Annotated in this window: 46 protein-coding genes and 7 pseudogenes; 25 read left to right on the forward strand and 28 right to left on the reverse strand. The window is 68.9% G+C overall.

Translation table 11 applies throughout. The features are described 5' to 3' along the window. The coding region (locus DN069_RS19025) for an N-6 DNA methylase (protein ID WP_165845544.1) at window positions 1–1,496 on the reverse strand (1,496 nt) is incomplete at its 3' end. 207 nt (window positions 1,497–1,703) lie between these two features. On the opposite strand from DN069_RS19025, the gene DN069_RS19030 reads away from it, so the two are divergent. After that, complete coding sequence (locus DN069_RS19030; RefSeq protein WP_133259965.1) at window positions 1,704–2,441, forward strand: hypothetical protein; 738 nt, start codon at window positions 1,704–1,706, stop codon at window positions 2,439–2,441. Window positions 2,442–2,744: 303 nt separating this feature from the next. Beyond that, window positions 2,745–3,143, forward strand: coding sequence for a VOC family protein (locus tag DN069_RS19040; protein WP_111502347.1), 399 nt, complete (start codon window positions 2,745–2,747; stop codon window positions 3,141–3,143). Between the two features lie 266 nt (window positions 3,144–3,409). Here DN069_RS19040 and DN069_RS19045 read toward each other — a convergent pair whose 3' ends face one another. Then, the gene (locus tag DN069_RS19045; protein WP_111502349.1) at window positions 3,410–4,483 is read right to left on the reverse strand and encodes a LuxR C-terminal-related transcriptional regulator; all 1,074 of its coding nucleotides are present in this window, start codon (window positions 4,481–4,483) and stop codon (window positions 3,410–3,412) included. Between the two features lie 10 nt (window positions 4,484–4,493). Further along, complete coding sequence (locus DN069_RS19050) at window positions 4,494–4,925, reverse strand: ester cyclase (RefSeq protein WP_165845545.1); 432 nt, start codon at window positions 4,923–4,925, stop codon at window positions 4,494–4,496. Window positions 4,926–5,732: 807 nt separating this feature from the next. Here DN069_RS19050 and DN069_RS19060 point away from each other — a divergent pair. Further along, on the forward strand, window positions 5,733–6,038 hold the full coding sequence (locus DN069_RS19060; RefSeq protein ID WP_111502353.1) for a hypothetical protein: 306 nt from the start codon (window positions 5,733–5,735) through the stop codon (window positions 6,036–6,038). A gap of 328 nt (window positions 6,039–6,366) precedes the next feature. Here DN069_RS19060 and DN069_RS19065 read toward each other — a convergent pair whose 3' ends face one another. The 5 genes and pseudogenes from DN069_RS19065 to DN069_RS39430 all read right to left on the reverse strand — a co-directional run bounded on the left by DN069_RS19065 (window position 6,367) and on the right by DN069_RS39430 (window position 10,047). Continuing rightward, the gene (locus tag DN069_RS19065; RefSeq protein WP_111502355.1) at window positions 6,367–7,221 is read right to left on the reverse strand and encodes a DUF427 domain-containing protein; all 855 of its coding nucleotides are present in this window, start codon (window positions 7,219–7,221) and stop codon (window positions 6,367–6,369) included. A gap of 242 nt (window positions 7,222–7,463) precedes the next feature. Further along, window positions 7,464–7,889: pseudogene (locus tag DN069_RS19070) on the reverse strand (amino acid permease); the annotation flags it as partial. Between the two features lie 339 nt (window positions 7,890–8,228). After that, a complete protein-coding gene (locus DN069_RS19075; protein WP_111502359.1) occupies window positions 8,229–8,525 on the reverse strand; it encodes an antibiotic biosynthesis monooxygenase family protein in 297 nt (98 codons plus the stop codon). Window positions 8,526–8,842: 317 nt separating this feature from the next. After that, window positions 8,843–9,436 carry a dihydrofolate reductase family protein gene (locus tag DN069_RS19080; RefSeq protein WP_111502431.1) on the reverse strand — a complete coding sequence of 198 codons (594 nt, stop codon included), beginning with the start codon at window positions 9,434–9,436 and terminating at the stop codon, window positions 8,843–8,845. A 362-nt stretch (window positions 9,437–9,798) separates the two neighbouring features. After that, window positions 9,799–10,047 carry a hypothetical protein gene (locus DN069_RS39430; RefSeq protein ID WP_133259967.1) on the reverse strand — a complete coding sequence of 83 codons (249 nt, stop codon included), beginning with the start codon at window positions 10,045–10,047 and terminating at the stop codon, window positions 9,799–9,801. Window positions 10,048–10,446: 399 nt separating this feature from the next. Here DN069_RS39430 and DN069_RS19085 point away from each other — a divergent pair, with 399 nt between their 5' ends. After that, complete coding sequence (locus DN069_RS19085) at window positions 10,447–11,211, forward strand: glycoside hydrolase family 12 protein (RefSeq protein WP_133259968.1); 765 nt, start codon at window positions 10,447–10,449, stop codon at window positions 11,209–11,211. Between the two features lie 652 nt (window positions 11,212–11,863). On the opposite strand, the gene DN069_RS19095 is transcribed toward DN069_RS19085, so the two are convergent. The 5 genes from DN069_RS19095 to DN069_RS19115 form a co-directional block, all read right to left on the reverse strand. Next, a complete protein-coding gene (locus tag DN069_RS19095) occupies window positions 11,864–13,369 on the reverse strand; it encodes a long-chain-fatty-acid--CoA ligase (RefSeq protein WP_111502363.1) in 1,506 nt (501 codons plus the stop codon). Between the two features lie 230 nt (window positions 13,370–13,599). Further along, on the reverse strand, window positions 13,600–14,289 hold the full coding sequence (locus tag DN069_RS19100; RefSeq protein ID WP_243639429.1) for a type 1 glutamine amidotransferase domain-containing protein: 690 nt from the start codon (window positions 14,287–14,289) through the stop codon (window positions 13,600–13,602). Window positions 14,290–14,354: 65 nt separating this feature from the next. Next, a complete protein-coding gene (locus DN069_RS19105; protein WP_111502367.1) occupies window positions 14,355–15,116 on the reverse strand; it encodes an SDR family NAD(P)-dependent oxidoreductase in 762 nt (253 codons plus the stop codon). Window positions 15,117–15,364: 248 nt separating this feature from the next. Then, window positions 15,365–15,955 (reverse strand): TetR/AcrR family transcriptional regulator, encoded by a 591-nt coding sequence (locus DN069_RS19110; RefSeq protein WP_111502369.1) that lies wholly within the window; start codon window positions 15,953–15,955, stop codon window positions 15,365–15,367. Window positions 15,956–15,957: 2 nt separating this feature from the next. Continuing rightward, window positions 15,958–16,641: a type 1 glutamine amidotransferase domain-containing protein gene (locus tag DN069_RS19115; RefSeq protein ID WP_111502371.1), complete on the reverse strand. Its 684-nt coding sequence runs from the start codon at window positions 16,639–16,641 to the stop codon at window positions 15,958–15,960. A gap of 95 nt (window positions 16,642–16,736) precedes the next feature. On the opposite strand from DN069_RS19115, the gene DN069_RS19120 reads away from it, so the two are divergent. Further along, window positions 16,737–17,687, forward strand: a complete 951-nt coding sequence (locus tag DN069_RS19120; protein WP_207892197.1) for a LysR family transcriptional regulator — start codon at window positions 16,737–16,739, stop codon at window positions 17,685–17,687. 374 nt (window positions 17,688–18,061) lie between these two features. On the opposite strand, the pseudogene DN069_RS19125 reads toward DN069_RS19120, so the two are convergent. Next, a pseudogene (locus DN069_RS19125) lies at window positions 18,062–18,199 on the reverse strand (TetR/AcrR family transcriptional regulator); the annotation flags it as partial. Between the two features lie 415 nt (window positions 18,200–18,614). Between DN069_RS19125 and DN069_RS42865 the strand changes: the two are divergent. After that, the gene (locus DN069_RS42865) at window positions 18,615–19,013 is read left to right on the forward strand and encodes an SDR family NAD(P)-dependent oxidoreductase (protein WP_424556303.1); all 399 of its coding nucleotides are present in this window, start codon (window positions 18,615–18,617) and stop codon (window positions 19,011–19,013) included. On the opposite strand, the gene DN069_RS19140 is transcribed toward DN069_RS42865, so the two are convergent. Next, a complete protein-coding gene (locus DN069_RS19140; RefSeq protein ID WP_133259969.1) occupies window positions 18,916–19,428 on the reverse strand; it encodes a hypothetical protein in 513 nt (170 codons plus the stop codon). The genes DN069_RS42865 and DN069_RS19140 overlap by 98 nt on opposite strands. Before the next feature lie 519 nt (window positions 19,429–19,947). Here DN069_RS19140 and DN069_RS19145 point away from each other — a divergent pair. From DN069_RS19145 to DN069_RS19150, 4 genes and pseudogenes are all read left to right on the forward strand, one after another. Further along, complete coding sequence (locus DN069_RS19145; protein WP_111502381.1) at window positions 19,948–20,394, forward strand: hypothetical protein; 447 nt, start codon at window positions 19,948–19,950, stop codon at window positions 20,392–20,394. Between the two features lie 44 nt (window positions 20,395–20,438). Then, window positions 20,439–20,624, forward strand: coding sequence for a hypothetical protein (locus DN069_RS39435; protein ID WP_133259970.1), 186 nt, complete (start codon window positions 20,439–20,441; stop codon window positions 20,622–20,624). Window positions 20,625–20,659: 35 nt separating this feature from the next. Further along, complete coding sequence (locus DN069_RS39440) at window positions 20,660–21,019, forward strand: hypothetical protein (RefSeq protein ID WP_133259971.1); 360 nt, start codon at window positions 20,660–20,662, stop codon at window positions 21,017–21,019. Window positions 21,020–21,148: 129 nt separating this feature from the next. Beyond that, window positions 21,149–21,241: pseudogene (locus tag DN069_RS19150) on the forward strand (helix-turn-helix domain-containing protein); the annotation flags it as partial. 42 nt (window positions 21,242–21,283) lie between these two features. Here the strand turns inward: DN069_RS19150 and DN069_RS19155 are convergent. The 4 genes and pseudogenes from DN069_RS19155 to DN069_RS19175 all read right to left on the reverse strand — a co-directional run. Next, window positions 21,284–22,771, reverse strand: a pseudogene (locus DN069_RS19155) (ISKra4 family transposase); the annotation flags it as partial. 286 nt (window positions 22,772–23,057) lie between these two features. After that, window positions 23,058–25,322 (reverse strand): protein kinase domain-containing protein, encoded by a 2,265-nt coding sequence (locus DN069_RS19165; RefSeq protein ID WP_111502385.1) that lies wholly within the window; start codon window positions 25,320–25,322, stop codon window positions 23,058–23,060. A 233-nt stretch (window positions 25,323–25,555) separates the two neighbouring features. After that, window positions 25,556–25,957: pseudogene (locus DN069_RS19170) on the reverse strand (transposase); the annotation flags it as partial. 24 nt (window positions 25,958–25,981) lie between these two features. Beyond that, a pseudogene (locus tag DN069_RS19175) lies at window positions 25,982–26,798 on the reverse strand (IS5 family transposase). Window positions 26,799–27,402: 604 nt separating this feature from the next. On the opposite strand from DN069_RS19175, the gene DN069_RS19180 reads away from it, so the two are divergent. Next, window positions 27,403–28,893: an RICIN domain-containing protein gene (locus tag DN069_RS19180; RefSeq protein WP_111502387.1), complete on the forward strand. Its 1,491-nt coding sequence runs from the start codon at window positions 27,403–27,405 to the stop codon at window positions 28,891–28,893. A gap of 66 nt (window positions 28,894–28,959) precedes the next feature. Continuing rightward, window positions 28,960–30,819 carry an autotransporter gene (locus tag DN069_RS19185; protein WP_111502389.1) on the forward strand — a complete coding sequence of 620 codons (1,860 nt, stop codon included), beginning with the start codon at window positions 28,960–28,962 and terminating at the stop codon, window positions 30,817–30,819. A 198-nt stretch (window positions 30,820–31,017) separates the two neighbouring features. On the opposite strand, the gene DN069_RS19190 is transcribed toward DN069_RS19185, so the two are convergent. Continuing rightward, window positions 31,018–32,034 carry a carbohydrate kinase family protein gene (locus DN069_RS19190; protein WP_243639436.1) on the reverse strand — a complete coding sequence of 339 codons (1,017 nt, stop codon included), beginning with the start codon at window positions 32,032–32,034 and terminating at the stop codon, window positions 31,018–31,020. Beyond that, entirely contained in the window at window positions 32,031–33,086 is a 1,056-nt protein-coding gene (locus DN069_RS19195; protein ID WP_111502391.1) for a LacI family DNA-binding transcriptional regulator, read from the reverse strand. The genes DN069_RS19190 and DN069_RS19195 overlap by 4 nt, the downstream gene beginning before the upstream one ends. Before the next feature lie 148 nt (window positions 33,087–33,234). Between DN069_RS19195 and DN069_RS19200 the strand changes: the two genes are divergently transcribed. The 6 genes from DN069_RS19200 to DN069_RS19225 all read left to right on the forward strand — a co-directional run bounded on the left by DN069_RS19200 (window position 33,235) and on the right by DN069_RS19225 (window position 40,571). Then, window positions 33,235–34,362 carry a substrate-binding domain-containing protein gene (locus DN069_RS19200; protein WP_111502393.1) on the forward strand — a complete coding sequence of 376 codons (1,128 nt, stop codon included), beginning with the start codon at window positions 33,235–33,237 and terminating at the stop codon, window positions 34,360–34,362. 154 nt (window positions 34,363–34,516) lie between these two features. Continuing rightward, the gene (locus DN069_RS19205; RefSeq protein ID WP_111502395.1) at window positions 34,517–35,551 is read left to right on the forward strand and encodes an ABC transporter permease; all 1,035 of its coding nucleotides are present in this window, start codon (window positions 34,517–34,519) and stop codon (window positions 35,549–35,551) included. Then, a complete protein-coding gene (locus tag DN069_RS19210) occupies window positions 35,548–36,333 on the forward strand; it encodes an ATP-binding cassette domain-containing protein (RefSeq protein WP_111502397.1) in 786 nt (261 codons plus the stop codon). Before DN069_RS19205 ends, DN069_RS19210 begins: the two co-directional genes overlap by 4 nt. After that, window positions 36,330–37,331, forward strand: coding sequence for an aldose 1-epimerase (locus tag DN069_RS19215; RefSeq protein WP_111502399.1), 1,002 nt, complete (start codon window positions 36,330–36,332; stop codon window positions 37,329–37,331). Before DN069_RS19210 ends, DN069_RS19215 begins: the two co-directional genes overlap by 4 nt. 227 nt (window positions 37,332–37,558) lie before the next feature. Beyond that, window positions 37,559–40,072: a glycoside hydrolase family 32 protein gene (locus DN069_RS19220; RefSeq protein WP_111502401.1), complete on the forward strand. Its 2,514-nt coding sequence runs from the start codon at window positions 37,559–37,561 to the stop codon at window positions 40,070–40,072. A gap of 280 nt (window positions 40,073–40,352) precedes the next feature. Further along, complete coding sequence (locus tag DN069_RS19225) at window positions 40,353–40,571, forward strand: HAD-IA family hydrolase (protein ID WP_111502403.1); 219 nt, start codon at window positions 40,353–40,355, stop codon at window positions 40,569–40,571. Between the two features lie 338 nt (window positions 40,572–40,909). Here the strand turns inward: DN069_RS19225 and DN069_RS19230 are convergent, their stop codons facing one another. Then, complete coding sequence (locus DN069_RS19230; protein ID WP_111502405.1) at window positions 40,910–41,524, reverse strand: TetR/AcrR family transcriptional regulator; 615 nt, start codon at window positions 41,522–41,524, stop codon at window positions 40,910–40,912. A 146-nt stretch (window positions 41,525–41,670) separates the two neighbouring features. Here DN069_RS19230 and DN069_RS19235 point away from each other — a divergent pair, with 146 nt between their 5' ends. The 4 genes and pseudogenes from DN069_RS19235 to DN069_RS19250 all read left to right on the forward strand — a co-directional run. Then, complete coding sequence (locus DN069_RS19235) at window positions 41,671–42,819, forward strand: FAD-dependent oxidoreductase (RefSeq protein ID WP_111502407.1); 1,149 nt, start codon at window positions 41,671–41,673, stop codon at window positions 42,817–42,819. A gap of 106 nt (window positions 42,820–42,925) precedes the next feature. Beyond that, a complete protein-coding gene (locus DN069_RS19240; protein ID WP_111502435.1) occupies window positions 42,926–43,843 on the forward strand; it encodes a helix-turn-helix transcriptional regulator in 918 nt (305 codons plus the stop codon). Between the two features lie 11 nt (window positions 43,844–43,854). Further along, window positions 43,855–44,277: an organic hydroperoxide resistance protein gene (locus tag DN069_RS19245; RefSeq protein ID WP_111502409.1), complete on the forward strand. Its 423-nt coding sequence runs from the start codon at window positions 43,855–43,857 to the stop codon at window positions 44,275–44,277. A 205-nt stretch (window positions 44,278–44,482) separates the two neighbouring features. Beyond that, window positions 44,483–44,619, forward strand: a pseudogene (locus tag DN069_RS19250) (gamma-glutamylcyclotransferase family protein); the annotation flags it as partial. Window positions 44,620–44,653: 34 nt separating this feature from the next. Here DN069_RS19250 and DN069_RS19255 read toward each other — a convergent pair. Together DN069_RS19255 and DN069_RS19260 are read right to left on the reverse strand one after the other, a co-directional pair. Beyond that, entirely contained in the window at window positions 44,654–45,115 is a 462-nt protein-coding gene (locus DN069_RS19255; RefSeq protein ID WP_133259972.1) for an MTB12 C-terminal domain-containing protein, read from the reverse strand. Window positions 45,116–45,600: 485 nt separating this feature from the next. Then, window positions 45,601–45,972 carry a hypothetical protein gene (locus tag DN069_RS19260; RefSeq protein WP_111502413.1) on the reverse strand — a complete coding sequence of 124 codons (372 nt, stop codon included), beginning with the start codon at window positions 45,970–45,972 and terminating at the stop codon, window positions 45,601–45,603. Between the two features lie 29 nt (window positions 45,973–46,001). Between DN069_RS19260 and DN069_RS19265 the strand changes: the two genes are divergently transcribed. Continuing rightward, on the forward strand, window positions 46,002–46,280 hold the full coding sequence (locus tag DN069_RS19265) for a Ku family protein (protein WP_111502415.1): 279 nt from the start codon (window positions 46,002–46,004) through the stop codon (window positions 46,278–46,280). Window positions 46,281–46,390: 110 nt separating this feature from the next. Here DN069_RS19265 and DN069_RS19270 read toward each other — a convergent pair whose 3' ends face one another. Both DN069_RS19270 and DN069_RS19275 read right to left on the reverse strand, forming a co-directional pair. Next, window positions 46,391–46,774, reverse strand: a complete 384-nt coding sequence (locus DN069_RS19270) for a hypothetical protein (protein ID WP_133259973.1) — start codon at window positions 46,772–46,774, stop codon at window positions 46,391–46,393. 209 nt (window positions 46,775–46,983) lie between these two features. Then, the gene (locus tag DN069_RS19275; protein WP_133259974.1) at window positions 46,984–48,033 is read right to left on the reverse strand and encodes a hypothetical protein; all 1,050 of its coding nucleotides are present in this window, start codon (window positions 48,031–48,033) and stop codon (window positions 46,984–46,986) included. Between the two features lie 440 nt (window positions 48,034–48,473). Here DN069_RS19275 and DN069_RS19280 point away from each other — a divergent pair, with 440 nt between their 5' ends. Together DN069_RS19280 and DN069_RS19285 are read left to right on the forward strand one after the other, a co-directional pair. Further along, window positions 48,474–49,001 carry a GNAT family N-acetyltransferase gene (locus tag DN069_RS19280; RefSeq protein ID WP_111502421.1) on the forward strand — a complete coding sequence of 176 codons (528 nt, stop codon included), beginning with the start codon at window positions 48,474–48,476 and terminating at the stop codon, window positions 48,999–49,001. Window positions 49,002–49,246: 245 nt separating this feature from the next. Continuing rightward, on the forward strand, window positions 49,247–49,528 hold the full coding sequence (locus DN069_RS19285) for a hypothetical protein (RefSeq protein ID WP_111502423.1): 282 nt from the start codon (window positions 49,247–49,249) through the stop codon (window positions 49,526–49,528). Window positions 49,529–49,582: 54 nt separating this feature from the next. Here DN069_RS19285 and DN069_RS19290 read toward each other — a convergent pair whose 3' ends face one another. Together DN069_RS19290 and DN069_RS19295 are read right to left on the reverse strand one after the other, a co-directional pair. Further along, on the reverse strand, window positions 49,583–49,987 hold the full coding sequence (locus tag DN069_RS19290) for a hypothetical protein (RefSeq protein WP_133259975.1): 405 nt from the start codon (window positions 49,985–49,987) through the stop codon (window positions 49,583–49,585). Next, the gene (locus tag DN069_RS19295) at window positions 49,984–50,481 is read right to left on the reverse strand and encodes a hypothetical protein (protein WP_111502427.1); all 498 of its coding nucleotides are present in this window, start codon (window positions 50,479–50,481) and stop codon (window positions 49,984–49,986) included. The genes DN069_RS19290 and DN069_RS19295 overlap by 4 nt, the downstream gene beginning before the upstream one ends. Window positions 50,482–50,721: the final 240 nt, after the last annotated feature.

A 50,721-nucleotide genomic window follows, 5' to 3' on the forward strand; every position in this document is an offset into this window, starting at 1 on the left:
ACGGTGGTGGAGGGCCAGCCGCTCGCGCGCCCGCCGCCGGTCGCCGCCTCGACAGCCGCACCCGTCGCGGGCAGTTGTGAGGCGTGCCGCAGCGCGGTGGCGAGTTGCTCGCGCAGCTCGTCCAGGCCGAGCGCCCCGCCGCTGACGGCGGTTGGCGGCAGGTGGCGGGCGGGTGTGAGGTCGACTTCCTCGTCCAGCAGGTCCACCACCGGTACGACGTGGCTCACACCTGGACGGTCGGCGCCGGTGCGGGTCTTTGCGGTGGCGTCGGCGCGTCCGGTGCCGGCGACCATCGCCCGCCAGGCGTCCAGGGCGGCTGCGCGTGCCTCCGGCCAGGCCATGCTGCCCGTTTCGACCAACAGCACACCCGGTGCGGCGGAGGCCCCGGCGACCGGCGGGCGACGCAGCACCCACAGGTGCAGTGGGATCCCGTACGGCGGGGCGGCTCCCACCGGCAGCGCGATGACGGCGCGCAGCGCTCCGCGTCGCAGCAGTTCGGCGCGGATCCGGCGGCCGGAGCGCCGGGACGCGGCGGCGGGCGGCATCAGCACGACAACCGTCCCGTCCTCGCGGGAGTGGGCGAGCGCGTGCTGCACCCAGGCGAGCTCGGACTCGGTGCGCGGCGGTAGGCCGTACTCCCAGCGGGAGTCGTAGGCGAGTTCGTCGTGGCCCCAGTTCCGTTCGTTGAACGGCGGATGGCAGAGCACGACATCGGCTCCCGGTGCGTGCGGCGGCCGGTCGAAGGGGTCGGCCCGCAGGGCGTCGCCGGTCCGCACGTCGACCCATCCGCGTCGCGGTCCCGGTCCGTTGTCCGCGCTGGTGTCGTCGCCCTCCCCGGTGAGGGCGAGCGTGAGGCGGAGGTCGGCGAGGGCGGCGAGCTCGGGGTCGGCGTCTTGACCGCAGAGCCGGGCGTCCGGGTTGAGTCGCCGTGCCGCGTCGAGGAGGCCGCCGAAGCCGCAGGCCGGATCGAGCACCTCGGCGGCCGGGCCGCCCAACTCAGCCATCAGCGTGGCTGGTTCAGCGGGTGTAAGGGCGTACTGACGGGAGACGGACCCCAGGTGACGGCCCAGCAGGAAGCCGAAGGCGCCGGCCGGTCCGAGCTCCTCGGCCAGTTGCAGACCGGTGGTCAGCAGCGGAGTGTCCGTCGCGTTGGGGTCGGGGCCCAGGGTGAACGCCGCACCGAGGCGGATCAGCGCGGCCGAGGGGCCCAGCGGGTACTGCTCGACCTGTTGCCAGGCCCGCTCGCGCAGGGGCACCTGGGTCAGTTTGCCCTGGGCGCGCAGCCACGCCTCCACCTGGGCGAGATCGAAAGTGGGGCTGCTGACGGAGCCGCCGACGGGCTTGGGGAAGTCGGGATGGCGCCGCCGCCAGTTGCTCACCGCAGCCGGGCCCACGCCGGCCAGCCGGGCGATCGCGGTTGCCGTCACTTCGGCGGCGCCGCGCGGGCTTTCACTGTCTCGGGTCTCGGGCTGTCGGGCCTTGCGCTGCTGGGCCATCGTCGCGCCTCCGTTCGGGATCCCCCCGTGGATCCGCGGCGATCATACACGCGATGCCTCGACTTCCCGCTTCACAGGCGAGACACGTGTTGACTGACTTAACAGCTCATGCTGTGATTCTCTCGCTGCACAGCCGTACGGGCCGCATGCCGGTCCTCAGCGTGCGCACACCCTTGACCCGCCCCTGCTCGGAAGAGGCACCCCACCATGAGTACGCATCATCGCCGCGTTGCCGCAGCAGTCCTCTGCGCCGGAGCGGGCCTGGCCCTGACGGCCTGCTCCTCCTCCGGCGGCACGTCGGTGACCGCAGGCTCGACCCCTGGGGCTGGGGCCGGGGCCACCGCCTCGGCCGCGGCCGATCCGACCGCCGGCCTGCCCAACGGCACGAAGCTCGCCGGATGGCTGCTGCCCGCGAGCGCCGTGCCCAAGCTCAAGGCCAACCCCACGCTGGTCAACAACTCGGGTGACACGTTTGTGGAGCCGAGCAACGCGTCGATCACCAAGTCCAAGGCCTGCGACCTGCTCAACGGGACCAATTGGATGACCGCGGGTGGCGTCGGTCCGGCCGCGTTCGCCGGGACGGACTTCAACGACTCCTACGGCAACGAGTACTACCAGGAGCTCGATGCCTTCGAGAACACCCGCGCCGCACAGGAGATCGCCGGTTTGAAGAAGGTCTTCACGGAGTGCAAGTCCTTCCCGATGACGCAGGGAGGCACCACCTACCGGATGCACCTGAAGGTCAAGGAGCTGCCCGGCCTCGGTGACGAGGCCGTCGAGTCCCTCGTCACCTCGCCATCCCTGACGGGTGGCCAGACGATGGTGGTGATCCGATCCGGCAAGCTCCTCATAGCCACCAGCTACAACGACCAGAACGGCAGCGGCGCCGAGGCGCTGACACTGGCCCGCCAGCTGCTCAAGAAGCTGCCCGCGGCTGCGGGCTGAGCAGTTCTCGACGGCCCTGAGCGCGCGGGGGTAGCGCTCAGGGCCGACATCCACCCGCCCGGCCGTCGGGGCACCTGCACCGACTTGCCGTCTGGCACGCTCCCCAGGGCAGGCGGGGTCGGTTTCACTCGGTGGAACAGCGCCGCTCGTCCGGCCGTCCGTCTCGGTGGTGCGCGCCGTCGGCGCCGGTGACGGTCGGGGAGCCGTGCAGGCCTGCGGCGGCGTGGACGTGGCACGGGTCGCCTCGGCGGCAGGCGCGGTCGGTTGAGGGAGCGCGCTTCGAAGCGGGGGTAAGGTCGGATCATGCCGCTGAACGACTTCCAGCTGAGAGCGTCGATCGCCGTGTCCGACATTCAGCGGTCGGTCGCGTTCTATGAAGGCAAGCTCGGTCTGCAAGCGTTGCAGTCCGGTCCCAGTGCCGAGATCGCCGGTGGCAGCCGCGTCTACGGTTCTGGCGGTGGGCCAGCCCTGAACGTGTATCAATCCGTCACTGCGGGCCGGTCGCAAGCGACCATGGCGACCTGGTACGTCGACGACATCGACGGAGTCGTCGGCGAGCTCACCGCGGCAGGCGTCGAGTTCGCCCGGTACGCCGAATACGACCATGATCCCAACGGCATCACTGCCAGGGCCGGCGGAGGTCGTATCGCCTGGTTCCGGGATCCGGATGGCAACACCTTCGCCATCGAAGCCGACGACTGAGCGCACGGAAGACCGCCGTCGCCGCCGCCCTGCGGCTGCTGCCGATGAGCGACCACGAGAAGGGCGCGGAGATCCTCGTTCTGCGCCGCCAAATCGCCATCCTTGAACGACAGCTCGGCGGGGAGGCAGTGACGTTCACTCCGCGAGGACCCGAACGTCATGGGCGGAGTGTCGGGGAACGCGTTCGCGTGAGTTCCGGAGAGGTCGGCTGCTCGGTCCTTCAGGCCTCCTCCCATCATCTCCACCGACAGTGCGAGCGACCCCTCTCAGCGCTGGGCCGAGGAGAGAATCGCGGCGATGAGCTCGCGGCGGCTGGCCACGCCGAAGCGGGCGAAGACTGCTGTCAGGTGTTCCTGGACCGTGTAGGCGGACACGTGGAGCCGGTCCATGATCTCCCGCGTGGAGCACCCCTGGAGTACCAGTGCGGCCACCCGGTTCTGCGCGGGGGTGAGCCCGTGAGCGGCCAGAAGCAGGGAGCCGATCGCGGTTGCGGGGGCGGGCTCGACGATCACGCAGATCTGGTCGTCCTCGGGGCCCCGCAGGCGAGTGGCGTGCAAGGCCAGCCAGTGACCGTCACAGGTCCGCAGCCGGACCGGTCCCTGGCGGTCCGGCGCGGCTGTTCCCTGCACGTCCCGGGACCACGTCAGGCGGGCAGCCACGGAATAGACGGGCCAGGGCAGGCCCTGGACCTTGGGGTCCGGCAGTCGCGCGAGCCACCGTTCGGCGTCCGGGCTGATCGAGACGAGGGCAAGGTCCCGGTCGAGCACGATAACGCCCGGGGCACCTGGTGTGTCGGGCCCGTTGCGCGTGATGGTGTCCTGGATGACTCCGCGGCGCAGGCCCTCGGCCAGGTGCGGGGCGATCCTCTTGAGGACGGCGAGATCCTGGTCGGAGAAACCAGCGTCGGCGTCCCCCCGGTGCAGACACAGGACGCCCCAGCAGTCGCGCCCTGCGATCAGGGCGGCCCGGAGCTCATCACCCAGCCCCAGGCCGGCCATGATCTCTCGGTATCGTGCACTGTCGGACCGTCTCCCCAGGGTTGCCCGGTCCAGGGACATCACCGCGTCCGGTCCCCGGGCGAGCGCGGAAAACTTGTTGACGTCCTCGCGCCCGAACTCGTTGTCGAGGAAGAGCGGGCCGACGCCGGCCAGCGGCTCCTGGGCGACCACCGACGTGAACAGCAGGGTCGCCGGGTCGACGGCTGCCAAGAAGGTCGCTTCGATGGGAAGAATGCCCGGCAGGCGGCGCAGCACCTCACCGGAGAGCGCGGGAAGTTCCAGGTCGGCATAGCAGGTGTCGATCAGCCGCTCGATGCGTCGTTCCTGGATGCCCGTGGCCATGACCTCGACGCTACGCCGGTGCCGGCGTCGGCACGAGTCCGAGTTGGCGCAACAGGCCGAGGTCGTCGATTCGTCCCCAGCGTTCGACGATCAGGCCGCCGCGCAGCCGGAAGATGTTGATTCCCTTGAGCACGACAGTACGACCGTCGCCCTCGACACCCATCACCTCGCCGCGTTGGGTGCCCGAGGCCGTGAACTGCTCGACGACCAGGTCACCCTCCCCAACCAGGAGTCCCAGGTCGGAATGCCAGTCGGGGAACGCCCCTCGGAACAGGGCCCCCGCGGCGCGCATCCCCTCCCGGTCCGCGCTGCCGCCCACAGGCGGGTCGTGGTCGAGGTAGTCCTCGGCGAGGTAGACATCGACGGCTGACAGGTCGCCCCTGGTGAACAGCGCGTCGATGAATGCAGTGACTGTCAGCTTGTTCCGCTCAATGGTGTCCATACGAGCGATCCTCGACCCGCCGAGCCCCGCCCGGAACCCCAACTCTCTGGGGTATCCGTTCGCACCGCCCCGGCGGCCGAGCCCCGGGGCATCTGCCGCGGGATCGTCGCTGTGATCCTGCACCGCGGGCAGCACAGCGAACGAGGTGGACCTGGGCCGCGGACCGGAACCGGGTCTCCGACGCCGGCCCCGAGGCAGTGGAGCGCCTTGCCGCCGAGTACGCCGAGCGGCTGAACGCCCTCAAGTCCCAGTAGCCGATGCCGTCACACGAGGGGGTCGGTGCCGGCGGACAGGCAGGCGGCCTCGGGCCTGGCGGGCCGGGGCAGCGGCGCAGGAGCCCGGCCATGCAGGTGGATCCCGCAGGCGTCATGGTCCCTCGGCCCCCGTCATGACGGCTTCCGCTCCTGACGGTACGGCGTCAGTGTGCGGGACCTCGGGCTGTGCCGAGCCGCATGGGTCTCATAAGGTTCTCGCACCATCGTGCCTTGATTTGGAGCGAACGTGATCTTCGGCTCTGGCAGGACAGCTACAGCCGCGCTGGTGACGGTCGTCGCAGGCCTCTCGCTGACGGCATGCACCAGCCCGCGCGGGTCCGCGGGCGCCTCCGTGGCCTTGCCGTCCGTCGGACCGACGAGGGAGCCGACGGCATCCGCATCGCCAGCGATGATGCCGAGCCCAAGCGTCACCTCGACCGGCACCGTCCCGGTGCCGTCCCGGTCCTCGCCGACTGCCTCTGTTTCGGCGAGCCCCATAGAGCGGCCGGCCGCCGTCGACGTCGCATGTCGGAACTCGGCTGTTCCAGCCGGGGTGAAAGCCGCGGTCACGCAGACGTGGGCCAACGCAAAGCGGGTCGCGCACATCCAGCCGGAGCCGGGCGCCTTCTTCTTCGGCAGTTGCGGCAAGACGCTTTACGCCGCCGCCCGCTTCGAAGCGGCGGCTGGAGCGACCAGTGTCGACCTGGTCCAACTCCAGGATGAGGGAACGGTGCTGCAATTCTTCCGCTTCACGCCGGCTACCGGATGGGCTTTCGTCGGCTCGGACTCCTACCCGGCCGCGAATCACTGCACCTCGGCAGTCCCGGTTGCGCTCGCGGCACAGTGGCATTGCGGCTGAACCCGTTGACCCCGGGCCCACTGCTTCGCCTCTTGCGCTCGTCACCTGATGACCTGCGACGAGGCAGGTCGGGCGTGACCGGTACGAAGATTGAGCCGCTCGGGAGGGCGTGAGCGTCAAGGTTCGGACATGGACGGCGAGTTGTGGGCGGCGATCGGGCCGATCCTGCCTCCCTGAGCCGGGCGTTGCCCCAGTCCAGGCCCGTTCTGGACCGGCTTCGCTGACATGGCAAACCGTTCGTGCTCTACATCGGGATCCCCTGGCAGCATTCGCCGTTGGAGCTGGCCACACCGGGTGGTCTGGCTGAGCCCCGCAAACGGACCGAGTGTCAGGCGTCGGGTCTGGGAGACCAGGGGGTGAGGGGCCGTTCGGCGCGTTCGCCATCCACGACGATGTCGAGTCGCTCGTTGAAGAACGCGATGAGGCCCCGGATGTGCACGGCGTCGTGCAGGGGCTGCTGGTAGCTCCAGCCGATGTCGGGCAGGACGCGGTCACCGGCCGAGGCCGACCAGTAGGACGCTTGTCCCTTATAGGCGCACCAGGTGCGGGCACTGCTGGGGGCGAGCTCGGCGAGGACGTCCTCGGGGGGCAGGTAGTAGCGGGTCGGGAGCAGGGTCTCGAACAGCAGCGTGGGCCGGGACGACTCGGCCAGCACCTCGCCGTCCAGCTCCACCCGGACGTGGCGCGAGGCCGCGAGCACGTCGATGCGGTGGAACGGGTCCCTGGGGTGGGCAACGTTGCGTTCGTCCTCCTCGTACCAGGCGTCGAAGGCCCGGAAATCCAGCACGACGAATCCGTCCAGGGCCGGGTCGGCGGGGTGGAACCCGGCTCCGCGCCGTTCGTGCCCGCCGGCTCTCAGGTCGGCCTCGCGGCCCTCGGCGCTGTGCACGGTGAACGGCACCGACGGATCGAGCACCGGCCGCGCGAACAAGTCCGGCATGCGCGCGCCGGCGCCGTCCGCGGCGTCCGTCCCCGCCGTTCCGGCCGGCAACAGCTCCGCTGAGAGGTCGCCGGCCGGCACGGCGTAGGACGGCACGATCCGGCGCGGCTCCCAGACCAGCACGGCCCTCCTCGTGTCCACGACCGTGCGCCCGTCCAGGACAGCCCGAATGCGCTTGCCGATCGGCTCATACCGGAGCTCGCCCAGGCCCTCGGTCAGCAGGTCGCGCATCCGCCTGCTCATCTGCGACTCCTCCAGTAAGACGTCTCCCCGGCAAGTCCCAGCGTGGCACCAACGGGGACTGCCCGCGCGCCTGCCCGGGCAGTGGTCCGTGTCGCGCACCCATACGCGTTCCAGGCAAACGGGAAAGAGCCCGATGCTCGGGGACCGACGCCGGACGGGCAACGTGTCCAGCTGCTTCAGTGCCCGCTGCAACAAGTGGGCGAACGCCCGCAGCTCTCCGCTGCGCAGCAAGGCATCGGGAATCAGGCCTCGACAGTGTCCTTCTCGTCCTCGGGGATGGTGATGATCCAGCGGGTGTCCGGTCGGGGGCGGAGGTAGAAGACCCAGTAGAGCGCCGCGGCCGCGGTGATGCCGCCGGCGAGCCAGAGGGCGGTGAAGCTCTGCTGGGTGACCACGTAGATCAGGACGAGGATCAGCGCGATCGGGACGGCCGGCCACAGGGGCATGCGGTACGCCTTGGCGTTCTTGTGCTTGCCCCGACGGGCGCCCAGCGCGGCGACCGCGACGCAGCCGTAGAGGAGCGCGACGGAGACACCGGTGACGGCACTCAGGGTGTCGAGGTTGACGAAGCAGAGGATCGCGCCGGGGACGCCGACCGCCAGGGTGGAGATCCACGGGGAGCCGTAGCGCTTGCTCAGGCTGGTGAAGGCGCGGTTGACCGGCTCCGGCAAGGTCGGCACGGTCGTCGGCGGTGGATACGCCTTCGGCCTTCTGCCCAGTTGGTCCGGGGGGCAAGTCGCGCCTCGGAGCTCCGGCCGTAGCGGGATGCGGAGCGACCGTATGAGCCACCGCTTGTACTGGCGGCCGTCCAGCCCCGTTCGACCGTCAGCATCCGGTGCGTTGGGGAGGAGTTGGCCAGACCGTGACCACCCCGCGGCCGACGGCACCCGGTGCGGGGACAGCGCCGGTCCGACCTGGTGGGTCTTCAGCCTGAGCCTGGTCCGCCCGCAGGTGACCTGGGCCGTCAGCGTGGTGCCGATGGCGCGCGGATGGACGTAGTCGACTGTCTAGTCGGTCACCACGTTGAAGGCCTGGTAGACGGTCGGTTCGCCCATGGGCATTCCGGCCTTCTGCATCAGCGGCGCGAGCTTCTCCCCGAACTTCGCGAACGCGTCCTCGGACTCCCAGACGTCCGTTACGAACCATCCCGTGGGGCTGGGTCCGGCCGCGTGCGAGATCAGGCCGGGGACCGGCCAGTCCTTCCGGTTCCGCACCAGGCCGCGTCCGCCGGTCATCTCATTGGTGACCTGCTCGTACTGGGCCTGTGTCCCGCCGGGGATCTCGAAGACGGTGATGATCGCCATGTTGGAACCTCTCTCGTTGGATTGCCGTGATTGACGATTCTCAGTGGAGCAGGGCAGGGAGCGGGCCGCTCGGGTGATGCGGCCATTCGGCCCCGTCGTTTCAGGCGCGGGCGCGGGCGCGGGCGCGGGCGCGAGGCATGAGGCGACAGGGCGACGCCGAGCTCGTCGGCAGCCGGGGTCGCCCCCGGCCGAGGTCAGCGCGGGATCCTCGCAAAGTTGTCATCTTGGGGGATTACGTCCGTGATGACACGCCCGCCTCAGCAGAGCGGCACAAGGCGCTGCCTGAGATGTTGTCAAATCCCGTGGATGGGCGAGTCTCAGGCGATCGCCGTCGTTCCGGTGGCGTCGGCCGCGGCTATTGACGGTGCTGGGGCCTCGACCTCGTAGGTCAGCTTTACGATCTTCGAGAAGGTCTTCACGGCCGTGAGCCGCAGCTTGGCGTCTTGCCCCTCTCGAAAGAACTGCTTCCCGCCCCCTGCCAGAAATGGGTAGATGGTGAGGTCTATCGCATCGATCAGTCGCTCCCGTAGCAGAGTTTCCCCGAGCAGGCCGTGGCCCATGATCAGCAGGTTCCCCCCGTCCTGCTGCTTGAGCCTGGCCACCTCGGCGATGACATCGCCTCGAACGACAGTCGGGTTGCCCCAGCCGGGGTTCTCCAGCGTCGAGCTGAACACGTACTTCGGGATTGTGGTGAGACGGTCGGCCCACATTGCCTTGTGGCCCCTACCGCCGTACAGCTCAGCGAACGCCTCGTAGGTGCGGCGGCCGAACAAAATGGCGTCGCACGCCGTCAACAGGCCCAAGCCGTCTCGCAGGTAGGCTTCATCTTGGTACTCGCCGACTCCCATGGCCACCGGGTCCTCGAAGACACCGTCCGCCGAGACCAGCACGTACTCGATCACCTTCCGCATAGCGCCGACCTCCATCGGTCGAACTCGCGGTGCCCGTTCCAGAACCGGCACCTCTCCGTGTCCTTCATATAGACCCCGGCCGCCCGGAAAACTGAGCGGTCCGGCAACGCCGGTTTCTCTTCTGTCGCGGCCGACTGGCTGGCCGACCGCCGCGGTCTGCGGAGGTTCGCCGAGACCCGCGCATGGACCGTGACAAGGGCCCCTACTACGTCGACGGCACTGGCCACGCGGGACAGGGGCCGCGACGCCGACATTCGCGAGTTCGGCAAGCCCCCGGCTGGCCAGCCCAGTCTGTGGTGCGGGTGGGAGCCCACGATGATGGGGCTGGGATCCAATGGAACCGGCGCGAGAAGTTCTACGACTCATCCGAGTGGATGGCCTACCTGGTCGACCACTTTCTGAGGTGCTTCACCCGTCACTTCGGCACCTGCCCCGGCACATTCAGCCACATCCACCAGGGCCTGTAGCAGTGACGTGAAGGCCAGGTGGCAGGCGCGCGGTCCGATGCTATTCGATTGCCATTCGATGCGCTTCGACAGCGCTTCGACAGTGATCCGGTGAAAGACATGTGTCTTGCTGCGCAGAGCCTTGTTGTTCAGGCGACCTGTCATTACTGTCCATGGTCAAGCGCTTCGACACTTCGCACCTGCGTCCGGCAAGGGGACAGCCGTTCCCGCAGTTTTTGAGTGCGCCACCTCGACGAGCTGAGCCACCTCCCATCGCGAGCAGCACTGCACGCCAACGGAGCGAAGGTGTCAACACGTCAGCTGATCGACCGTTTCGGCCGCTTGGCGTTCGGCGGGGACTCCAACTTCGAGCACTGGATGGAACAACTTCGCCCAGGACCGGCCATCAAGCCGATCAGTCGGCCAACTGCGCAAGCACCTTGGACGAGGCTGGGTAGCGCCGTCCCGAGCCCGGACTCGCCGACGAGCGACACCTCGCGGCGCCAGAGTCCGCCACCAGACGGGGGCTCCGGAAACACTCCATCGCCGTCCTTGGAGGGACACATGAGATGGCAATCCCGTAAATCCAGCAGCAGCAAGTCGGCCGGGTTCGGTCGGCTGGCCGTGATCGGCGCCGTGATCGCCGGGGTTCTGAGCTTCGCGGCTCCGGCGCAGGCCCAGGTGTACTCCACGTGCGACCAGTGGGGCAGTTACACCCAGGGCACCTGGACGATCTACAACGACGTCTGGGGCCAGAACCACGGCCTGCAGTGCCTGACCGTCAACAGCATCAAGTCCTGGTCCGTCGATTCCACCCAGTCCGGCGGCGGGGTCAAGTCCTACCCGAACACCGGAGTCCGACCCCAAACGCCGCTGTCGCAGCTGAACTCGGCGGGCTTCTGGTACAACAACTCGTCGGCCCCCACCGCCGGCAGTGACTACTGGGACTGGACGGGCGACATCTGGTCGACCAACAACCAGGACGAGATCATGACCTTCACCAGCTGGAACGGGGCGACCGGTGGCTGGGGGAGCCAGATCGCGTCCAACGTGACCATCGGCGGCGTCCTGTACGCGTCGGTCTGGCAGGCCAATCCCGGCTGGAATGTCCTGCAGCTCTTTCCCGCCCAGCAGACCAACTCCGGCACGGTCGACGTCTCGGCGGTCTGGCGATGGGCCGCGTCGCAGAACCTCTTGCGCAACACCACCCTCGACACGATGCAGTACGGCATTGAGATCACCTCGACCAGCGGCGTGCAGAAGCAGTACTCGCTGAACGCCTACAGCGCCTGGTGGAGCAACACCTCCGGCGGCGGATCAAGCATCTAATGCTCTGACCGGGAAGGTTCGCTGGGTGGGTGGTCGCAGCGTTTGGATGTGCGGTGACGTCCGTCCGATCGTTGGGGGTGTGGTGGCTGGGCCTGTCCGCGTGCGCAGGTTGATTGACCAGGAGGGGCAGAAGCTGCAGCAGATCGTGCGTCGTGGCAGCACCAGTTCGGTGCGGTTCCGGCGCGCGATGACACCGTCCGCGACGTGATCCACCGGTTCAACGAGATCGGCCTGGCTCGTCTGGACCCTCGGCGGGCGGGAGGCGCCGTCCCCGCCTGCTAGGTCCTGACGACGAGGACTTCGTCGTCCAGACGGCCACCACCCGCGCCCGACCAAGCTCGGCCAGCCGTTCACCCCCTGGGCCATCCCGCGACCTACCACCGCACCCATGGCGTCCGGTACTTCCACGGGTGCTACTCGATCGGCGACGACACCCTCTGGGGCGTCAACCGCCGCAAGACGGGCGGCAGTGCCCGCGACAACCAGCCGGTACACGGGCGCTGTCGGACCCCGACAATCCCGTCGAGCAGCAAGTGCGCTCACCGGCCCACCAGACCCATCTCGTAGCAGCGGTCGCCCGGTCCTGGATGCCATCGTTCGGCGTCTTCACCATGTCCTGGACCGCTCGTCTTCAACCCGTCGTGGAAGCTGCTCAGGCTTGTCGCGGTTCAGCCGGCCGGGGCGCGATCTCTCGCTTGAGGATCTTTCCGCTGGGTCCGGTGGGCAGGGCGTCCACGATCCAAATGGACCGTGGGTACTTGTAGGCGGCCACTCTCTCCTTCGTGAACTGCTGAAGTTCCGCGGGCGTGGCGAGTGCACCGTGGCGCAGGACGACCGCGGCGCCGACGTCCTCACCCAACCGCTCGTCCGGGAGGCCGACGACGGCCGCCAGCGCCACAGCAGGGTGCTCGTGGAGCACCTCTTCGATCTCGCGTGGGTAGACGTTGTAGCCGCCGCGGATGATCAGGTCCTTCTTGCGGTCGACGATGTACAGGTAGCCGTCCTCGTCCTGGCGGGCCAGATCGCCGGTACGTAGCCAGCCGTCGGGGATGGTCGCGCGGGTTTCCTCCGGGCGGTTCCAGTATCCCTTCATCAGGTTCGGTCCGCGGACGACCAGTTCGCCGACTTCGCCGACGGCGACTTCCTGGCCGTGGTCGTCCAGCAGCCGGACTTCGACGTCGCGGATCGGTGTGCCGATGGAACCGGCCTTACGCGGGCGGTCGGGGTGGTTGAAGGTGACGACCGGGCTGGTCTCGGACATGCCGAAGCCCTCCAGGACCATGCAGCCGAAGCGGCGTTCGAAGCCATGGAGGATCTCCACCGGCAGTGAGGCGCCGCCGGAGACGCACATCCGAAGTGTGGAGACGTCTGCGTCGGTGGGCTGGTGCTGGAGGAGCGCGGCGTACATGGTCGGTACGCCGTCGAAGATCGTGGCGCGGTCGCGGGCGATGGCGTCCAGCACGGTTTGCGGGTCGAAGCGCGGGATCAGGGTGAGGGCTGCGCCGCTGCGGATCGCCGCGCTCATGGTGCAGATCTGGCCGAAGATGTGGAACAGGGGCAGACAGCCCACCACCACGTCCTGCGACGTCAGCCGCTGCACGTGCACCGCGCTGACCTCGGTGTTGTGGCGCAGCCCCGCGTGGGTGAGTGCGGCGCCCTTGGGGCGGCCCGTCGTGCCGGAGGTATAGAGGAGCACAGCGACGTCCTCACCGGCGGCCGGGGCGACCTCGGCCAGCGGCTCGTGCTGAGCGAGCGACTCGGCGAACGCGGCCGGCTCGACAACCGTGAGCGGAACCCCGGCGGAAGCCGCGCCGGCGGCACCCTCACCCGGGGCTTGGAACCACTCGAAGACCGCCACCGCTCCGGAGTCGGTCAGGTGGTACTCGACCTCCCGCTGCTTCAGTAGCGGGTTGAGTGGCACCACGATCGCGCCGGCCCGCAGCGCCCCGTAGTACAGGACGACGAACTCGGGCACGTTGGGCAACATCATGGCGACCCGGTCACCGGGGCGTACGCCTTGGGCGCGGAGCAGCGCGGCGGCGCGTGCGCTGCGCTCGTCCAGCTCGGCGTAGTCGATGACCTGCGCGTCGAGGCGCAGTGCGGGACGGTCCGGCTGCTGCGCGGCCGTCTCCGTCAAGAATTCGGCCAGGTTGGCCATGGCCAGGACACCTCCACTGGGTGCTTCACGTCGAGATTCGATGTTCAAGCTGACGACATGTTGGTTCGTGAGGCCGCTCGCACCGGTCGCTCCAGATTGGCTTCTGCGTGGGCCTGCCTGCAGGTCGCCTTATGTGCTCGCGGTAACGGCCCGACGTAGTCGGGTCCTCGCAGCCAGGCGTTCTCAGAGCGGGCTGACGAGGGATGGCACGGCCTTCTGCGTTGTTCCGGTCATTTCTCGGTAAGGGCCTTGAGGACGTCGGCGGCGACGGCGCGGGCGGATCCGGGGTTCTGGCCGGTGATGAGGTTGCGGTCGCGGACGGAGAAGGACATCAGCGGCAGGCGGGCCTTCTCGTAGTGGGCGCCCTGTTGTTTGACGAGGTCCTCGATGTTGTAGGGCACCTGCTTGGCGACGCCGGCGAGGATCTCCTCGTTCCAGGAGAAGCCGGTCATCCGCCTGCCCTGGAGGAGGTACTGGCCGCTGCTCAGGCGGAGGTCGGCGAATACGGTGTACCCGTGGCAGACGCTGGCGACGATACGTCCGTTTTCGAACATGTCGCGGGCGAGTTGCTGCAGATGAGGGTCTCCCCGGAAGTCCCACATGGTGCCGTGTCCGCCGGTGAAGTAGATGGCGTCGTAGTCGGACCAGTTGACGTCGCCGGCCGACAGCGTGTGTTCGAGGCGCGCCATGAATGCCGGGTCCTGCAACCGCTGTCGCACACTGCGGTCGGCCGTGAATCGACCGAGCGAGCGGGGCTCCACCGGAGACCGTCCGCCCTTGGGGCTCGCGATGTCCTGCTGGAACCCGTGGGCCTCGAACAGGTCGTAGAAGTGAGTCAGCTCGCCCAGCCACAATCCCGTCGGCTTGTCGGAGTCGCCGTACGTGCCGTGGTTGGTCACGATATTGAGGATCTTGCCCATGATGTCTTCTTTTCTGGGATCGGTGTTTCTTCCTTGCGCCGACGTTGACCGTCGGTCGTGGTTGTTCAGACCTGCTCGGTGGGACGCACGAGCAGCTCGTTGACAGCCACGTGCCGGGGGCGGCTGACGATGTAGCCGACCGCTTCCGCGATGTCTTCGCTCTGCAGCCGTTCGACGTTGCCGAGGCCGGCATTGAGCAGTTGCTGGACGGCGTCCGAGTTGTGGGTGCGCAGTTCGGTGTCGACACTGCCCGGCTCTACGACGGACACGCGCACGTGCCGCTTGGCCAGTTCCTGGCGCAGCGCCTCGCTGAAGCCGGTGACGCCGAACTTGGTGGCGGTGTACACGGCCATCATGGCGTAGGCGTTGCGGCCGTTCAGCGAGCTGATGTTGATGATGTCCGCGACCTGGCGCGGGCCGTCGGTGGCGGCCTTGACGAGGTGGGGGACAGCCGCGTGGGTGGTGTGCAGCAGGCCCATGAGGTTGATGTCGATCATGCGCTGCCAGTCGTTCTGGTCCGCGCCGGGGGTGGGGCCGAGCAGCATGAGGCCGGCGTTGTTGACCAGGATGTCCAGGCGGCCCAGGCCATCGACGGTACGGGCGACCGCTTCCGCGGCGGCCTGGGAGGTGGTGATGTCGGCGGGTACGACCAATGCGCTCCCGCCCTCCTTGGTGATCTGTGCGGCGAGGTCGGTCAGACGGTCCTCCCGTCGGCCGACGACGGCCACCGCGGCGCCCTGGCGGGCCAGTTCCAGGGCGGTGGCGTGGCCGATGCCGCTGGAGGCTCCGGTGACAAGGGCGACGGTTCCTCCAAGACGACCAGTCATGGTTTCAGCCTTTCGAACGCCCGCTCTACTGCGGGCCGTGCCAGGTAGGGGATCTATGGTGGGGGGCTGCTTCGCAGGGGGGACGCTGCTCAAGACCGGACCGCGCGCACCAAGGTAAGTGCGCCTGGTCTGGTAGATCGGCAACGCCACGCCATTGGTCACGATGGACGAGAGCGGCCGTCCCGCGGGACTCCTGCCAAGATCGGTTACCCACCCGGGCACCGGCAAGCTGGTGCCCGCGTCTCACCTCAGGGACTGAGGTGCTCCGGGTGGGGGCGAGGGCCGACGGAGCCAGCCGTTGGACGGGGTTGGAGAAGGCCGTTGATGACGGCCTCGGCGGCGGGCTCCATCAGGTGGGCCTGGTCGGGTGAGCTTTCGAAGCCGCGCAGCACCGTCAGGCAGATGTCGGCTGCGTCCTGGGGCCGGTCGGTGCCGGCCTGCTCGAAGACATCGACCAGGAAGGCGCGGAGGCGGTCGCTGAAGGCGCTGCAGATGTCGCCGCACAAGCGGGTTCGGGCGTCCAGGAGCTCGGCGACGTGCGGGGAAGCCTTGAGCGCCAGCACGAGATCCAGCTTGGCGGTGAGGATTCCCAGTGCCCGTTGCTCGGCGGTGGCGCCCTTGCGGGCGGCCGCGGCCTGTGCCGCGTCCAGCGCCCGGCGGTGCAGGCGCTCGGCGAGCAGCCGGAACGCCTCGTCCTTGTTGCGGACGTAGGTGTAGAGGCTCGACCGGGACAGGCCCGTGCGCTGGGCGATGTCGTCCATCGTGGTCCTGCGCACCCCGTACAGCAGCAGACACTCGTGGGTGGAGTCCAGGACCGCCGAGAGTCGGTCGGCAGCCATTGTCAGCCCAGCTGCTTGAGCAGTTCGACCGCGAGCGGGCCGGACGACATCGGGTTCTGCCCGGTGAGAAGGTTGCCGTCCAGAACCACGTTCGGCGTCCACGGGGCCGCTACCTTCACGTCCGCGCCGATGGCCTTGAGCCGGTCCTCCAGGAGCCAGATCGCCTTGTCGGCCAGGCCCCCTTGGCGTTCCTCCTCGTTGGAGAAGGCTGTGATCTTCCGGCCGGCGAAGGCGGAGGTGCCGTCCGCACGGTTCGCGGCCAGCAGTGCGGCCGGCGCGTGGCACACCACACCGAGCGGCTTGCCGGAGTCCAAGGCGTCCACGAGCAGCCGGCCGGAGGTGGGGTCGACCGCCAGGTCCTCCATCGGGCCATGGCCGCCCGGGTAGAACACCGCCTGGTAGTCCGCCAGGTCGACGTCCTCCAGCTTCAGCGGCGCCGCCAGTGCGGCGATCTCGGCCAGTTCGGGAGTGACGTCGCGGCCGCCGTTGGCCCCCGGTGCCAGACTGCCCGGGTCGGGAGCCGGGACCACCCCGCCCGGTGTGGCGAGGACGACGTCGTGGCCCGCTTCGGTGAACACCTTGTACGGGGTGAGCAGTTCCTCGGCCCAGTAGCCGGTCGGGTGCCGGGTGCCGTCGTTCAGCGTCCAGTAGGTCGCACCGGTCACCACGAAAAGAATCTTGGACATCATGTTCTCCTTGCCATATTGCCGTAGCCCGGCAGTTCGACGTTTCAAGCTCAGATCGTCGATCCGCCGGTACCTCCCGACGGTAGGCCCAGTACATGCGCCCAACAAATAGACTCGTCTATGTGAGCGATAGAAAAAGCAATGGATCGCTGGACCTGGCGCAGCTACGCACATTCCTGGCCGTCTATCGCGCCGGTTCCCTGACCGCCGCCGCCCGGCTGGTCGGCCTGACCCAGCCGACGGTGACGACCCAGCTGCGCGCCCTCGAAGACCACATGGGCCGCCAACTCTTCGAACGCCTCCCCCGGGGCGTGACCCCGACCCCCGCCGCCGACGATCTGGCCGCCCGCCTCGCCGCTCCAATGGACGCCCTTGAGGCGATTGCCACCACCAGCGGCACGCTCGGCGAGACGGTGCCCGAGCCCCCCGTGCTCCTGGCCGGGCCTGCGGAGTTCCTCGCCGTCGTCGTACCCAGTCTCGGCCCGCTTCTGAAGCAGGGAGTCCGGCTCCGCATCACCACCGGCTTGTCCGAGGACCTCCTCGCAGGGCTGCGGGCCGGCAGTTACGACCTCGTCGTGTCCACGATCCGCCCTCGCGGGCGCACCCTGACCGCCGAACCGCTCGCGGACGAGGACTTCGTGCTCGTCGCCGCCCCCGACTGGTCCGACAAGATCGACCACGACCTTCTGATCCGCGACGGGCCCGGCGCCCTCGCCGACCTCCCCCTCATCTCCTACGCCGACGACCTGCCCATTCTCCGCCGGTACTGGCGGCACGTCTTCAACACCCGTCTCGTCGCTGAACCAGCGCTGGTCATCCCCGATCTCCGGGCCGTCAAAGCTGCCGTCCTCGCAGGCTTCGGCGTGACCGTCCTGCCCCGTTACCTGTGCACCGCGGAAATCGCCGACGGCTCGCTCCGCCTCCTGCTCGACCCCGAAGACGCCCCCATCAACACAGGCTTCCTTGCCCAGCGCGCCGGCGCCCACCCCCTCCCGCACGTCGCCCTCGTCCGCGACCACCTGGTACAGGTCGCACGCTCAAGCTGATCTGCAGGGCACAGCGAGGCTCGGTGTGCACTTGACCGAATGCTGGCCACCGGGGGTCCTCGTCCGCACCTCGCGTGGGGAATCCAGCCACCAGCCCGCCAGGGCGCCAAGGGCCGTGAAGCGGCGCCTGCGCAGTCGCGAGGAAGGGGCGTGCGCAGTCGGGTACCTCGTCACCTGCGCTGCTGGACCGCCGCCGCGCAGCCCACGGAGACCGGTCCGGGCATGGCGGATCAGTTGCGGACGGCGATGACCGTGTCGTCGAAGCCTCCTGCGGCAGAGGGCTACCGGGCGGTCCCTGACGTGGGGACGCTGTGCGAGTCGGCAACGCGAGGATCTTGTTGCCCCGTCCAGCGGACGGAGGTATTGCCGGCGTGTCAGACTCGCTCGGCAGACGCCCATCCCTGCTGGTGGAGTCTTTCGAAGCCGTCCAGCATGAGGTCCAGGGCGAACTCGAACTCGAACTGGTCGTCACAGCCCTGGCCCACGACCGATTCGCTGTCGTGCGGCCGAGCCAGCACGATCTCGACGCCGGCGTTCGGCCTGCTGGTGGCGACGGGGGGCTGGAACATTGCTGCCGAGCAAGCGAAGGATCACGGCGCCTACCGCACCACGCTCCTCGTAGCTCGTGGTCGTGGCTGTCTCCGGAATCATGGCGTTCCTGCATGCGAGGGCCGGCAGCACGACAGGGTTGGCGGTGTTCGGGGCGCTCACCGGCGTGAGCGCACTGGCCGCGTTGCTCTCGGTGTGCTGCTGGCGGGTTGAGCTGTCGTCACGTGCGAGCCGTATCGGGTCGGGGTGTCGGGTGGTCGCGGAATCAGTCGCGCCAGATGAGGCGGTAGACCTTGGTCAGGCTCGGGATGTCACCGGGAGCCGGCCGACCGGCTGATCGCCGACGGCCCCCTGGGCCTGGTGATCTCCGCGGCCGGAGTGCTCACACCCCAGGATGACCTGGACCGCGACCCGCAACTGGCGGCGCTCCTGCTGCAGACCAACCTGACCGGACACGTGAGCGTCCTGCTCGCGCTCGTCGGCCACCTGCGCGCTCGCGGCCGGGGAACCCTGGTCGTGCTGTCCTCGATCGCCGCCGTGCGTCCGAGTAGGGCCAATTTCGTCTACGGCGCGGCCAAGGCCGGCCTCGCCGCGTTCGCCCGCAGCCTTGCCGACCAGCTCCACGGCACCGGAGTGCGTGTCCTGCTCGTCGGGGTGCGCGGTGTCCGACCTGGCGGAACTATGGTGCAGGGGACGGTGGTTCGGGATCCGGTGTGCGGGGTTCCGGGGTCGGCGGTTGCTTGGCGCTCGCGCTGCGGTAGTAGTCGCGGTAGATGATCTTGTAGAGGGGGATCCATCGCGGAATCCGGTTGATGCCCGGGATCCACGGCGCGAACATCGGCAGCAGGAAGCCGAACAGGATCATGAGCAGGCCGACGTCGAGGTCGAGGTTGGCATTGCCGGAGGGGTTCAAAGCAGGGACCTGGTACATCCCCGCGTACAGCCAGAGCCAGACCTGGCCGGGGTAGTCCCACAGCTCGTTCATGACGCCCCACCGGTCGCCCGCGACGCCTTGCGCTGTCGCGACGTCGCCCCAGAGGGTGCCGTCTCCGAAGAACATGGTCCCCTTGGTGGTGTTGGTGCTCAGCTGTTGATCGCTGCCCTGGAAGTACCCGTCGAGGCTGCCGTTGGCGGCGATCAGCTGTTCCGCCTGGATGATCACCGGGACAGGGCCGTAGTCACCCTGTGGCACGGTGGCTGTGGTGGGAGTGAACTTCGCGTTCGACGCGGCCAGTGCCTTGGCGTAGTTGTTGAGCCACGTCGTCTGCAGGGGTGAGGCGAGTTGGTCGGCGGACGCGCCGGGGGACAGGTCGCCCGCCGACCCCGGGCCTTCGGCGGCGGTTGGGTGCGGGGCCGGAGCGAGGGAACGGATTGCGGACTTGCTCGCGCGGACCCCTTGATCAACGCTTCAGCGACGTTCCACGTGGTCGCTGAAGCGCGTGGCGGGGTCGACGCCGCTCCCCCCGACGTGCTCGGTTTCGCCAGTGAAGCCACAGCACGCGCCTGCCCGTCGCGCAGTCCTGCGTTGACGGCCGGGGTCACAGTCGCGTGCAGGCCTGTCCAGGCGCTGATCCAACTTCCGGATCTGCCGGACGTCGAGTCTGGCGCCGCGCGCGAGCTCTTCCTCGGTGTCTGAGCGCGACCTGGAGCATGCTCGGCCTGGCAGATGATCACCTGTGGGGGCGCAGGGGCGCCGCGCCGAGGAGTGGTCGTGCAGTCGGCCATGAGCCGTGGCCAGGGCATCGTCGAGATGTTCACCGCTCTCGCGGGGCCAGCCCTCGGATGGCAGATCCAGGAGGGGCAGTTCCGTCTGGTCTACCCCGCCGGCAAGGAGTCCGGGCACGGATCGAGTCAAGCCGCGCGGAGGGTGCGCGAGGAGCAGGCCCGCAGCCTTGGCGGCTACTTCTCCTTCGACCTGGCACGCGAACAGCTCGGCGAGACCAGCCTGGAGCGGCCGCTTGCCGTCGACGGAGCGCCGCTCCCGTTCAACGGCTTCGCCGCGGACTTCGTCTACCGCAGCATCTCGATACCCGACCTGACTGTGGACCAGATCGTGCGGCTCGGCGTGAGGCATGCGAGGAGGGCGGTCGAACAGGTCGCCGGGTTCGCCCCTGTCCGCGGTGTCGGCGACGACCGCCATCACAGCAGTGGGAAGTAGTCGATCCGGGGCCGGGACGCGCGCCCCCAGCGGCGGTCGGCTGCGTGCCGTCCAGGCTTCTGTGGTGGGACGAGAGCACGTCCGCGCTCTGCTTCCCGGGCGTGCGCTTCCTCCCGCGCACCGACGAAATTCCCGAACTCACCACCACCATCGCGGCCCTGCACCGGCCCGACGCCGACCTGGCCCTGCTCTCGCTGGTGGCCCTCGCAGCCGCCTCACTCGCGGGCTGAGCGCCGGCTCACGCGGCCCATTTTCGAGTGAAGGCGTGATCGCCGGGATCCGCAGTTGGGCGTTGTGCCGCCGCAAGTGCATCCGTAACGCACCCCACGACGATCTCAACGTCGACGACCCAAGATGGTCAGTTGGCGCGGCGGACACGTCGACACCTGGTAACCCCGCCATTGACCCTCTACGCTTCCCGCAGACACCAACTGGGGGCAGCGTGGTGCATCACCAATTCGAGGACGGGCCAGGCATGCTGCTCGCCTCGATCCTCTTCTTCGCCATCCCGGCGTTCATTGTGATTGTGATTGTCGCCGTCAGCCGACGAAGGCCGCCGCCTCCACCTCCGTGGTGGTGGCAGCCTCCGCAACCGCCCCACGACGAGAGAGAAGAGGACGACTGACACGACAAGGCCCCGCTGAACTTCCCTTGGGTTCTAACGGTCCTCGCAACACCCGTGATCTGTGGGAGTTGCGAGGACCGTGGCTGTTGGACGCGATGATCTTTCGGGGTCCATCCGCGGTTCCTGACACTGGCCGAGCGCGAACGGATACGGGACCTCCGGGCGCTGGGCCGGTCGTTGCGGGAGATCGGGCGTGCCCTGGGGCGGCCGGCGAGCACGGTCAAGCGGGAGATGGGTGCGTCTCGTTTCGAGGGACGACGTTGGTCAGGCTGTGAGGGCGAACTTCTGTGGGCAGGGTTCGAGGCAGGTGCGTTGATGCTCTCGACGCGTGTGGAAGCGCCAGTAAGGGTCGAGGTCGCCGTTGGAGACGACTGCACGGAGCCTTAGGACGGCTTCGGCTCCGGGTGGGCCCCAGCGGGCGCCGGTGATGTCGAGGCGGTCCGCGATCAGGTGGCGGCAGGCACCCTCGACCGCGCCAGTGGCGATCGGCCAGCCGTTGGCGATGGCTGTGTCATAGTGCAGTTGGTCGAGGTGTCCGGTCAGGTAGCGCTGGCAGGTGTCGACGGCCTTGCGCCGGGCGACGGGCAGTCCTTCCTGGTCGGCTTGGGCGGTCATCTCGGCCGCGGTGCGGGCGGCGTGGCCTGCGAGGATCGAGATCAGGCGGTCGGCGGCCCAGGCCTCGGCCTCGGTGGTGCCGGGTTTGTGGAAGACGTGGGCGGCCGCCCAGACGTACTCGGCGACGTGGACGAAGTCCAGCAGGACATGGACCGTGATCCCGCGTCGGCGGGCCTCGGCTTCGATCAGGTCGAGCTGGTGCCGGGCACCGTCCACCAGGACGATCCAGGGCCGCAGGCACTTCGGGTCACGAGCCTGCGCTTGGTCGAAAGCGTCCGCGATGACCTGCTCGGGCGAGCGGACCAGGGAGGCGGTGCACCACTTGTTCTCCGCCTCCGGTCCCGGACGGGCGGGGCGTTCGCCACTGCGGCCGCCTGGCGGGTGGATCACGTCGTGCGGGCGTCTGGGGGCCGGTCGGGTGTCGAAGACGCAGGCCACGGTGGCCATCCGCTTGCGGTTCGGCTTCTCGCCGGGCGCGAGCCGGCCGCGGTGGCCGCCGGCAGCCTTCTCGGCGGCTCGACGGGTGGCCTGACGCAGGGCCTCGGGACGCATGACCACGCCCGTGCCGTCGACCTGGACCACCAAAGGCATGTCCGAGCTGCACGGGATGGGGGGCCGAGCTCGGTAGAAGGCGTCGATGTCCACTTCCGCGGCGACCACGAGCTCTTCCAGCCTGCGCTTGCCGAGCACGTTCCCGCAGCGGCGCTCGATCGCCTCGTGGGCCTGGTCGAACGAACCGCGGACGGCTTCGGTGACCGCGAGCCGCCGTAAGCCGGTCGAGTGCCGGCCCGCGGGCAGCGACAACGCGTGGTCGGCGGGGTGGACGTTGCAGGTGCCGGGGCCGCGGTGGGCGACCCGGGTGACGCGGACCGGCCCGAACATGGTGGCCAACCACCGCTGGTGGCCGGGTTCCCGCCAGGGCCGCACCTGGCCGTCGGGCCCGATCACGACTGGGCCGGCACCAGCCCGGACCTGCGTCTCCTCCCGCTGAGCGCGAAGGTCGAGGTGGTCCTGCAGCAGCAGGCGGAGCAGGTCCCGCCCGGCCATCTCGAGGTGTTCCTCCAGCTCAGCGTGGGTCCAGCCCGTCGCATCGCCGCCTGACAGGGTTCCTATCGTAGCGGTCGACGCCGCGCATGAACGCGGAGCGCGCCGATCAGCCCGTGGGACCGGTCGAAGGACCGAGGGCCTTCGCGATGGACACGTCGTGCTCAACCCCATCGGCCTGCGGATCACCCTGGCGCCGGCGCGGCGGCGGCCGCCCGGAACCTGGCCTTGGCGGGTTCCGCGTGAGGTCCAGGGAGAGCCGGGGAGAGTCCGGATCCTTGGCACTACCGCGCATCCGACCGCGAGGATCTTCCCCAAGCTGGGCATCAAGACCCGCGCCCAGCTCCGGGACGCCCTGTCGCAGGACAGGCCGTAAGCCTCAGCGGGGCGGCAGCGCATAGAGGTGGTTGTCGTGGGCGGCGAAGAGATTCGTACCGTCTGTCGCGAGCAACCAGGGCGCGGACTTGTCGCCGCGGTCGGAGAAGGACCACAGGAGGTGGCCGCTCTTGCGGTCCAACGCCACGATCGTCTGTCCCGCGTCGAGCGGGACGAACACCGTGTCCTGAACAACCATGAGCGGGTACGCCGACGCATCGTTCACGTCACCCTGCCAGAGCTGGAGGCCGCTGCGGGCGTCCACTGCGACCACACCGAAGCCCATGGCGGAGTAGATCACTCCGTCCGCGTAGGCCGTGCCGCTGTAGAGGGAGGCACCGCCGTAGACCGGGTCGTGTGCGGTGGCCGTGGCCATCCGCTTGTCGCCCTTGTCCAGCCCGTAGCCGATGACCTGATCGCCGGCCAGGTAGAGGGTGTCCTCGGCGAGCAATGGCATCTGCGTGGTCTTCTGACCGGCTGCCTCGGCGACCCAGAGCTGTCCACCGGTGGCCGCGTCGCGGACCACGACGTGGTCGTTGTCGTTGGTGTAGACGAGATACCTGCCGGTGGCGAACCCGGCGGCGGAGTCTCCCCCGTTGGCAGCGACCTGCCGCTTCTGGGTCCAGAGGATCGTGCGCGTCTGCGGGTCGACGGCCACCAGCAGTCCGCCCGCCGCGCTGAGGAAGACCGCCTGGTCGTTGGCGCCGAGGATGCTCTCCAGCCCGTAGTGGTTGGGCAGTTGCCAGGTCCATTTCTGGAGACCGGTGTGCGGGTCGAAGCCGGCCAGGGTGTCCAGGACGCCGCTCAGCGCGGCGACCATGAACCCACCGCTCAGCGCGAACGGCTCGTGCAGGCCGTCGACGGTTTGCTCCGGCCCCGTCCACTTCTGGGCGCCCGAGTGCGGGTCCAGCGCGGTTATGGTCTTGTCAGTGACCAGCAGGCCGTACGGCGTCGACACGGGCGGGACGTCGAGCGTGCCGCTCGCGGTGTACGTCCAGATCGGCTGCGGCGCGACGCCCGGCGGCCGGGTCTGCGGGCGTGCCGAGGGAGCGGCGGCCGCCGTACCGCCCACCGTCGGCTTGTCGGTTCCGCTGCCGGAGAGCGCGATCGCCACGCTGCCCCCGGCTGCCGCGACGGCGGCCGCGCCGAGAACGCCGTAGAGCAGCCGACGGCGCGATAGTGAGGCGGCGGCTTGGATGTCGGCGCCCGCGGGTGTTGGGTCTTCGGCGCTCGCCCCGGTTGCCGGTGCGCCGGAGTTGACGGCTAGGGTGGGACTGTAGGCTGCGCCGCCCGCCTTGCCGTTGCTGAAGCCGGGTCCCGGCCCAGTGTTCGGCCGTGCTGCACCGCCGGCGGCGGGGCTCGGTGCCGGAGTCTCCAGTTCCATGACGCGCGCAGCGTGTTGGGCGATGCCCGAGGCGACAGGCGTCGGCAGCCAGGTGCCGCCGTGCAGCAGCGCCGCGGTACCCTCCGGGGCCAGCAGCGCCAGCAGCGCGGCCGGTGTCGGCCGTTCCACTGGGTCCTTCGCCAAGCAGGCCGCGACGGCCTCGCGCAGCGAGCCGGGCACCTGCTCAAGGTCGGGCTGCTCGTGCACGACGCGGTAGAGCAGCGACGCTGCCGACTCCTGCCCGAAGGGCCCGTTGCCCGTCGCCGCGAACGCGAGCACGGAACCGAGTGAGAAGACGTCCCCCGCCGGTCCCACCCTAAGGCCGGCAGCCTGCTCGGGGGACATGAAGCCGGGCGAGCCAACGACCACACCGGTACTGGTGAGCGTGCTGCCCGCCTCGTTCAGCGCGCGGGCGATGCCGAAGTCGATGACGCGCGGTCCGTCCGCGGCCAGCAGCACGTTCGACGGCTTGAGGTCCCGGTGGACGAGCCCGGCGCCGTGGATCGCGGTCAACGCCTCCGCGAGGACCGCCCCGATCGCGCGCACGCTCACCTCCGGGAGGGGCCCCCACGCCGCGACGGCCTCGGCCAGAGACGGGCCCAGCACATATGTGGTGGCGAGCCACGGCGTGGCCGAGTCCCGGTCGGCGTCCACGACGGACGCGGTGAACGTCCCGTTCACGGCCTGTGCCGCCGCGACCTCGCGCCGGAAGCGGTCGCGGAATCCGGGATCGCCCGCGAGGTCCGCGCGGACGACCTTCACGGCGACCGTCCGCCCGCCGGCACTGCGGGCCAGATACACCTGACCCATTCCGCCCGCGCCGAGCCGGGCAACGAGCCGGTACGGGCCTATGCTTGGCGGATCGTCAGTTATGAGCGGCTGCATGAGGTGTGTCCCCGTCCCCCGGAATGCGCCGCGTGAGTTGCGGCGACGGCGCGATTCTAGTGCCGCGCCCGCTAGCCTTTGCCCTGCCGCGACGCCGGCACGCACATCGGCTGCGTTGGCGAATCACCCAAGTACACCCAGTACGAGGGCGGTCCGCCGCCTTGCAGTTGCACGTGCCGGACGCCGCAGCTTGACGGGCAAAGGTTGGCGGGCGGGCACTAGTGCTGCGTTCCTCAAAGGGTGTACACGTAGCGGCGCCTGAGGGTCCGGGTCGGTGGTGCGGGTCTGCCCCAGATCCAGGGTCTGGCGCGGGCGTTGAGCTGCTTGGTGGCCACGCGGGTGGCGTGGGCGATGTGGTCAGGGTCGCCGAAGGAGCGTCCCGCGAGGGCGGCCTTGCGGAAGAGACGCCACCAGCCCTCCTGCAGGTTGAGCCAGCAGGCGCCCACGGGGATGAACACGTGCTTGATGCGGGGATGCTCCTCGAGCCAGGTCCGGGTGGACGCGCTGTTGTGAGAGGACAGGTTGTCCGTGATCACGTAGATGTCGCCGGCCGGGTTGGCATCCTCGACCCGTTGGAGGAACTGCTGGTAGAAGGCGCTGTTGCGGCTGGAGGCGGTCATCGTGATCTCCTGGCCGTCGCGGACGCGTAAGACCGTGTCCTATGTGGTGAGTCGGATGAGGCGTTTGTAGCAGCAGAGGGCGGCGGCGAGGCCGAGGAAGGCCAGGTAGTTGCGGGGGTGGCGTTCGTAGCGGTGGTTGAGGCGCTGGTAGCCGGTCAGCCAACTCATGGTGCGTTCGATGACCCACCTGCGGCGCCCCAGCCGTTCGCTGGACTCGATGCCTTTGCGGGCGATGCGGATGCCGATGCGCTTGCCGCGTAACCATTTTCGCAGGTGGGGGATGTCGTAGGCCTTGTCCGCGTGGAGCCGCTGGGGTTTGAAGTGACGGCCGCGGTGAGGGTCGTGTCTCGTTTGGTGGCCCTCGACCGTGGGCTTCAGTGCTTGGCTGTCGTGGGTGTTCGCGGCGGTGACGCCGACGACCAGGGGCAGTCCGGTCGCGTCCGACAGGACGTGCATCTTGGAACCCGGCTTGCCGCGGTCCACGGGGCTCGGACCGGTGAGTTCGCCCCTTTTTTGGCCCGCACGTGGGCGGAGTCGAGCACGACGCGGGTGACGTCGATCAGGCCGGCGTCGTCGAGCCGGTGCAGCACGGCCTCGTGGAGGCGGCCCCAGACGCCGGCTCTGGACCAGATGAGGAAGCGGCGGTGGGCGGTGGACTTCGATATCCCGAAGCACGGCGGCAGCGCGCGCCACGCGCAGCCGCTGACCAGCACGTAGATGATGGCCGCGAACAGCGTCTCATCAGGCGGTTGGCCGTTCCGCCACCCTGCGGCCGCACCCGGTCCGGCGGAATCAACGGCTTCGCGAGCTCCCACAGCCCGTCCGGAACGATCCAGCTCCACGTACCCCGCCCCATGACCAGCCCAACGAGCCGCCACCACATAGGACACGGTCTTAGGTGCATTGTCGACATCGCCGATCGTCATGCGCAGGGAACCGTCGGTCAGTTCTTCGGCTCGCTAGGTGGACTTCCTCTCGAAGGTGTGACCAGCGCTGGATGGCCCGCCTGCGCTCGGGGAGGCGCAGGCAGGCGCCGTTGCCGGGAGTACGAGCTGCTTGGCTGAGGACACCTCGGACCGGCAGCCGGCGAGGCTGAGAAGGCAGACCGCTACCGTGACAGCGAGGACGGGTCGGTTCATCGGACCGGCTTCGGAAAACAGAATCAACCATGACTCAACATTACTGACCGCATGGACAGTTGTAGGGGTCTGACTCCCAGAGGTCAACACTCGAACGCTCATCTTCCTTTGATTTTCGGGTGTTTGGTGACTCCAGAGCTCGACGCCGGCAGGCTCGCACTACAACAGAATCCATCAGGCATCTTGACATTTTGCCCAACGAACGACTCCTCTTACACATAATCAACCACTGCCCGAGCGAATCGACTTCAGCCACCTCTACGGCCGCCTCCACCTCCTGACCGCACACCGGGTGGCTAGTCCTCAAAGGAGAGCCGACGCATGTCGAACGGACACCCTCGCCGTGGCCGGCCAAGCGCCAGGCAACTTGGCACCACGTCGTTCCTCGCTCTGCTGGTCCTCCTCGCGGCGCTCCTGCTGCCGACGCAGGCCACCGCGGCCACCGCGTCGTTCACCTTGGGAGCCACCCGGACCGACCAGAACGGCAACACGCTCCAACTGCACGGGCTGGGCATCATCAAGGTCGGTGCCACCTGGTACGGCTTCGGCGAGGACAAGACCGGGGAGACGTCGTCGAACACCTCGTTCCAGGACATCCCCTGCTACACGTCGACGGACCTGGGCGGCTGGACGTATCGGGGAGTGGCACTGGGAAGGCAGGCCACTGGCGACCTGGGCCCCGACCGGATCGTGGAACGGCCGAAGGTCATCCACAACTCCTCGACCGGCCTCTACGTGATGTACATGCACATCGACAGCTCCACCTACTCCGACGCCAGGGTCGGCGTGGCGACCAGCAGTTCCCCGTGCGGCCCGTACGCCTACCAGGACAGCTTCCGTCCGCTGGGCAACCTGAGCCGCGACATCGGCCTCTTCCAGGACACCGACGGCACCGGCTACCTGCTGAGCGAGGACCGCAACAACGGCCTGCACATCTACCGGCTCGCCGCCGACTACCTGTCGGTCGACAGTGCGGTGGCCCTGTTGGGCGGCAGCGGCTCGGCCAGTTACGAGGCACCCGCCCTGGTCAAGGTCGGCGGTACGTACTATCTGCTCGCCTCGCACCTGACCGGCTGGGGTGCCAACGACAACGTCTACACCACCGCGACGTCACTGAGTGGCCCGTGGGCACCTGTGCGCGACTTCGCAGCGCCGGGTACCCACACCTACGACAGCCAGACCGCCAATATCATCACCGTTCAAGGCGCGTCGGGCACCACCTACCTCTACGCGGGTGACCGATGGAACACCAGCGACCTGGGCAACTCGCCGCTCATCTGGCTGCCGCTGACCATCCGCGGCACGACCGTGAACCTGGGCCAGTACCCGAACTGGACGCTGGACACCGGCGCGGGCACCTGGGCCCCCGATTCCGGCATCCCGACGAACGCGGTGCACACCTTGACCAACGCCAATAGCTCGATGCTGATGGACGTCTCGGGCGGCTCCACGTCCAACGGCGCCAAGGTCATCCAGTGGCAGTTCAACGGCGGTGACAACCAGAAGTGGACGCTGACCCGAGTGTCCGACAACGTCTACACCCTCACCAGCGTGAAGAGCGGACTGTGCCTGGACGTGCCCGGCCAGGCGACTGCCGAGGGCATGCAGCTCGAGCAGTGGACCTGTAACGGAGGCACCAACCAGCAGTTCGCCGCCGATCTCGTCGGGAGCCTCACCGGTACGAAGTTCATGCTCGTCAACATCAACAGTGGCCTGAACGTCGGGGTGGAATCCTCCTCCACCACCGGGGGCGCCGCCGTCGTCCAGCTCACCGGCATCGGAGCCACCAGCGAGCAGTGGACCGTCTCCTGACTCGGGCACGTACGTTAACGCTAACATTCAGCCGTCAACGGCGGCCGCGCAAGGAGACGAACGGCGATGGCAAGGCGAACGGCGGCGCTCGTCGCGGCACTGGTCACGGTGGTGGGCAGCACTGTTCTGGCCGGCGCGCCGGTGGCCGCGGCCATGGACATCACCGGCGCGATCCTCGCCGGGCGCGACGTGGTCCTCGACGGAGACGCCGTGCTCTCCCTGCCTCCGGGCACAACCACCTACCGCGGTGTGCTCACGGGACAGGGCACGCTGACCTTGCGCGCCGCTGGTGGTCCGGCCACCCTGATCCTCACCCGGGACAGTGACTTCGCTCTCCCACCCGGGCGCCGCAGGCAGGAAGTCACCACCACACCGGACCACCCGGTCACCACCGTGAGCAACCCAGACCCGCCCGCCGTCGTCGTCGAAGCCGGGGTCACCCTCCAGTACGGGACGGGGGGTTCCACCGGCGTCATCGGTCACTACCCGTACCAGACGCCTGGATTCCAGCTCAACGCGGACAACGTCCGCGTGGACGGCACCCTCGTCCTGGACGTGGCGGGCCGCAACTACAACCTCGGCACCATCACCGGCACCGGACTGGTGAGCCAGCCCCGCGCCACCTGGGGCACGCTGGAACTGTCCGGCGACCAGCCGTTCGCCGGTACGCTCGCCAACGGCACCGGCACGGACCTCGGCACCAACGCGTACACCACCTCGCTGGACCGGCTGCGCGCGGTGCTGAACAACGGCTCGGCCATGGTCGGTGCCGCCACCGACCGCACGGAGGTACTACGCCCCGACTTCTACCAAACCGTTTACGGGAACGACATCAACTTCCACTCCTGGGGCACCGGGAAGGTCGTCATGACCGGCGTCTACAGCTACGCGGACGGTGGCTCTGAGGGTGACCCGGCACTCAGCGATCCCTCACTCAACTACGACGCCATACCACACCGGAACAACACCCGCGGCATCAACATCGAAGGCGCACACGTCCAGTGGGGCGACGGCACCACGCGGCGCTTCTTCCTGCCCGCCAACGCGGCCGACTCCTACATCAACATCCACAACAACGGCACCCTCGCCTTCGACTACGACGGCCCGGTCACCCTCGGCACACCGGTCTCCGGCGGCATCTACCACAATTCCCTGGCCACCCCTGCCTACGCCGACGTGAGCCTGCTGCCGACCCGGGGCAACGACGTCACCTTCGCCGCCCCGCAGAACTATCACGGCACCACCGCCATCGGGGCCGGCGCCGTCCTCCGCCTCGGCAGTGGCACCGCCGGAGGCGACGCGACGCTGCTCACCGACACCCCGACCGACCGCATAGTCGACGACGGGGCGCTCGTACTCCAGAACCGCACCACGCCGCTGAGCTTGTGCCGGATCACCGGCAACGGCTCCCTGACCCAGGCCGGTCCGGCCAGCACAACGATGAGGGCCCCCGTCGACTACACCGGCGCCACGACCATCTCCAACGGCACGCTGGCCCTGACCGCCGCGGCCGATCTCGCGGCGAGCAGCGGAGTGCGGCTCACCTCGGCCGCGGCCGTGCTGGACCTGCGCCGGGCCGGGAGCCCGACCGTGCGCACCCTGAGCGGGGTCCGCGGCAGCACGATTCTCATGGCGCGCGGCACCACGTTGACAGTCCTTCAAACGTCGTCGACCCGCTTCGAAGGGCGCGTCGTCGGCGGCACGCTGAAAGAACCGGGAGGTGGTGCGTCCCCCTCGTCCGGTGTCGGTGTGGTCCCTGCCCGGGCTGTCACCGGCCCCGGCACGGCTGAGGCGGCCTCCACAGGGAGCCTTCCAGCCGTGGCCGTGGCCGTGGCAACGGCAGTCGGGGTTGGCGCAGGTATCGTCCTACTGGCACGGCGGCTACGGCAGCCCAAGGCCAGGGGGCGTCGGGGCAGTCGCTCGTGAGTGAGCTCGCACGAAGACGACCACACCGGCGAGTTGCCCGCACGCAGGTGCCGATCAATCATCCGGCCAGGTCAAGGTCGCGATCACTGGTCTGTGGAGTGCGACGCCGCCCGTGATGCCGAGCAGGCACAGGCAGAAGCCCCTCGTTGCGGACATGCCCCCCACCGGGCAGCTGCCAAGAGGCAGTCGCGCGGGGAGCTAGCCGAAGTGGAGGTCTCCACGTGTGAGCGGGGCAGGCGCGAGGCTGTCAGGCCGGGGGAGGAGGCGGGGCGGATTGGCGCCGATGCGTTCGCAGGTCAGTGAGGAGACCAGGATCGCGTCGTCCGCTGCGGGCAGGAGTGCAGCGAGGGTGGACTGCTGGAGCCGTTCCGGGGTGTGGAGGTCGTGTCGGACGAGGGCGTCGAGGAAGGCGGCGGTGAAGGAGTCCCCGGCGCCGACGGTGTCCGCGACGGCGGCCTTGCGTCCGGGCCGGGAGAGGGTCGGCTCTCCATGGCGGAAGAGGTGGGCGCCGTCCGGGCCGTCCGTGATGACGACAAGCAGTGCGCCGAGAGCGAGCCAGTGCCGGCCGATCTCCTCGAGTGAGGTGTCCGGGTAGAGCCACTCGACGTCTTCGCGGCTGGCTTTGACCACGTGGGCGGCGGTGATCGAGCGCTCGACCAGGGGGCGAGCCTTGTCGTGGCCGCCGAGCAGCAGCGGGCGAATGTTGGGGTCGTAACTGACAAGGCCCTGCCCGCCGGCGTGGAGCCGGGTGGCGAGGGCGTGGATGTGCTCGTCGCCGGGCGCGGTCCAGGAGGCGAGGGAGCCGTGGTGCAGCACGGCGGTGCCGGGCGGGAGGCGGGTGGTCTCGGCGGCGGACCACTGCCAGTCGGCAGTGCCGTCGAGGTAGAAGTCGTAGTGGGCCTGGGCGTGCTCGTTGAGGGAGACGATGGCCAGGCTGGTCGGCTCCGTGGCGCGGGGCGCGTGGCTCAGGTCGATGCCTTCGGCTTCGGCGTGGGCGCGCAGGAGGCGGCCGAAGGCGTTGTCGGCCAGGCGGGCCATGAGCGAGGTGCGGCGGCCGAGCCGGGCCAGGCCGACGGCGACGTTGAAGGGGCTGCCGCCGGGCAGTGCGCGGAAATCGCCGGGCCGCTCGCCCGGGACCATGTCGATGAGCGCTTCGCCGATGACCGTCACCACGGGGCCTGGGTGGGCTGCGGTGTTGTCGCGGGGTGGGGTCACGCGCGCACGCTCCTCGGGGTCAGCTCGCCCGAGCCGCGGGGGATCAGGCGGGTGGGCACGGTCATGGTTCGGGTGGCTGAGGTGTCGCCGTCCAGGCGGCTGAAGAGGACCTGGGCGGCGATGCGGCCGAGGGCGTCGGCGTCCTGGGCGATCACCGAGATTCCGGGTTCCAGGATGTCGGCGAGCGGGAAGTCGTCGAAGCCGACCATGGCCACCTCCTGGTGCTTGCGCAGTCGGCGCAGGGCGCGGCAGGCGGCGATGGTGACCAGGTTCTGGCTGGTGAACAGGGCGGTGGGCGGTTCGGGGAGCGCGAGCAGTTGCTCGACGGCTTCCTCCGCGGCTTCGGTGGAGTGCAGATCGTGCCGGACCAGGTCCGGGTCGAGGGGGAGGCGTGCGTACTCGAGCGCGTACTGGTAGCCGTCGAAGCGCTGGGCGGCGGTGGGAATGGTGATCTGGTCGCCGAGGTAGCCGATGCGCCGGTGCCCGTGGGCGAGGAGGTGCTCGACGGCGGTGATCGCGCCCTGCCGGTTGTCGGAGACCACGGCGTCGGCGCCGAGCAGCCCGGGTTCGCGGTCGACGAAGACCATCCGGGTGCCGGCCTGCTGCTCGGCGGCCAGGTAGCTCTGGTCCCGGCCCGCGGGCACCATCACCAGCCCGTCCACCCGCCGGTCCAGGAGCGCTTCGACGAGCTCGCGTTCACGGGCGGGGTCCTCGTCCAGGCTGCCGAAGAGCACGAGCACGCCTCGGCTGCGGGCGATGTCCTCGGCCGCGCGCATCAGCGCCGCGGAGAAGGGGTTCGCGGCGTCCTCGACGAGCATGCCGATGGTCAGGGTGCGGCCGTCGCTGCGGCGCAGGTTGCTGGCCGTCAGGTTGGGCCGGTAGCCGAGTTTCCGGGCGGCGTCCTGGACGCGCGTGGCCAGCTCGGGATCCACGGTGCTGACGCCGTTGACGACCCGGGAGACGGTCTTGATGGAGAGCCCGGCCAGTGCTGCGACGTCCTTCATCGTGGGCCGAGCGCTGCGCGCATCGGCCCCCGATTCACCCTGAGGCATCGTTGTCTCCATGAATTCAGCGTTACCGATTCGTTACGACGGTACTTTCCACCTGCGCCTTGACGCAGTCTGACACGCAGGCAACGATCTCGTCCAGACAACGTTGTCTCGCCGTCGCGGCGCGAACGTTACGAAGGGACACATCCCCATGAAGCTCTCCAGCACCGTTCATTTGTCGAACTCTCGCCGTCGGCGCAGGACAGTCGCTGCAGCGGCAGTAGCGATCGGCACCGCAACCGCACTGGCCGCTTGCAGCTCTTCCTCCAGCACCACCGCCTCCTCCGGCTCCGGAGGTTCCGGCGGGGGCAAGGTCGGGGTCTCGCTGATCCTCAAGACCCTGACGAACCCGTACTTCGTGAGCATGGAGAAGGACGCCAAGACCGCGGCGGCCAAGGACAACGTGAACCTCACGGTGGCCGCGGGCACCAAGGACGGCGACACCCAGACGCAGATCAATGCGATCGACAACGCGATAGCCCGGGGAGACAAGGGCATCTTGATCACCACGAACGGCGACGCGGTCAACGCGGCGCTCAACCAGGCCAAGCAGGCCGGCCTGTTCGTGATCGCACTCGACACCGCGCCCAACCCCGCCAGCACCGCCGACATCACCTTCGCGACCGACAACACCCAGGCCGGCAAGCTCGACGGCCAGTACGCTGCGGCGGCCCTCGGCGGGAAGCCGGCCGTGATCGCCATGCTGGACCTGTTCAACAACCAGGTGGTCTCCGTGGACATCGACCGCGACCACGGCTTCCTGCAGGGCATGGGCATCGACCCGGGCAGCACGACCCAGAACGGCCAGGAGGCCAAGTCCGGCAAGTACTCCGGCGGTTCCTACTCCATCGCCTGCCACCAGCCCACCCAGGGCGCTGTCGACGGCGGGCGCACCGCGATGGAGAACTGCCTGTCGGCGAACCCGAACATCAACGTGGTCTACGCCATCAACGAGCCGGCCGCCGAGGGCGCTTACAACGCACTGAAGGCCGCAGGCAAGGCCGGACAGGTCGCCGTCTACGCGATCGACGGCAGCTGCGCTGGCCTGAAGCTGGTCGGCAGCGGCGAGTTCACGGCGGACGCGGTCCAGTACCCCGGCAAGATGGCCTCCCTCGGGGTGGACTCCATCGCCAAGCTGGCCGCCGGCGGTTCCAAGCCGAGCGTCACCAACGGCAAGTCCTTCTACGACACCGGCACTGCCCTGGCCGCGACCAAGAGCGTCTCCGGCAGCACCGTCCAGTCGCCCACCGACGCCGCCTCCGCCTGCTGGGGCAGCTGACCGGCGGCCACCCTGCGGGGCCCCGAACGGGCCGAGGGCCGCGGCGTCTGCCCCGACCAGCCGCCGCCCTCGGCCGACCAACCCGACCAGACCGCCATGGCGACCGACCAGAGCGCCTCGGGTCGGCCGACCAGCCTTGACGTTAGGGAATGTTGTGACCATCCAATCGAGCGGCGACATCGCGCCCGCGACGGCGGAGGACTTCCGGGGCCGGCCCGCAAGCGTCGGCCAACGCGTCCACTCGGTCCTGCACCGCCAGCCCGCACTGAGCCCTGCGATCGTCCTCCTCCTCGCGGGCGTCGCCTTCGCCCTCCTCAACAGCCGCTTCTACGCCCTGCAGAACCTCTCCCTGGTCGCCCAGCAGGTCGCCGTCGTCGGCTCGCTGGCAGCGGGCCAGACCCTGGTGATCCTCACCGCCGGCATCGACCTGTCGATCGGCGCGGTCATGGTGCTCGCGTCCCTGGTGATGTCGAAGCTGGTCTTCGGCAGCCACGTGAACGGACTCCTGGCCCTGCTGATCGGGACCCTCATCGCGATCGCCGCGCAGGCGGTCAACGGCCTGCTGGTCACGAAGATCAAGCTGCCGCCCTTCATCGTCACCCTGGGCACGCTGAGCGTGTTCACCGCGATCACCCTGATCTACGCCCAGGGCCAGACGATCGCGCTGCAGCCGGACACCTTCCTGCTGTGGAGTGCGAAGACGATCTCGATCGGCTCCCTCCGCATCACCACCGGCGTGCTGCTGATGATCGCCCTGTACGCGGTGCTCGGCTACGCGCTGCGCTACACGGCCTGGGGCCGGCACCTCTACGCGGTGGGAGACGACGTCGAGGCCGCCCGGCTGGCCGGCATCTCCGTCAACCGGGTGCTGCTGAGCGCCTACATGGTCGCGGGCGTCGCCATCGCTGTCGCGGCCTGGATCCTGGTCGGCCGCGTCGGCGGCGGCGACCCCAACAGCGGCATCAACGCCAACCTTGAGTCGATCACCGCCGTGGTCATCGGCGGCACCAGCCTCTTCGGCGGTCGCGGCGTCATCTTCGGGTCGCTGATCGGCGCGCTGATCGTCCAGGTCTTTGACAACGGCCTGGCGCTGGCCGGGTTCGATCCCAACTACCAAGTCCTCGCGGTCGGCCTGCTGGTCATCGCCGCGGTGTCCGTCGACCAGTGGATCCGGAGCGTGAAGGCATGACCACCCCCACAAGCGCCCCCGTCCTGCAGGCCAAGGGCCTGGTGAAGACCTTCGGCCGGGTCGTCGGCCTGGACAATGTCGATCTGACCCTCCACCGCGGCGAAGTACTGGCCGTCATCGGCGACAACGGCGCGGGCAAGTCCACCCTGATCAAGTGCCTGTCCGGCGCGCTCGTCCCGGACGAAGGCACCCTCGAGGTCGACGGGCGACCGGTCCACTTCAAGCGCCCGCAGGACGCCCGCGAGGCCGGGATCGAGACGGTCTACCAGACTCTGGCCGTCGCCCCCGCCCTGGACATCGCCAGCAACCTCTTCCTCGCCCGCGAGATCCGACGCAAGGGCCCGCTCGGCTCCGTCTTCCGGATGCTCGACACCGGCGAGATGCGCCACCGGGCCGAGGAGCACATCAAACGCCTCGGCATCAGCACCCTGCAGAACATCAACCAGGCCGTGGAGACCCTCTCCGGCGGCCAGCGGCAAGCCGTCGCGGTCGCGCGGGCCGGCGCGTTCGGCAGCAAGGTCGCCATCCTGGACGAGCCGACCGCGGCGCTGGGCGTCCGCGAGACCGGGCAGGTCCTCAAACTGGTGCGGGACCTGCGTGACCAGGGCCTGGGCGTCATCCTGATCAGCCACAACATGCCCAACGTCTTCGAGGTCGCCGACCGCATCCACATCCAACGCCTCGGCGCCTGCGCCGGCGTCATCACCCCGCAGTCGCACTCCATGGAGGACGCCGTCGCCATCATGACCGGCGCCAAGACACTCCCCCCGGCCGCCGCATGACCGCCTGGACCATCGAGCCCTCCGCGTGGCAGGGCGAACCCTGCCTCACGGTCAGCAACCACGACGGCACCGTGCGCGCCGTCGTGGCCCTGCGCGGTGCGACCCTGATCAGCTGGCACATCCACATCGAGGGTGAAGACTTCGAGCTCACCGACGGCTACCGCGACCTCGCCGAGCTCAACGAGCAGTCCGGGGTCCGTAACGGCGTGATGGCGCCGTTCTGCAACCGCGTCGCCGACGGCCGCTACCACTTCGACGGCCGGGAGCACGACCTGCTCCCGGGCGTCACCGGCGACCGCACTGTCTACCACGGCTTCGCCCGCACCCTGCCCTTCGTCCTCGAAAGCGCCACCACGACCGGCGACGGCGCCCGGTTGGTCCTGCGCAGCGACGAGATCCGGCCCGGGCGCTTCGCCGGCTACCCCTTCGCCCTCGACCTCACGGTCACCTACACCCTCACCCAGGACGAGATCTCCCTGGAGGTAGAGGCGACCAACACCGGAGACGCCACGGCGCCGTACGCCGCCGGCTGGCACCCCTACTTCCAGCTCCGCAACGGCACCGACGGCATCGACGACCTGGAGCTGCGCATCCCGGCCCGCACCCTGATCCGCACCGACGACGCCCTCATCCCCACCGACGGACCCGGCTGCCGCCTCGACCTCGACGACCTGCCGCAGCTGGACTTCCGCCGGCCAAGCCCGGTCGGCCAGCGCGTCATCGACGCCTGCTACGCCGACCTCCACTTCGGGCCCGACGGCCGCGCCGAGACCACACTGCGCGACCCGAAGACTGGCCGTGAACTGCGGATCTGGCAGGAGAGCGGATTCCTGCACCTCTTCACCGGCGACACCCTGCCCCGAGACATGCGCAAGTCCATCGCCATCGAGCCCGTCGAAGCCATGACCAACGCCTTCAACCGCGACGAGTGCCAGGCCGCGATCTCTCTTCCTCCGGGTCGGACCCGCCGCTTCCGCTGCGGCGCGTGGATCTTCTAAGAGCCACGCGCCGCCACACCAGGCGCCCGCACTCCGGTGCATCCGCGCCGGCTCCCACCCGTATCCCAACGCCGCGATGCCGCGGCCGCGAAGCTACCAGTTGGGGCAGCCCCGGCAGGACCGCCCCCGGCAGGCAGCTCCCTGTCCATCGACCCGTCACGCCCTGGCCTGTCCTCCCCATCTGAGCGACCTTCAGCCCAGGGCCGAGGGCAGAAAGGGAAGGCACCGTGTCCCGACCCACCCAGCGCCGCCGACTCCTCGCCGCCACCGCCGTCCTGACCGGGCTCGCTCTTATCAGCGCCTCCCCGGCCACCGCCGACACCGCCCTCTACCACGAGCAGTACCGCCCACAGTTCCACTTCAGCCCCACCCAGAACTGGATGAACGACCCCAACGGCCTGATCTGGTACAGGGGCCAGTACCACCTGTTCTTCCAGTACAACCCGTCAGGGAACACCTGGGGCAACATGTCCTGGGGCCACGCGGTCAGCACCGACCTGGTGCACTGGAAGCAACTCCCGGTGGCCATCCCGCAGGACTCCGACGAGATGGTCTTCTCCGGCAGCGTCGTCCTCGACAAGGACAACAGCAGCGGCCTCGGCACCACCGCCAACCCGCCCCTGGTGGCTGTCTACACCAGCCTCGTGAAGGCCACCGGCATCCAGCGGCAGTCCCTCGCCTACAGCATCGACGGCGGCCTGACCTGGACGAAGTACGCCGGCAACCCGGTCCTCGACCGCAACTCCCAGAACTTCCGCGACCCCAAGGTCTTCTGGTACGGGCCCGCCCGCCGCTGGCTGATGGCCGTCGCCCTCTCCGACCAGCACAAGGTCTCCTTCTACTCCTCCACCGACCTCAAGAACTGGACCCACCTCAGCGACTTCGGCCCCGCCGGGGCCACCGGCGGCGCGTGGGAGTGCCCCGACCTCTTCCCGCTGCCGGTCGACGGCAACCCGGGGAGCACCAAGTGGGTCCTGGTGGTCGGCACCCAGTCGATCGCCGGCGGCACGGGCACCCAGTACTTCACCGGCGACTTCAACGGCACTACCTTCACCACCGACGACCCTGCCAGCTACACCCCGCCGCCCGGCACCACCCTGGACGACTTCGAGTCCGGCACCTACGGAGACTGGACCACCACCGGCACAGCCTTCGGGACCGGCCCGGCCAGCGGCACCCTCCCCAACCAGCAGACCGTCTCCGGTTACCAGGGCACGTCCTACGTCAACAGCTACCACGGCGGCGACGCGTCCACCGGAACCCTCACCTCGCCCACCTTCACCCTCAGCAGGCCCTACCTGAACTTCCTCGTCGGCGGCGGCAACCACCCGCACATCGACGGCGCCGGCGACGGATCGGCGCCTCCCGGACAGATCTTCGCCGACTTCTCCGGCGACACCTACGGCACAGGCTGGACCGCCACGGGCTCGTTCGCGAACTCCGGCCCCACCGCCGAGAGCCTCCCCGGCCAGCTCAGCCCCAAGGTCCTCGACACCTACACTCCCGAAGGCGACCCCGGCACCGGCACCATCACGTCCCCCGCCTTCACCGTCACCAGCAACTACATCGACCTCCAGACCGCCATGGGCGACCACGCCAACGACCTGCCGAACCCGACGGCGGTCAACCTGATCGTGGACGGCAAGGTCGTGGCCACCGCGACCGGCTCCAACAGCGGCGACCTCAACTGGACCTCCTGGGACACCAGCGCCTACCTCGGCAGGCAGGCGCAGATCCAGGTGGTCGACAACAACACCGGAGGGTGGGGCCACATCGCCGTCGGCGACATCGTCTTCTCCGACCAGCCTGCCGCTCCTCGCGACATGCAGACCGCAGTCAACCTGATCGTCGACGGCAAGGTCGTCCGCACCGCCACCGGCTCCGACAGTGAAACGCTTGACTGGACCTCCTGGAACCTGCATGACCTGCTCGGCAAGCAGGCGCAGATCCAGATCGTCGACAACAACACCGAAGGCTGGGGCCACATCCTTGCCGACGACTTCACGCTTGCCGACGCCCCGGCGCTCAGCAGCCTCCAGCGAGCCCACTGGGTCGACTACGGCGAGGACTTCTACGCCGCCGGCACCTACAACGACGCCCCCGGCGACCGCCGCATCATGCTCGCCTGGATGAACAACTGGAACTACGGGCAGGAGATCCCCACCAGCCCGTGGCGCAGCGCCGACACCTTCCCCCGCCAGCTCACGCTCCGCACCGTGAACGGGAAGGTCCAACTGGTGCAGCAGCCCGTCAGCGAACTCGCCACCCTGCGCGGCACCGGCACGGCCGTCCCGACCGCTACCGCCGACAGCTCCACCAGCACACTTCCCGTGTCCGGCGGCACCTTGGAACTCCAGGCCGACTTCACCCGGGGCACCGCCACCGACTTCGGCCTCGACGTCCGCACCGGCAGCGGGCAGCGCACCCGCATCGGCTACGACACCACCACCAGCCAGGTCTACATCGACCGCACCGCCTCCGGCCTCGTCGACCTCGACCCCACCTTCCCCGGCGTCCAGCGCGCGCCTCTCGCACTCGGCAGCGGACCCCTGCACCTGCACGTCCTCGTCGACACCTCCTCAGTCGAGGTCTACGCCGAGAACGCCGACGGCGAACAAGTCGTCCTCACCGACCAGGTCTTCCCCGACCCCGCCAGCACCGGCGTCGACCTCTTCGCCGAGAACGGCACCACCACCCTCAGCCACCTGCAGGCCTGGCAGTTGAAGTCCATCTGGCCGTGACGGCCCTCGAAGTACACCGCAGGGGGATGCCGGTGACCCGCGTCCCCCTGCCCGCCACTACTGCAAACCGGTCAAAGGACCACACAGCTGACCCACACGAGTGCCCCCGCTCGCCGGCGACCACGATCGGTTGCCCGGCGCGCCATCGGCGGCCGCGATGCGCACCACGCGGCCACCCGAAACCCCGTCCCACTCCGGACCGCGGTCTGCGTCGCCCTGTCGGACCAGGTCCCCGAGGCGGACGGTTCCCCAGACCAGGCGACTCAGATACGGTGACCCGATGTTGCTCACTCCACCCCTCGGCGACTACCACGCATATCTGTTCGACTGCGACGGAACGGTCACCGACTCGATGCCGCAGCACTACGGTGTCGCCCCAGAACACTGCCTGGTGTTCGAGGACACCGATATGGGGATCCAGGCGGCCACCGAGGCTGGCATGAACTCTGTTCGCATCCCCCAGCGCCGGACCCAGCACCCACTCGGCGGCGCACGCTAGTCCGGCATGATCTCGCGCTCCTACCGTCGGGTCTGACGAACCGACCCTGTGCCGGAGCGCTCCCGACCGCCGAGTGGAACTGGCGATCCAGCGTCGGTCCGACCGCGAGCCGAACCCGGATCGCCGTCGATTCTGACGGTCAGGCTCGGTCGCCGCTATCAGGAGCGTCGGTGCGGGCCTCGTTTCGCGAGTCCGGGGGCGCATCAGCCCCATTCATCGTGAATATATGGGTTATACGGTGGAGCGACGGAGTGAGCCCAGTGCTCGCCGTGGTCCACATGGCGGGGCAGGCGGTGTGACCGGCCTGCGCTCCGTGTGACCTTCAGCGTGACGCCCACTCAAGTCTGGGGTGACAGGGCCTCCCAGCCCTTCTCCAGGAGGTCGAACGCGCGGGTGACGCTGTGGCGGGGGTTCCCACCGCCGGTGACCCGTGGGGCCTCAAGGGCGAAGTGGGCGAGTGCGGCGCAGGTGGGGTCTCCGGGCGCAAGTCCGCTGTCCTCGGCGATGGCGTGGGCGAGGGCGGTTTCGTGGCGTAGCCACATGCGTTGCGCGTAATCGCGCAACGCTGGGGTGCTTTCGACGAGTTGACTGAAGGCCGCGAATTCGGCATCGCCGTCCGCGGCGGCAACGCGGTGGCGCAGCGCGTGCTCGCGCAGGGCCGCGGGGATGGACTGCCCTTCGGGCCGCTCGCGGACGGCGGCGAGCAGGCGGGCCTCCTGGTCGGCGTCCTCGTCGAAGACCAGGGCCTCCTTGGTCGGGAAGTGCTTGAAGAGCGTGGTGGTGGACACGTCGACGGCGTCCGCGATCTCGCGGATGCCGACCTGCTCGTAGCCGCGTTCGAGGAAGAGGCGCAGCGCCGTCTCGGCCAGAGCCTGGCGGGTGGCCGCCTTCTTGCGTTCGCGGCGCCCTGGAGGTGGTGCCGTCGCCTCGGCGGAGGGCGTGGTGTCGGTCATGCCACGACTCTACCCTTCGGTTGGCCAACTTCAAAAGTTGTGTTGTTGCACTTATTGAGCCGGTGTGGTCTTCTGGAGCAGGCGGTCGCGTGGCACGGCCCGGCCGCCGTCCCACACCGCCCTCCGCCAGAAAGGTGTGCTCAGCCATGCCCACCCAACGCCCCATTGCGATCATCGGCGCCGGCCCCGGCGGCCTGACCTGCGCACGCATCCTGCAGCAGCACGGCCTCGCCGCCGTGGTCTACGACCTGGATGCCTCCCCCGCCTCCCGCGATCAAGGCGGCACCCTCGACATGCACCACGACTCCGGCCAGCACGCCCTGCGCCAGGCCGACCTGTGGGACGAGTTCGCCGCCCGCGCCCGACCGGAGGGCCAACAGATGCGCCTGGTCGGCCGCGACGGCCGCATCCTGTTCGACAACGTTCCGCTGGAGACCGACGACGTCACCGAGGGCAACCCCGAGATCGACCGGGGACAACTGCGCGACCTCCTCCTGGAGTCCCTTCACCCGGGGACCGTGAGCTGGGGACACAAACTCAACCGCCTCGAACCCCTCGGCGACGGCACCTACCGCCTGCACTTCGAGGGCCGCACGAGCGCGGACGCCGATCTGGTCGTCGGGGCCGACGGCGCCTGGTCCCGGGTGCGCCGCATCCTGTCCGCAGCAGAGCCCGCCTACACCGGCGTCACCTTCGTTGAGACCGGCCTCGGCGACGTCGACACCCGCCATCCCCACCTTGCCGCGCTCACCGGGAGCGGCACCATGATGGCCCTCGACGACAACCGGGGATTCATCGCGCAACGCAGCAGCGGCGGCCATATCCGCGTCTACATCGGAATGCGCACCCCCCAGGAGTGGCACCAGCAGCACGGCGTCAGCCTGACCGACCACGACAGCGTGCGCGACGCGCTCCTGGCACAATTCACCGGCTGGGCCCGTGACCTGCTCGACTTCATCACGGACACGGACACCGGCTACACCAACCGGCCCTTGTTCGCCCTGCCCGTTCCGCACACCTGGACCCATCGCCCAGGTGTCACCCTGCTCGGCGACGCCGCCCACCTCATGTCCCCGTTCTCCGGCATGGGGGCCAACCTCGCCATGCTCGACGGCTCCGACCTCGCCCGCGCCGTCATCGAACACCCCATCGCCGAAGCAGCCGTCCGCGCCTACGAGAGCGTCATGCACCCCCGGTCCCTCAAGGCTGCCGAAGGCGCCGCCGAAGGCATCGACAGCGCCTTCGCCCCCGACAGCGCCGCCCAGGCCCTCGCCCACATGTCGCAACACAACTGACGGTGCGTCATGCGCTGGCCGGACCGAGTGGGCACCAAGCTGGAGCGGGTTGCCTGGCACTGACAGGGGCAGGCACGCGCCACAACCCGTGCCCATACTCAAGTCCATGAAGAGCAAGTCGCAGCTGGGACGGTTCCTGAGGACGCGCAGAGCGCAACTGCAGCCGTCGGACGTCGGGTTGCCGCAGTTCGACGAGCGGCGGCGAGTGCAGGGCCTGCGCCGGGACGAACTCGCCCACCTGGCCGGGGTCAGCGAGTCGTACTACACGCGGCTGGAGCAGGGGCTGTCGCGAGGCGCGTCCACGGCCGTACTGGACGCGCTCGCCAGGGCACTTCGGCTGGACGAGACCGAGCACCGCCACCTGTACGACCTCGCCGGCGTCGGGCGGAAGAGCGACCAGGACCGGACCCGCGAGTCACCGGCACCTGAGTACATCAACGAGACGACACGGCAGCTGATCGACGCCTTCGGCGACACGCCGGTCGTTGTGCTCGGCCGCCGCAGCGACGTTCTGGCGTGGAACCCCACCGGGCATGCGCTCTTCGCCGGACACCTCGATCCGACCAGCCCGGCAGACCCGGCCCGCCGTCCGAACACCGCACGGCTGGTCTTCCGGGACGCGCACACCCGCGAGCTCTACGAGGACTGGCCCAAGAAGGCCAAGGACGCGGTGGGCAGGCTGCGCCTCGGCGTCGGCCGATACCCGGATGATCCGTTGCTCGCCGCCTTGATCGGCGAACTAGTCATGCACAGCGAGGAGTTCACCGCCCTGTGGTCCCAGCACCGGGTCCGCGCCTGGGACACGGCCACCTACCGGATGCGACATCCGCTCGTGGGCCCCATGGATGTCACCCAGCAGGCCATGCCGGTCCCGAACCAGCAGAGCCAGCGCCTCGTTGCGGTCACCGCCGCGGCGGGTTCGGCCTCGCAAGCCGCGCTGACCCTGCTCGCCCAAACCACCGCAACGGACCGACCCGCGCGTCTGACAACCGACCACCTGTCCACCGTTTCTGAACACCTGTGAATGGAGACACCATGTCCACGCTCTACACCACCGAGGCCCTCTCGACCGGCGACGGTCGCAACGGCGAGGTCCGTACCTCCGACGGCGTGCTCGACGAACTCCTCGCCGTCCCGAAGGAGATGGGCGGCCCCGGCGGCGACAGGACCAACCCCGAGCAGCTCTTCGCGGCCGGCTACGCCGCCTGCTTCCACAACGGGATGCGCGTGATAGCGGGCCAGCAGAAGGTGAAGCTGGGTGAGTCGACCGTCCGGTCCACGGTGAGCCTGATCACCCTCGACAACGGAGGCTTCTCGCTGAAGGTCGCCCTGTCCGCACACCTGCCCGGCCTGGACCAGGCGACCGCCGACCAGCTCGTGGAGACCACCCACCAGGTATGCCCGTACTCCAACGCCACCCGAGGGAACATCGAGGTCACCCTCGCAGCGACCGTCTGAGAGGAGGCTTCATCCTGCGGATCGTGTCTGATCCCTTGATGTCGGGTCTCTCCATGTTGGGGGTGGATTCGCTGGTGAGTCTTCGGGTCATCGTGTCGATCTGGCCCAGGCACGGGGGCCAGCCGCCAGGGTGGGAGGCATGGACCTGCAGCGGTCGAGTTCCTTCAACGGCCGATGCTGAGCAGCTCCAGTTCGTTGGCCGGCCGCCTGGACCTACGTCCTCAACGACCACGAGGGCGGCCTGCCCTCGTCGACCCGCTACCTCGGCATCATCTCCGACGCGGCGGAGTCGGCGGGGGCACCCACGGCCACGTGATGGAGCCGCGCGGGCGTCCGTGCTGAGGTCGCGCCGACCAGCCGGTCAGGTGCAGCCCGGTCAGGTGCAGGCAGCGACCGGGTCGCCGTTGTTGTTCTCGGTCAGCACCCGGCACAGGGTGGCGTCCGCCACCTTCCAGGTGCCGTTCTCCAGGACCGCCTGGCCTTTCATGTCCTGGAGGCCTACGTCGCCGCCCAAGCACAGGGTGACGGTGACGTCGGCCGTGGTCGGGCCGGTGAAGTGCACGGCGGTCACGTTGGCGCTCCCCATGCGCTCATCCGTGTTCGTGGTGAACAGCTGCACCATCACCGCCTTCTTCGGGCTGTCCTGGAGCAGCGCGGCCTTCGCGCTGTCGGACAGGCGTGGGTCGAAGAACTTCGTGTAGTCGTCCGCGACGCTCCGGGCCGCCGCCGCGGGGTCGCCGGGCCCGGTCCCGCTGACGGACGGCGGCCCCGCGGTGCGGCAGGCGGCCGCGAGCGTGTGGCCTGCGGTGGGCGCCGCGGTGCCGGAAGCCGTACTCAACGTGACACTGTTCGTGGTGGCGCTGCTGCAGGCCGCGACCAACAGCAGACCGGCTACGCCGCCGGTCAGAACCGCTGGACGACGCAGACGTTCGATGCGGTCCGATCGCATGGTCTCCACCTCCTGCGAAGGCAGGTGCGCTTGGACCCACACCCCCATGCTCGCCCCGATGCACCGGTCCCGCCACGGCTACACCCCCGTTGGACGACTCCCTGTGTGAGCGCTTTCAGTTGCGCGCCTGGCGACGGCGACCCACTCGAAGCGGTTACTTCCGGCGCCCAGCGGTACATCGACCTGCAGCAGGTGCAGGACGAGTCGTTCGTGCTGAGCACCGCGCTTCCTCCGAAAGCCCGGCTTCGCTTGGCCTTGGCACCCGCGGGCGAACCGGGCGGGACCAGTGTGCGATCCGGTCAGCGCCTCCGTCGGCCTGGATTCGGCGAACAGTCTTCGTCGCCATTCGGGGAGCAATAGTCAATAGTTGTGGATCAGTGCGTTTCTCTTGATCCGCTTTCGGTGCCGCCTGCCTTCAGCTGCCTGCGAAGGCTCCTGAGCTCTGCGACCAGGCGGGGGACGGCTTCGCGGGCGGTGGCGATGAACTGTGCGTTCTCGTCCCAGCGCTCGTCGGCGGCATCCACGTAGCGGGGCTGCTGGACCAGTGTCGCGGCCACGATCTCGCGGTGGTCGAAGTTCGGCCAGCGCTCGCCAAGGCCGGTGTCCGGCGTGGTGCTGACAGCGACGAGGTTCATCGCATACTCGTCGTCAAGGCCGCGGACGAACCAGGGCCCGGGTGTGGCTGCCTGCGCGAGTTCGTCGAGGTCGTCGAGTTCCTCGTCGCTGAGCGGTTCCGGGCTGACCATCAGGCTGCGACCTCCTCTCGTTCCACGAGTTGACCGTTCTCGAACGTCGCGCCGGCTTCGACCTCGACGCCCAGCGGGACCAGGCGGTCGCCGCGCTGGAGGAGCTGATCGCCGCCAAGGTCGGCATGGGCGAAGCCCCGCACGAGGCTGAGCCAATGCCGCGCGGCGAGCCAGTGGTCGACCTCATGGCCGCGCTGCGAGCCTCCATCGCGGAGACGACCGCCGCGCGGGAAGCCGAGGCGGCCCCAGCGAAGAAGAGAGCCACGAAGAAGGCTCCGACGAAGCGGGCGCCGAGGAAGGCCGGCTGACCTGTCAGCCGAGGGTCTTACCGTCGAAGGCGCGCACGAGTCCGCGTAGAGCCGCAGGCAGAGCGCGACGAGCCGGGCACTCCGATGACGGTAGAGCCGGCCCGACTGCGTCAGAATCCGTACACCGCCTGATGCCACAGATTGAACGCGACCGCCCACGTCAGCGTTTGCTCCGCGAAGTTCGCCGGCACCTTGTGCACCTTCGTCTCACCGGCCTGGGTCGCGACGATCACCGTGACGTGCCCGGTCTTCTTCTTGGCGCCGAGTGCGAAAAGACCGATCGTAAGGGCGCGGGTGACGGTGACGCGGCGGCCAGTCTGGTCGAGGGTCTGCACGGTGCACTGCGAGACGTGCCGTGTCCACTTCTGCCACAGCGCCCCGACGGACAGGTTCCCCTTCGCGTCGATGCTGATCTGCGAGCCGAACGGGGGCCGCGGCGCCTTCGGTGGCGGCTGCGGCGGCAAGTGGGGAAGCCCGGGCGGTGGCATCGTCATGCCGGAATTGTGACGCCGTGGCTTCCGGTTGGGGAGGAGTTGGTCAGACCGTGACCAACCCGCAGTCGACGTCGACCCCGGTGCGGGGACGGCGCCGGCCCGATCTCGCGGGTCTGCTCTCGCTGTCCTGTGCCCATCGGAGCTTGAGTGCGTGCCATTGAACCTTGATCGACGCGATTCTGTGCCATCGAAGGGGCTGACTAGCGGCCTCAGCGGGCGGCCTTCTTCTGCAGGACCCATACGTAGTGCCACTTGCCCTGTGTGCGTTTGGGTTTGGTGTCGGCGAACGCCTGGATGGTCGGCCACAGGCCCGTGGCGCCGGCCGCGATCGTCGCGGTGAAGCCGAGCGCACCTTGGAGGGCCTCGGGGCGGACTGCGGCAAGGACAGCGCTTGTCGTACCCAGTACGGCGCCGGAGCGGCTGAGGGCCCGGGACCGGGACGTGCTGCTCATTTGCGCGGTAGCCGCGTTCACCTCGTCACGGATGGAGAGCGCGATCCGTTCCAGGGCCACCTGGGAGTCGACCGCTTCCAGCGCGCCGTCGAGTTCGAGGAGCCGGGAGCGCATGAAATCGCGGTACTGCCTGTAGGAGTCGAACTCCTCCCTGGTGACTTGAGCGAAGTCGGCGAGGCTGAGCCCATCGATGAAGGGCAGATCGATCTCCAGGACCGGCCGGACCACCCGGCTGGCAAGGGGCTTGGTCCCCGCCAGATCCACGGCGCGGCCATGCTCTACCACGAAGTCGATCGACCGGTCACTGAACGACGGCAGCGGACCGGGCTCGCTATACGACTGATCATCACGCCGCCCCGCGCGTCCTTTTGTGAAGACCGGCCCGTACCAGACCAGCCCGCTGCGCAGCAGGGGTTCAGCATCCAAGAGCCACTGCCCCAACTGGACGAGATCGTTGGTCACCAACCCGTAGAGATATGTCTCGATCCGGGTAGAGGGCAGTTGTTCTCCCCCAATCCCTGGCACGGCAGGACTTGAAAGGTCCTCACGCTGCTCCCCGAGTCTGTGCACTGCTCCGATGCCGTGGTCGGACAACAGCATCGTGTCCGCGACCAGGACGACCCGCTTGGTGACATGCGTGAAGCTTCCCATCTCCGAGGACAGTCCGACGTAGTACGGGGAGGTCGCGGCTGCCTTCGTGCTCAGGAGACGCTCGTAGTCGGCGTAGAGCGTGCGGGCATAGGTGAGGGCGACGTCCCGGGGAGAGGCCCTTTCCGGCTCCACGAGCGAGTCGTAGAACTCGTTCATCCAGACGGCCACACCCCGGTTCTGATATGCGCGGAGGTCCTGCCACGCTCGCCATCCACGTCGGAACATACGCACAGCATTGCCCGTAGTCGAGCACCCCGTCCAGCGATCAACTCCCAGCGAAGCACAATGCGAACGGGCGCCCCCCCGGGTTGGTTTGTCGGTAGCTCAGCCGCTCCAGCCGACTGGGGGCGATCAATCTTGTGTGGCACAGAATCGCGTCGATCAAGGTTCAATGGCCCGCACTCAAGCTCCGCTGGCACAGGACACTCGCGCCAGTAGATGCGTCCGCTTCCGAGCATGACATAATCGAACACATGAGCGACTTCCAGGGTGTGAAGCCCAGCGGCTGGCCCGAGCACGTGTGACTCGTCTAGATAGGTGTCACTTGGTCGCGACAACTGTCACCCGGAACGCGCGGAGGACCTAAGGTGATCGGAATGAGCGATGGACCCGTGATGCTGCGTCCCGTGGCCGAGGACGACTTGTCGGTGCTCGAGCGGTTTCTCACGGATCCTGAGGCGACTGGGCCGTTCCAATGGCTCGGCTGGTCGGATCCCGGGCGGTGGCGACGACGCTGGGCGCAGGACGGTCTGCTCGGCGATGACAGCGGCCAGCTGATGGTGGTGACTGATGCCGACAGGCTCGGCTTCGTGGCATGGCGGAAGGTCGTGACGTCGCGGAGCTCGTACTGCTGGAATGTCGGAGCCCAACTGCTGCCGGAGGGCCGGGGCCGCGGGGTCGGCACACAGGCACAGCGACTGCTGGCACGCTACCTTTTCGCCCACACACCAGTGGTCAGACTTGAAGCGGACACCGAGACGGAGAACACCGCCGAGCAGCGCGCACTGGAGAAATGCGGCTTCACCCGTGAAGGCCTGCTACGAAGCACTGTGTTCCGGGACGGGCAGTGGCGGGACGTCGTCCGCTACAGCATGCTCCGCAGCGACAGCCTCGGACAGCGGTGACAACTGCGCCGAAAACTGGGAGCAGGTGACAACCAGCCCGACCATCTGGTGACAAGAAGCGTGACCACCACACCGCTGAAGCCCAGATCATCCGCCGAGTCGGTGACAGTTATCTCGACCAGTCACAGCACGTCGACGCCCCCGGCGTCACCGGCGGCCCCTGGGAGCAGTCCGCCGCGAAGTGGCTGTTCGAGCAAGCCCCAGGCCAGTGGCGGAACTACCACGTTCTCCGCAAGAACCCGATCATGCTCGCCCGCGATGTCCGCTACCTCCTCCAGAGCTACATCCAAGCCCGCAGGGACGGCTATGCCCGAGCCCGCACCGACATCGCCGCCATCATGACTGCCAGCCTCGGCCGGCGGGACGACGGCAGCTGGGTCCACCCCGACCAGATCCCCGACATCCCGTACACCACCCTCGACGAGTACCTGAAGGTCCACGCCCAGGAAGCCGAACGGCTCAAGCAACTCCTCGCCCAAGTCCAGGTCGTCGAAGACGCCCTCACCGGCGTCCGCTGGATACCTTAAATTTAGGTGTGTTGCGGCTGGTCGTGGTTGTGCGAACCTTCCGCCTACGAGCCGTTAGGAACTAGCCGCGGCGCTGCTGCCGCGCAGGCGTGGCACGAACGGCGCGATGATCCCGAGCATGCCGGTGCTGCCCCATGCGCTCGCGAGCCACGGTTCCCGGTGCATCACAGCGATCATCGCGGCCACGAGCATGCCGACACCCAGGACTGACCCGACGCAAAGGCCTGTCATCCGCAGCACGAAATCGCGCTTGGCCTGGACCTCTTCCAAAGCCGCACGCTTCGAATCCGCTACCTCCTGCAGTGCCAGGGCCTTCATCCGCGCTACGTGCTGCCGCTTCATCTCCGGCTCCAGCGTGGACAGTGCTGCGCGAAGATGCTCGGGCGGCAGCGTTGCCCACTGTGCTGCGATCTCCAGGCCGGACAGTGGCACGCCATCCGGGGACGTCTCTGTCGTCATCTGCGCGAGCCCCCCGTCAGCGGCTGCGGCCCCGGTGCCGCTTCGGTCTTTAGGGAGTCGGGCGGCGGTCCAAGCGTGCGGAACATGGTGTCGAGGCCGGACGTTATGGCCAGCATTGCCGCAGCAGCGTCAGGATCCTCTAATGCCTTGAGGGCGTCGGGCCCCGTGTTGATGGCCTTGAAAACGCCTCCCGCCGAGCCGACGAGAGTGGTGGAGGCCAACTGCGGATCTGTGCGGCCAGGGAGCTCTCTGGCGATGCGAAGCGAGTCAGCGATCTCGCTGGACCGGTCGCCCATGGCGCGGGTGCGCTGTTCCACAGACCGGCGGATCTTCTCCAGATGGGTCCGCTCCAAGGCCTGGCGAGCGTTTACAAGCCCTTGCTGCTCCAGTTCCGCGAGGATCTGGCGGCGCGTCAGGCGACGCTCACGCCAAAACCTAAACCCGTGCCCTGGGACGAACTGCCGGGCAAGCCGGCGACGCTCAAGCCAACGCACCGCACACCCCCTCCCCGACTCGATGTGTTCTGCACGCATCAAACCAGAGCGGAGGTCAACTGGTGGGCACTTCTTCTTGATCTCCTGCCAGTTCGGACAGGACCGTCGAAGCACTCCTTACCAGCCCGCCGCGTCGCCTTGTGTGGCCGCCACAACACGGCTGGATCACGAGGACAAAGATGGATCCCACGCAAGGCCGAGGTCGACTGGTCGAAGACCTAGCTGTTCTGACCACGGAGG

The organism is Streptacidiphilus pinicola (genome assembly GCF_003258295.1).
Lineage (GTDB): Bacteria > Actinomycetota > Actinomycetes > Streptomycetales > Streptomycetaceae > Streptacidiphilus > Streptacidiphilus pinicola.

What these genes read in the sequence shown, in the direction of transcription:
- DN069_RS19245 (WP_111502409.1), top strand. Translation starts at nt 43,855, where the DNA reads ATGTCCACGCTCTACACCACCGAGGCCCTCTCGACCGGCGACGGTCGC.
- DN069_RS19075 (WP_111502359.1), bottom strand. Translation starts at nt 8,525, where the DNA reads ATGGCGATCATCACCGTCTTCGAGATCCCCGGCGGGACACAGGCCCAG.
- DN069_RS19195 (WP_111502391.1), bottom strand. Translation starts at nt 33,086, where the DNA reads ATGCCTCAGGGTGAATCGGGGGCCGATGCGCGCAGCGCTCGGCCCACG.
- DN069_RS19240 (WP_111502435.1), top strand. Translation starts at nt 42,926, where the DNA reads ATGAAGAGCAAGTCGCAGCTGGGACGGTTCCTGAGGACGCGCAGAGCG.
- DN069_RS19095 (WP_111502363.1), bottom strand. Translation starts at nt 13,369, where the DNA reads ATGGCCAACCTGGCCGAATTCTTGACGGAGACGGCCGCGCAGCAGCCG.
- DN069_RS19100 (WP_243639429.1), bottom strand. Translation starts at nt 14,289, where the DNA reads ATGGGCAAGATCCTCAATATCGTGACCAACCACGGCACGTACGGCGAC.
- DN069_RS19030 (WP_133259965.1), top strand. Translation starts at nt 1,704, where the DNA reads ATGAGTACGCATCATCGCCGCGTTGCCGCAGCAGTCCTCTGCGCCGGA.
- DN069_RS19085 (WP_133259968.1), top strand. Translation starts at nt 10,447, where the DNA reads ATGAGATGGCAATCCCGTAAATCCAGCAGCAGCAAGTCGGCCGGGTTC.
- DN069_RS19045 (WP_111502349.1), bottom strand. Translation starts at nt 4,483, where the DNA reads ATGGCCACGGGCATCCAGGAACGACGCATCGAGCGGCTGATCGACACC.
- DN069_RS19080 (WP_111502431.1), bottom strand. Translation starts at nt 9,436, where the DNA reads ATGCGGAAGGTGATCGAGTACGTGCTGGTCTCGGCGGACGGTGTCTTC.
- DN069_RS19275 (WP_133259974.1), bottom strand. Translation starts at nt 48,033, where the DNA reads ATGAACGAGTTCTACGACTCGCTCGTGGAGCCGGAAAGGGCCTCTCCC.
- DN069_RS19065 (WP_111502355.1), bottom strand. Translation starts at nt 7,221, where the DNA reads ATGAGCAGGCGGATGCGCGACCTGCTGACCGAGGGCCTGGGCGAGCTC.
- DN069_RS19210 (WP_111502397.1), top strand. Translation starts at nt 35,548, where the DNA reads ATGACCACCCCCACAAGCGCCCCCGTCCTGCAGGCCAAGGGCCTGGTG.
- DN069_RS19280 (WP_111502421.1), top strand. Translation starts at nt 48,474, where the DNA reads ATGAGCGATGGACCCGTGATGCTGCGTCCCGTGGCCGAGGACGACTTG.
- DN069_RS19120 (WP_207892197.1), top strand. Translation starts at nt 16,737, where the DNA reads ATGCGCCCAACAAATAGACTCGTCTATGTGAGCGATAGAAAAAGCAAT.
- DN069_RS19050 (WP_165845545.1), bottom strand. Translation starts at nt 4,925, where the DNA reads ATGGACACCATTGAGCGGAACAAGCTGACAGTCACTGCATTCATCGAC.
- DN069_RS19040 (WP_111502347.1), top strand. Translation starts at nt 2,745, where the DNA reads ATGCCGCTGAACGACTTCCAGCTGAGAGCGTCGATCGCCGTGTCCGAC.
- DN069_RS19115 (WP_111502371.1), bottom strand. Translation starts at nt 16,641, where the DNA reads ATGTCCAAGATTCTTTTCGTGGTGACCGGTGCGACCTACTGGACGCTG.
- DN069_RS19215 (WP_111502399.1), top strand. Translation starts at nt 36,330, where the DNA reads ATGACCGCCTGGACCATCGAGCCCTCCGCGTGGCAGGGCGAACCCTGC.
- DN069_RS19290 (WP_133259975.1), bottom strand. Translation starts at nt 49,987, where the DNA reads ATGACGACAGAGACGTCCCCGGATGGCGTGCCACTGTCCGGCCTGGAG.
- DN069_RS19200 (WP_111502393.1), top strand. Translation starts at nt 33,235, where the DNA reads ATGAAGCTCTCCAGCACCGTTCATTTGTCGAACTCTCGCCGTCGGCGC.
- DN069_RS19165 (WP_111502385.1), bottom strand. Translation starts at nt 25,322, where the DNA reads ATGCAGCCGCTCATAACTGACGATCCGCCAAGCATAGGCCCGTACCGG.
- DN069_RS39430 (WP_133259967.1), bottom strand. Translation starts at nt 10,047, where the DNA reads ATGACAGGTCGCCTGAACAACAAGGCTCTGCGCAGCAAGACACATGTC.
- DN069_RS19270 (WP_133259973.1), bottom strand. Translation starts at nt 46,774, where the DNA reads ATGACGATGCCACCGCCCGGGCTTCCCCACTTGCCGCCGCAGCCGCCA.
- DN069_RS19185 (WP_111502389.1), top strand. Translation starts at nt 28,960, where the DNA reads ATGGCAAGGCGAACGGCGGCGCTCGTCGCGGCACTGGTCACGGTGGTG.
- DN069_RS19180 (WP_111502387.1), top strand. Translation starts at nt 27,403, where the DNA reads ATGTCGAACGGACACCCTCGCCGTGGCCGGCCAAGCGCCAGGCAACTT.
- DN069_RS19225 (WP_111502403.1), top strand. Translation starts at nt 40,353, where the DNA reads ATGTTGCTCACTCCACCCCTCGGCGACTACCACGCATATCTGTTCGAC.
- DN069_RS19285 (WP_111502423.1), top strand. Translation starts at nt 49,247, where the DNA reads ATGCTCGCCCGCGATGTCCGCTACCTCCTCCAGAGCTACATCCAAGCC.
- DN069_RS19110 (WP_111502369.1), bottom strand. Translation starts at nt 15,955, where the DNA reads ATGGCTGCCGACCGACTCTCGGCGGTCCTGGACTCCACCCACGAGTGT.
- DN069_RS19105 (WP_111502367.1), bottom strand. Translation starts at nt 15,116, where the DNA reads ATGACTGGTCGTCTTGGAGGAACCGTCGCCCTTGTCACCGGAGCCTCC.
- DN069_RS19230 (WP_111502405.1), bottom strand. Translation starts at nt 41,524, where the DNA reads ATGACCGACACCACGCCCTCCGCCGAGGCGACGGCACCACCTCCAGGG.
- DN069_RS19260 (WP_111502413.1), bottom strand. Translation starts at nt 45,972, where the DNA reads ATGGTCAGCCCGGAACCGCTCAGCGACGAGGAACTCGACGACCTCGAC.
- DN069_RS19235 (WP_111502407.1), top strand. Translation starts at nt 41,671, where the DNA reads ATGCCCACCCAACGCCCCATTGCGATCATCGGCGCCGGCCCCGGCGGC.